Genomic DNA, 57,671 nt, shown 5'->3' with positions numbered 1-57,671 from the left:
TAACAGCGGTTCCCAGAATGCCTCCTTATGCACATTCCATCCTGCAGATAAACCGGGGAAATAAGCCTGCCGTCTTTTCTCCGCAAAACGCGAGGAACCGTCCATTCTTAAGCTGGCCGATAATATGTAGCGGGATTTATAATCATAATCTGCCCGTCCAAAATAACTCATCATCGCCTCGGAAGACTTGGTAGAAGAAGTTCGCTGGGTTTCAGCCACTGTGGCATTCAGGGTGGTTATATAATCGGTAGGTGCACCACGCCCGCTGCCATTTAACCGGTAGGCGTAGTTGTTGATATAACTGGTGCCCACTACTGCATTGATATGGTGCCCCAGTCCTAACTTTTTGTTGTAGGACAACAAACCATCCAGTTGCGTTTGCCGGTCAAAATTATGATTGGCGGATGCATTCCGGTTCTTATATACCGTACTAAATGCTTCATAACGGTTTTCAATCCCTTCTGTTGTAAAATAATAGAAGGTAGGTGTAAAACTCAGTCCCGGCAGTATATCCCAGTTGGCGCCCACCTTGGATGTATACCGGTATACTTTTATATCAGTATACCGCTCTTTATAATACACCTCGTAAAGCCGCGGTACAAAGGAAGAGATGCCCTCTCCGGGAGCCGGTGTTCCATCCTCAAAAAGCAGCCGGTAAGTAGGCGGTGTTTTAAGCGAACGGTTTACCACATTGGTATAATTATTCGGTGCATTGGCATTCCGTAGCTGAAAGCTGAAGCTGGTGTTCATGCTCCATTTGTTACTCAGCTTCATGGTACCGTTAAACAACCCGTTATAGCCTTTATAATAGGTACCATACACAATACCTTCCTGGTTATTATGCCCCAGTCCGAGGTAATAGGTATATTTATCAGAGCCGCCGCTCACGCTGGCATCCACATCAAACCGGTTCGCATTCTGATACGTTACATGCTCAAAATCCGTATTCTTAAAGATCAGTTTTTTCCCGGTTGCCGGATCGTCCATCGTTTCCCATCCCTGGTTATTGATAAGATCGGCCACATAGTCGGCTCCATAATTGCTGATATATACATCCAGGAATTCGAGTGTATTTTTTGAATTGCGCGGGTTACCGGTAGACATTCCATAAGTACCGCCACTTAAGTATAATTGCGGGTTGGTTGTATTATACGCGGCAATGTTCTTACGGGTTACATAAACATAATCGCGGGCATTCAAAAAACTATATTTTTTGGCCTGCTGATCCTGCCCGGTCGAAAACTTCATATTTATTTTTGGTTTGCCGGCGGTCCCTTTCTTTGTCGTAACAATGATCACCCCGTTCGCTGCCCGAGCACCGTAAAGAGCGGTGGAGGCCGCATCTTTTAAAATCTCCATGGATTCAATATCATCCGGATTGAGGTCGCTGATATTCCGCATCTGTCCAACAATTCCATCCACGATCAATAAGGGCGCATCACTTTCGGGCGACGTAGAGCTTCCGCCCCGGATAAAGATCTGGGGGTTTGCGCCCGGCTGTCCGTCTGATAACTGGATCGATACACCAGCTACCTTTCCCTGCAACTGAACTAATGGGTTTACAGCCGGTGCATTCTTAAACTCCTGGCTGCCTATTTTTGAAACCGACGTGGTCAGCGTAGCGCGGGATTGTTTACCATAGGCGATGACCACCACTTCATTCAACGGATCGGACCGCGAATCCAGGGTTACCGTAATATGCAATTCCTTACCAGGCGTTATTTCCCGGTCTTTATACCCAATGGCACTTACCACCAGAACAGCGGCCTGCTGCGGTATCTGTATACTAAATATACCGCTGGTATCGGTTGTGGTACCCAACGTGGTTCCTTTCACCAGAACGCTGCCCCCCTGCACCGGTTGCAAATCTTCACTTACCACCGTACCGGTGATCACCCGCGATTGCTGTGCATGCAGGATAACCGGTCCTAAAAAGCAAAAATTAAAAAAACAGAAGAATACGATCGATTTCATAGCAATAGTTTGTATGACCTTAAACATTTTTTATTACTCAGGATTGTTTTCCAAAATCCAGGGAAGATTGAACTTGTGCAGTTCAATGGATTTATTGCTGGTGCTTACATGTAAATTTTCGTTGAGCTCTGTTAACGCGGCCACGCAGTAGTCTGCCGTTTTTGCCATCGATGAATAGCCGCCCCTGCCTGCCGTAATATTCGCATAGTCGCAGGTGTTATAAAAAATCAGCGACCGGTGCACGGGCCAGGTACTGCCGTCATTGTAGCTCAGCCAGATGGTCATATCACAACGTTTATCCGTTGAGTTGGGTCCGATAAACAACGTGCGATGCGGACTGTCTGTATTATACCGTAACAGGGAGCCCTCGCAGCCCCCGGTTCCGGGACTGGGAAGCTGGCTGATATATGCCCAGGGCGACCAGGTGCCCGGCAGGTTACCCACGGAGCGGATGCGTGTACGGTTTCCCTGAAGACTGCTACCCGGCCGGTCGATACGGGTATACCATCCCCCTTCATGATCGTTCATTTTCTCCATAACCGTGCCTTCACTGCCACCGGCCGGCAGCAAGACATAATTCCAGGTGCTGCCCTTATCATCACTGTAAATATTCCGGTCCTTTGCCGGGATCACCAGGCGTCCGGGATGGTCAAACTGCGTGCGGATGCCAATGCCCGGCCCGATACAATCCCATTTCATGTAGGAAGGGGTCAGTGTTTCTGTGGCATCTGAAGGCGTGGCCCAGCTAAGCCCATTATCATCGCTGTAGGTAATCTTTACACGGCGGGCGCCCCAGTAGTTCATCTGGGTGATATCGGTAAAGGAACCCAGGTTCCAGGACATAAACAGCCAGATGCGGCCATTGGTCCCTTTTGTTGGGTCGTAAACGGTGGTAGGATTGCCCCAGGTATCGGTGGAGTTTTGTCCCGCCACAATTTTCAAACTGCCCCAGGTTATACCATTATCCGTGGAACGTTTGCAAACCACATCAATATCGCCATAATCGGTGTGATTGTTTTTACGGCCTTCGCAGAAAGCCAGCAGCACGCCGTCCTTTGCTTTGATAATGGACGGTATCCGGAAACTGTGGTAACCGCCTTCGTTGCCACCATCAAACAATACCACGGGCAGCATCCGGTAGGGTGCAGCCAATGTGGTGGCCGTTGTTTTTGCAACAGCGGATGGTGCCGGTCTTCCCAAACCCGGTGTTCCTTCTTTCATTTTTTTCATACAGGCGCCTAAGAGCAATGGTAGTGCAAGCAGGCCCATCCATCTTTTTGTGAACAATCTTTTTTCCATAGACAAAATCGTTTAGTAGTTATGTTCTACATAACAAATATAGAGCATAATAGTATTGTACCAAAAAAATAATCCTGAAAGGCATAAATGAGCGATCGTTTCTAATGCATCCTTATCCGGATGCCCTGTATTAACGGTAGGATTTGAGCCGGTCGTAATGCGGCTGCAGGTGCGCCAGCATTCCTTTTTTGAATGCTTCTTTATCTCCCTTGCGCAGTAGTTTTACCAGGTCTTTATGGGAAACCTTTCCGGATACCTGTTTTTCCTTCTCCAGCTTCACCACATAGCCAAAGATGGGTAGCAATAATTTTTGAAAGTTCTTAAGGGTTTCATTACCCGTCATTTCATACAGCTTGCCATGAAAGGCTATTTCGTTGTTGATCCGGAAGAAATCGCCTTTTGTTTCGTTCTCAGCAATCATTTCCAGCTCTGCAATATCCGTTTCTGTTTTCCGGATAAACAACAGCTCTGCAATACCTGCTTCCAGTGCAAGACGCAGTTCGAACAGGTCCTGTAAGGTAGCCGTATCCAGGATCGTGGGGTTTAGTACTTTTTCGAAAGTGCCTACGATATCCGGGTTGGAAATCACCATTCCCACTTTTTTTTTCGACTCGATAATACCCAGCATTTTAAAACGGCTCAATGCCTCCCGCACCACGTTCCGGCTAACACCAAGCGAGGCGGCCAGTTCCAGTTCGGTGGGAAGCGCATCCCCGGGTTTAAAGGATTGCTTTGTAAAATATTCGCGCAGATTCAGTTCTACCTGTTCTGCCATCGATTTGGCACCAATCGGTTTAATGCCTTTGATCATAGAGTGGACATTTTTGTACTACAATTGAACAAAATTATTGTTTTCTCCGTAATCCCGGCATTTATCTTTTGATGCTGACAAAAGCACAGCGCGCCATCCTATATGGCTGTATACCATACATCCCCAACAAATACAGTGAAGACTTCTGCCTTACAACTTAAATGATTATGGCAGACCGGCCCTGGTTCACACTACGGAGATACCCTTCAAAATAACCGGGGATCTGGTAATCGGCCCCATGCTGCAGCCGGCTGCGCACCTGGTTAAATGCCAGGATGCCGGTTTCAAACTGCGGCTGACCGGTGATAAAAATGGGCTGATCCAGTTTTTGATACCAATAATAACTGCCGCCCGTGTGCTTACGGGCTACCTCAAAAATATAAGCGCCTGCCCCTTTTACAATTTTTTGCTGTTGCTCCGGGGTCATCTCCCCGTAGAATACGCTGGCATCCTGAAGCAGCGCTTCCAGTATTTCCAGACTGGAAACCGAAAAATCGAGCCCCGGGTACCTGGGTGCATATTTTTGAAGAAAGCCTACGGCCAACAGTTCCAGCTCTTTATCAAGCGGTAAGGCGGAATGAGGCTCCGGCTTTTCTTTGCCGGGATCTTTTTTATTTGTGCCATTAAAAAAATCAAAAAAACGCATAGGTTGAAGTTTAGACCGGTGGAACAATAGCCCGATAAAAATAGTCCATTCCTTTCAGAAACACACCGTTAAATCCGCGCCCACAGGCTGTTTGATAAAAGATCCGCAGCATTTTAGCAGGAGTTCTAAATCGCTTTTAAGCCATTGATCCATTTATTGAAAAAAATCAACAAAAAGCACCGATTACTTACGAAATTTCAATTTTTTTTCCGATTCGACTGGCTATTGTCTAAATAAGCGGATTTTTTATTAATTTACACAGCTCGATTGCCCACTCTGTATTGAAAAGCCAAACTTATTTATTAAAAATCGTTATTTAAAAAAATGACAGAAAAAAAAGGATTATACGACCCTTCGTTTGAACGTGATGCGTGTGGGATCGGTTTTGTTGCCAATATCAAAGGCAATAAAAATCACCAGACGATTTCAGATGCCCTTACGGTTTTGGAAAACATGGATCACAGGGGTGCCTGTGGCTTCGAGCCCAACACGGGCGACGGCGCCGGCATTATGATTCAGATTCCGCATGAGCTTTTTTATGACGAATGTCTGCAGATGGGTATTTCCCTCCCGGCAGTTGAAGAGTATGCAGTGGGCATGATCTTCTTTCCGAAGGAAGTAAAGGCACGGGAAGAGTGTCGCGACACCTTTACCCGCGCGGCAGAAAAAATGCAGATGAAGGTGATCCGCTGGCGGAATGTGCCGGTAAACACGGAAGGCATCGGCTCTTCGGCCCTTTCGGTAGAACCGGATATTGAGCAGGTTTTTCTTAAAAAGCCGGACAATATTAAAACGCCCGAAGAGTTCGAACGCAAACTGTTTGTATTGCGTAAATATGCCACCCACCTTACGACCAACGCGGTAAAAAAAGATCCGATCGGTTTTTATATCAGCTCGCTGTCATGCAGAACGGTTATTTATAAAGGACAATTCACCAGCTTCCAGGTACGCACCTATTACAAAGACCTTACGGACAACCGTACGGTAAGTGCTTTTGGACTGGTACATTCCCGCTTCGCCACCAATACCTTCCCTTCCTGGCGACTGGCACAGCCGTTCCGCTTTATTGCGCACAACGGAGAGATCAATACCTTGCAGGGGAACCTGAACTGGTTGCGTTCCAGTGAGAACAGCTTTGAATCGCCCCTGTTTACCCGGGAAGAGATGGATATGCTGGTGCCCATTGTAAGCAACGACCAGAGCGATTCGGCCTGCCTCGATAATATGATCGAGCTGCTGGCGCTTACCGGCCGCTCCCTGCCGCATGTAATGATGATGCTGATTCCCGAAGCCTGGGATGGCAATGAAGATATGGACCCCATCAAGAAGGCCTTTTACGAATTTCATGCCTGCCTGATGGAACCCTGGGACGGACCTGCTTCCATTTCATTTACGGATGGAAAGATCATTGGTGCCACACTGGACCGCAATGGTCTGCGCCCTTCCCGCTATTGCGTTACCAGCGATGGCAGGGTAATCATGGCCTCTGAAACCGGTGCCTTACCGGTGGATCAGAGCCTGGTCATTGAGAAAGGCCGTCTGCAGCCGGGAAAAATGTTTGTAGTAGATATGGAACAGGGACGCATCATCAGTGATGAAGAACTGAAAAAAGAGATCTGTTCTCAAAAGCCCTATGGCGACTGGCTGAACAAACATAAGATCCGTTTGAATGAACTTCCCGAACCAAGGGTGATGTTCACCAACCTGAGTGAAGACCAGATCTTCCGGTACCAGAAATCGTTTGGTTATACTTCGGAAGACGTTGAAAATATCATTTCCCCGATGGCCATCACCGGTAAAGAACCGATCGGGGCCATGGGTGTAGATACCCCGCTGGCGGTATTGAGCGATCAGCCGCAGCATTTAAGTTCCTACTTTAAACAATTATTTGCACAGGTAACCAATCCGCCCATCGATCCCATCCGGGAACGCATGGTGATGTCGTTGGCCACTTTTGTAGGTGACAACGGAAGCCTTTTAATTGAAGACGAAATGGATTGCCACGTGGTGGCGTTGAAGCAACCCGTGCTGACCAACTTTGAGCTGGAAACCCTGCGGAGTATTGATACCGGAACCTTCCAGGCAAAAACATTGCAGTGCTATTTCAGGGCCGATGGAAGACCCGGCTCCCTGGAAAAAGGGCTGGACCGGATCTGCGCGTATGCAGAGGATGCGGTAAATGACGGTTTTGAAGTATTGGTATTACAGGACCGTGCCATCGACAGCCAGCACGCGCCCATTCCTTCATTGCTCGCCGTTTCTGCCGTGCATCATCATTTGATCCGGAAAGGGCTGCGCGGAAAAGTAGGGATCGTTGTAGAAGCCGGCGATGTTTGGGAAGTGCATCACTTCGCCTGCCTGCTGGGCTTTGGCGCAACCGCTATTAACCCGTACCTGGCATTCTCTACCATTCACAACCTGAAGGAGACCGGCAAAATAAAAACCACGCTTTCCACGGAAGAGCTTTATAAAAATTACATTAAAGCGGTGAGCGACGGTTTACTGAAGGTATTCTCTAAAATGGGGATCTCCACCCTGCAATCTTACCAGGGTGCACAGATCTTTGAGATCATCGGCTTAAACCAGGCCGTGGTGCGGAAATACTTTACCGGAACCACTTCCCGTATCGAAGGTATGGGACTGGATGAAATTGCACGGGAAGCATTGACCAAACATCATTTCGGATTCAGCCAGAAACCCAACCCGGTAGACCAGTTGCCCACCGGAGGTTTTTATCAATGGAAACGGAAAGGGGAAGCGCACCTGTTTAACCCGCAAACCATTCACCTGTTGCAGTATTCAACAAAAATGAATGACTACAACATCTTTAAAAAATATACAAAGCTTGTAAACGATCAAACCTCCAAGGCCATCACCTTAAGAGGGTTACTTGATTTTAAACGCACCCGGAAACCGATCTCGATTGATGAGGTAGAACCGGCCGAAAAAATTTACAGGCGCTTTGCTACCGGGGCGATGAGCTTTGGCTCTATCAGCTGGGAAGCACATACCACACTGGCCGTTGCCATGAACCGCCTGGGCGGCAAAAGCAATACCGGTGAAGGCGGTGAAGACGAAGCGCGTTATACGCCGCTGGAAAATGGCGACAGTATGCGCAGTGCCATCAAACAGGTGGCCAGTGCCCGTTTTGGGGTAACCAGTCTGTATTTAACAGAAGCAGACGAACTGCAGATCAAAATGGCACAGGGTGCCAAGCCCGGGGAAGGCGGACAGCTGCCCGGTGATAAAGTAGATGACTGGATCGGAAAAACCCGTCATGCCACACCAGGTGTTGGGTTAATTTCCCCGCCTCCGCATCACGATATCTATTCGATTGAAGACCTGGCACAGCTGATCTTCGATCTTAAAAATGCCAACCGCCATGCACGCATTAACGTGAAGCTGGTGAGCAAGGCGGGCGTAGGTACTATTGCTGCCGGTGTTACAAAGGCGAAGGCAGACGTGGTATTGATTGCCGGTCATGACGGCGGAACCGGGGCCTCCCCCATCAGCTCCATCCGTCATGCAGGATTGCCCTGGGAACTGGGTGTAGCCGAAGCACAGCAAACACTGGTGAAGAATAAATTAAGAAGCCGCGTGGTATTGCAAACCGATGGCCAGATGCGGACCGGCCGCGATATAGTGATTGCAGCCATGCTGGGTGCCGAAGAATGGGGCGTAGCTACTGCCGCCCTGATCGTTGAAGGCTGTATCATGATGCGCAAATGCCATCTGAATACCTGCCCTGTTGGTGTGGCCACACAGGATCCGGAACTCAGAAAACGCTTTACGGGTAATCCAGATCACGTGGTGAACTTTTTCAAATTCCTGACAGAAGATATGCGGGAAGTAATGGCGGAGTTGGGATACCGGACCGTAGAGGAAATGATCGGTCAATCGAACGATCTGAAAGTACGGGAAGGCATTACCCATTGGAAATATAAAAACCTCGACCTGTCTCCGATCCTTTACCGTCAGCAGGAAGAAGCCGGTGTTGGTCTTTACAACGCTGAGGAGCAGGATCACGGTATCAAATCGGTGCTGGACTGGAAGTTTGTTGAAGCGGCCAAACCCGCTATTGAGAACGGAACACCGGTAAAAGCGTCGTTTGCTATTGTGAACACCGATCGCGCCGCCGGAACCATTCTCTCGCACGAGATCACCAAGAAATACCGTTCGGAAGGATTGCCGGAAGACACGGTGCACCTGCAACTGAAGGGTACGGCCGGACAAAGCTTTGGAGCGTTCTGTAATAAGGGAATTACCCTGGAACTGGAAGGCGATGCCAACGACTATTTTGGTAAAGGACTGAGCGGTGCCAAGCTGATCACCTACCCCGATGCCAAGGCCGGATTTGTGGCGGAGGAGAACAGCATCATTGGTAATGTAGCCTTTTATGGTGCTACCAGCGGTGAAGGCTTTATCCGCGGAAAAGCGGGAGAACGCTTCGCGGTGCGCAACTCGGGTGCAACAGTAGTGGTAGAAGGTGTTGGCGATCATGGTTGCGAATACATGACCGGAGGTAAGGCCATCATCCTGGGAAATACCGGCCGGAACTTTGCCGCAGGGATGAGTGGCGGTATCGCTTATGTGTATGATGCCAGTCAGAAATTTGCTGATAATTGCAATAAGGAAATGGTAGAACTGGATCCGGTGAATGACGCAGATGCGCAATTCCTGAACCAGTACATTTCCAGGCATTACCAGTATACCAACAGCCCGGTGGCCAAATTCATCCTCGATGATTTTGAAAACCAGCTGAAGAACTTTGTAAAAGTATTCCCATCCGAATACAAGAAAGTATTACTGGCAAAAGAAGCACAAAAACAATTGGCATAAATCAGCAATTAGAAATCAGCAATTAGAAATTAGAATATGGGTAAACCAACAGGATTTTTAGAGTTTTCCAGAGAAACTCCCCAAAAGAAAGCAGTAGCAGAACGCGTTCAGCATTATAAAGAATTTGTAGCCTTATTTCCGGAAGAACAATTAAACAACCAGGCCGCCAGATGTATGGATTGTGGCGTTCCCTTTTGCCACAGTGGCTGTCCGCTGGGCAATGTGATCCCGGAGTTCAACGATGCTGTTTATCGCAAAGAGTATAAAGAAGCTTATGATATTTTAAGCTCCACCAATAACTTCCCCGAATTTACCGGCAGAATATGCCCTGCGCCCTGCGAATCGGCCTGTGTACTGGGTATCAACCAGCCTCCGATCGCAATCGAAGAGATCGAAAAACATATTATTGAGATCGCCTTTGAACGCGGGTTTGTTTCTAAAAAAGGCCCCAATATCCGCACCGGTAAAAAGGTAGCCGTTGTAGGCAGTGGTCCTTCAGGCCTGGCTGCTGCGGCGCAGCTCAATTATGCAGGGCATGCGGTAACCGTTTTTGAGCGGGATGAAAAGCCGGGCGGTTTGCTCCGTTATGGTATCCCGGATTTTAAGCTGGAAAAATGGGTGATCGACCGTCGCATTGAAGTCATGCAGGAGGAAGGTGTTGAGTTCCGCTGCCACGCGAACGTGGGTAAGAACATCAGCATTCACGACCTGCTGCGCAACTACGATGCCGTAGTGCTGTGTGGTGGCAGCACCGTTCCCCGTAACCTCCCCATTCCGGGCAGGGAACTGAATGGTGTGCATTTTGCAATGGACTTTCTGAAACAGAACAATAAACGGGTCGACGGGAAAGATATCCTCGCACATAAGGATATTGAAAGCAATATATTAACGGAGGAAGTATTGGCCACCGGCAAAAATGTGGTGGTAATTGGTGGCGGCGATACCGGCAGCGACTGTGTAGGCACCAGTAACCGCCATAAAGCGGCTTCCGTAACCCAGTTTGAGTTGTTGCCCATGCCTCCGAAAGAGCGTACAGAGGGGATGCCCTGGCCTTCCTACCCCATGCTGCTGAAAACAACAACCAGCCATGAAGAGGGCGCTAACCGGCATTGGTCCATTGCCACCAAAGAATTCAGGGGTGACGCAAACGGCAACCTGAAATCGCTTGTAGTGGTAGACCTGGAGTGGAAAACCCCCGAACCTGGAAAACCGGCCCAGTTTACGGAAGTGCCCGGTTCTGAGCGGGAAATGCCCTGCGAACTGGCCTTGCTGGCTATGGGCTTTGTACATCCGCAATACCAGGGGCTTCTTGAAGAACTGGATGTGGAACTGGACAACCGGGGTAATGTAAAAGCTTCGGAGCAGGCGTACAAAACCAATATTCCAAAAGTGTTTACGGCAGGTGATATGCGCCGGGGTCAGAGCCTGGTTGTATGGGCTATCAGTGAAGGCCGCGAATGTGCCCGGAAAGTAGATGAGTTCCTGATGGGCCATTCCATACTGGAATCAAAAGAGCAATCCGTACTGATGTCTTTCGAGTAAAGACCCGGATAACGACAAAAAATCTTCTGAAGCTGTCTCATTCAATTGAGGCAGCTTTTTTTATGCCGCCTGAACTGTTGAATCATATCTTTTTCGTTGATGTTGCTGGCGCGTGCAACCTGTAATGTATAATGACAACCAGCCTCTTCACCCCCTGCCTCCAGAACGCCATAGAAGGATTTAGCCTACAGCCATAAGCCTTTATATTCCTATGCAGACGCTGGCCTGTATCCTACTTTCTTAGTACATTAGGCTGTTGCGGAACCTTGGAACCAGGTGTGACCATATAATAAACAGGGCTCCCGAAAGTCATGAAATAATACGAAATCAGGCTTTATTTTCTTCCCATTGGTGTCCGTTATCCGCAAAATGAAGCCTTTACCCCATATAAAAAACCCTTCCCAAACGGGAAGGGTTTATATCTGTTATAGCAAAAAGTTACTATTTTTTGCGAAGATTCGGATGCGGAGGAGCGATTGTGTTCGGTCCGTCTTCACCCGGTGCAGCTGCACGGATATCTACAGAGTTGCAATCTCCACCTTCCTGACCAGAAGAGAAGATAAAACGATCTCCGCTGATACCTTCTTTTTCCTGTAAGTGAGTGATCACTTTGTTTACGTGATCCCAGCTTAATTGCTGTTGTTTTTTAGTAGCAGCGCAATAGCCAACTACAACCACTTTACAGTTAGGATTTGCTCTCAGTTTAGAAGCTACAGTAGCTAAAGAAGCAGCAGCATCAGGAGAGAGTGTGTTAGAGTTTGCTTTGAAAGTTACGCCTGGTAAAGCACCCAGTAAAGTAGCGCAATCATCAGCGGGTTTAACACCACAACCTTCTGGACAAGGACATTTACCAACTCCATCAGCATCTACCGGCTGGCAGTATGTAGGAGTGATCAGCTCTTTATCTTTACAATCAGGAACACCGTCACCGTCAGTATCGCGGCTTACACCATGTGTATCAACCGGGCAACCAGCAGGAGTTTGCTCCTGGTCAAATTGGTCAGTTACACCATCGCCATCCGAATCAGGAAGAACGATTTCAGGAACACGACGCAGTTCGCCGTAAGCATAGTTCAGCGGGTTCAACCAGTACAGCGGCTCAACTCTTCTGGATTTGTTACCCAGGTTAAAGTTCAGACCTACAGTCAGGTAGTTAAAGAAATCTTTATCAGGGCTCAAAGAAGCCTGCTCTGCCCAACGCTGACCGTCTAACAGATCAGAAGCATTCATATTGTAGATCACGCGATCTTCAATTGCCAGGTTAACGCGGGGAGACAGTCTGAAAGCAACACCAGCACCTGCAGTAGCAGAAGGAGTGATGTAACCGGCAAACATTTTGCTCCATTTAACACTTGGATCTCTTTCTGCAGGAGACTCATAAGAATCATCCAGCATGTCTTTCGCTGCTTTTAACGCATCTTTACGATTTACGTTATCCTGAGTTCCGGGTGCAGGGAAACTGTACTTGCTGGAACCATTCAGCGCGTTAACAGTTGTACGGAAAGTGTTTACACCAACACCCGCCAGGGCATAGATGGTAGCACCAGTCTGCGCTTTATAGAAACGGATGTTTCCTAAATTGAATAACGCCTGTAAAGACAGATCCTGAGCGATTGTCTTGTAGTTGTAGTTTACAGGAGCGCCTGCATAACCAGCAGCAACCCAGGGATTGTCAGCCGGAGCGTTTTTATAGCCTGTAGAAGGTCTCCAGTTCAGTCCTTTGGCTACACCATAAACGTACTCCAGTCTTAACGACATTACATGTCCTAAGGATTTACGGAGATGGCCGCCGAATCCGAAAGAATTACCAAAACGGGCATTCACATCCCCATTTACTAAGAAAGATCCACCTTTGATACCGAGTTCCCACATGTCTTTAGGTTTAGCGGGATAATCGCTTGTACCAACCATAAAGTCATTATGCTGCTGCAGTCTTTTACCAGAATAGTAATTGGAGTCTGTAACAGAATAAGTACCGTACAGCGGGTGAGGCGCTGTGTACGGATGCGAAGGGCTTACCTGAGAAAACCCTGTAGACGCAATAAGGCAGCCTAGACCTGCCAATAATGTGTACTTTTTGCTTGTCATAACTAAGGATTAAGATTTAAAAACGATTTCCTAAAATGAATAGCAAATTTAAAGCCATTTCTTAAATAAACAAATTTTTAACCAAAAAAAATAATAAAAAAATCGACGTTTCTTGTTTATTTTCAATTAAAAATGAGTAAATTAAATCACATCAATTTGATGGAATTAGTCTTAATTTGCCCATAATATTATGCATTGACAATGAAGCTTCCCACGTCCCTTATAAAAGTCGAATTAGAGAGTTTTGAGCAGCGGTTTAACGCGGCGGTGAAAAGTAATACCCCCCTTTTAGACCGGATTATGCGGTATATTGTTAAACGGAAGGGTAAACAATTACGGCCCATGTTTGTTTTCCTGTCCGCCAAAATGTTTAGCCCCACCACGGAAGCCACCTACCGTGCAGCATCCCTGGTGGAGATCCTGCACACCGGTTCCCTGGTGCATGACGACGTGGTGGATGACTCCTACGAGCGCCGGGGCTTCTTTTCGACCTACGCACTCTGGAAAAACAAAGCATCCGTTCTTGTGGGCGACTATCTTTTTGCCACCGGCCTTCTCCTTTCCCTGGAACACGGTGACCACCGTATGCTGAAGATCATGTCTGACGCCATCCAGAAAATGGCCGAAGGAGAGCTACTACAGCTGGAAAAAGCCCGGTCTTTAAACCTCAAAGAGGCTATTTACTACGAAATTATCAAAAATAAAACAGCCTCCCTCCTCGCCTCAGCCTGCAGCGCCGGCGCCTGGTCCGTGACCGAAAATGAGGAGGCCACAGAAAAAGCCCGCCTTTTTGGGGAAAAAACCGGCATTGCCTTCCAGATCAAGGATGATCTTTTTGATTATGCCAGCGAGGATGTAGGTAAACCCACCGGAAACGACATCAAGGAAAAGAAAATGACCCTGCCCCTCATTTATACCCTGAACAATACCGATAAAGCCACCAAACAAAAAATCATTAATATTGTAAAGAACAATAACAACGACCGGCAAAAAGTGCAATGGGTACTTCAAATGGTGAAGGAAACCGGGGGAATCCGGTATGCTGCTGAAAAAATGAACGCTTATAAAAACGAAGCGCTGGAAATTTTAGCCACTTGTCCCGACAATGAATACCGCCGTGGGTTGGAGGATCTTGTTCATTATGTAACCGAAAGAAAATACTAAAAAGGATCGCCCTGTAAGCGAACACCCCGCCGCAATGGAAAAACGATGGAACATACTGCAGCCTGATGCTGAGACCGTAACTGCTTTACAAAATACATTAAAGATCAATCGTGTGCTTTGTAAGATCCTGGTACAGCGCGGGATCCGGACGTTTGAAGAAGCCCGGCTTTTCTTTCGTCCCCAGATGGAGCAGCTGCACAGCCCCTGGCTGATGAAGGATATGGACAAGGCCGTGGAACGCGTACTGGCCGCCTTCCGGAACCAGGAAAAGATCCTGGTATTTGGCGATTATGATGTAGACGGTACCACATCCGTAGCGGCCATGTACCGCTTTTTAAAAACCCAGTACAGTGCAGTCGATTTTTATATCCCCCACCGGTACCGGGAAGGGTACGGCGTAAGCAAAGCGGGGATCGACTTTGCAAAAGAAAACGGTTTTTCACTCATTATAGCACTGGACTGCGGGATCAAATCCGTAGACCTGGTGCAGTATGCCCATACCCTGCAGATCGATTTTGTGATCTGCGACCACCATTTGCCGGATACCATTGTTCCGGATGCCGCAGCCATCCTGAACCCAAAACAACGGGACTGTGCCTACCCTTATAAAGAACTCTGCGGCTGTGGTGTAGGCTATAAGCTCATTACAGCCCTTTGCGAAAAGCTGGAACTGCCTGCAGCTTTCCCTTACCAGTTTCTTGACCTGGTGGCCACCGCTATTGCGGCCGACATTGTTCCGATTACCGGCGAAAACAGGATCCTGGCTTATTACGGGCTGCAGCAGGTAAACCAGGAGCCCAACCCGGGTATCAAAGCACTTGCATTTTTAAGCGGCACCCAATTGCCCCTGTATATACACAACCTGGTTTTTATGATCGCGCCCCGGGTAAATGCAGCCGGAAGAATGGATGACGCCCGGAAGGCTGTTCAGCTCTTTGTGTCACCTTCTTATGAGGAAGCCCTGGGTTATGCTGAACTGTTGCACAGCGATAACAGCGACCGTAAAGAAGCCGACTCCAGCATTACCGAAGAAGCGCTGGAAATTATTGTACAAAACACTACCTGGAGCACCCGTAAATCAACGGTTGTATACCAGCCGCACTGGCATAAAGGCGTAGTAGGTATTGTAGCCTCCAGGTTGATCGAGCACCATTACCGCCCCACGGTAGTACTAACGGAAAGCGGCGACTATGCCGCGGGCAGCGCCCGGAGCGTTCCCGGATTTAACCTGTATGAAGCCATTCATGCCTGCCGGGAATACCTGATCGGGTATGGCGGACATTTTGCCGCAGCGGGTCTTACCTTAAGTAAGGAGAATATCGACCTGTTCCGCGAAAAATTTGAAGCAGTAGTGGCTGCAAGTATTTCCGACGAACTGCTGACACCGGAACTGCTTATTGATGCCGAAATTTCGTTTGCCGATATCACTCCTGCTTTTTTTAATATCCTCCGGCAAATGGAGCCCTTTGGACCCGGAAATATGAGCCCGGTGTTCCTGGCACGCGGTGTTAGCGATACCGGCTTCAGCCGCATTGTAAAAGAACAGCATCTCCGGTTTGTGGTACAGCAAAACGGACTGCAATTAACAGGAATCGGCTTTAACATGGCTGCCAAATTTCCCATTGTGTCCGGGGGGCGGCCATTTGACCTGGTATTTAAAATCGATGAAAATGAATGGCAGGGCAAGAAGAACTTGCAATTACGGGTAGAAGACCTGCGGGTTTCGGATGATATCCCGGCCTGACACAGGCCTTATTATCCCTACAAAAATCTTATTATTTTTTAGTGAAATTGATGACATGGCAAGATATGAACGTCTTAAGATAGGAAAAGGACAAATCAGTGGTTATATATCCGTCTTCCTGGCAATACTTGCACTAGGGGGAATGCTGTGTTTCCGGTATCCGGAAAAACTCACCACGCCCGAATTCAGACAGGTATATACCGGCGAAAGCATGGCTACATTAATAACGGCAGTCGTTATCGGTTCTTTTTTCTTTGCGCTTTTAAGCCTCCTTTTAAGTAAAAAACTAAAGTGGGCGCTTATTGGCGCCGCCCTGTCGGGTATGGCTGTATTGTTGGGCGCTTTTGGAATGGAAGGCCGGGCCGTAGAAAAATCCAGCTGGCATTTTGGACTGGACTGGATGCTGCTGGACCTGCTGCTGATGACCGCCATTTTTATTCCCCTGGAACTATTTTTTCCCAAACGCCGGGATCAGACTAAATTTCATGAAGAATGGCGTACGGATCTTGTATATTTTGTGATCAGCCATTTATTCATCCAGTTTTTTGGGGTCATTACACAAAAGCCGGCCTTATTGTTTTTTGGATGGATCGGCTTAGACAAAATACATGTGTGGGTGGCCAACCTGCCTTTTATTGCCGGGCTGTTCCTGGCGTTTTTTGCCACCGACCTGTTCCAGTACTGGGCGCACCGGATCTTTCACAACCATGTTTACCTGTGGCGGTTTCATTCCGTGCATCATTCTACCCAAAATATGGATTGGCTGGCCGGCAGCCGCACCCATTTTGTTGACATTTTCTTTACGCGGGCAATGACCTTTATACCACTTTACATCCTGGGCTTTTCGCAGCCTGTCTTTAATACCTATATTATCTTCATCGCTGTACATGCGGTGCTGATCCATTCCAATACAAGGATCAATTTTGGTCCGCTCAAATACATCTTCACCACCCCGCAATATCATCACTGGCATCATTGTGAAGATCCCCGGTATTATGGAAAGAATTTTGCGTCTATTTTCCCGCTGATCGACTGGATCTTTGGCACCTACTATTTACCGGCCAATGAATGGCCCGCAGGAACCGGCGTGCATGAGGCGGAATATCCCAAAGGGTTTATAAAACAAAGTATTTATCCTTTTACCAAGAGCCCATTTGACCGGAACTTAAATATGGAGGAGCAGAGTGACCGGTAGGCGTTTGAGTAAATCCCTCCTGTTTATTGCCTGAAAAGCGATCACCCGCCTGGGCGGCAATCATACGCCCCTGCCGGTTCCTGCTTATAAAAACTGCCTCAGCCATTCTTTTGCCTCCGTATCATTGGTAAAGCTTTTTACCGGTATGGGCGACGGCTTTAATTTGAACACGATTTTCATGATCAGCAGTGCCAGTCCCGGCTCGGAGATCATAGCCATTGCCTTATAATTTACCGGCAGCATTTCAGCCGATAGTTTGCGGGTGGCTTTATCCGGGACCGGCGATTTTGCGAGGTAGATCAGCAGCGGTACCCGGTTTCCCCCGGTCAGCTCTTTTACCAATGCCACATTACCCGAAATATTTGTTACCGTACGTTTCACCGCCTTTGAAAGTGATACCAGTATCCCCTCCTCAAACCAGTAAGTGGCTATTTCACCATCAGAAACCGGCCGGTCCGAAGGAATATTGATTTTTTGCATTTTTAAAAATTAAAGTGTCGTAAAAATACGCTCTTCGAGACTTATAGTCTCGAAGCAATTTGCATTGCCTATGGCAATTATTGCTGTATCTTTAAGAAAACCTATGTTATGAGCTATGAATACGCCGATGGCTACAGGATCCGGGATCAGGGGGCCACACATTTTTTAACCTTTACCATTGTGGGATGGATTGACATTTTCACCAGGCAGCGTTACCGCGATCTGATACTGAACAGCATGCAGTTTTGCAGAGTTAATAAGGGATTACAGATAGGAGCTTATGTCATTATGTCGAATCATCTTCACCTTATCTGGACGACCCGGGAAAATAATTTAAGCGATATTATCCGGGATTTCAAAACGTATACCACCAAGGCCATCACCCGCTCTATTGAGGAAGAACCCGAAAGCCGCCGGAATTGGTTGCTCCATATGTTTGGCTTTTATGCAAAGCGCACCAATGCTAACGATTATTTTAAGGTTTGGACAGGAAACAATCACCCGGAAGTGATCTATTCTGAAGACTTTTTGCGCTGTAAATTGAATTATATTCATCAAAACCCGGTGAAAGCGGGGCTGGTTGCCGAAGCAGCACATTATCTCTACAGCAGTGCCCTGGACTATGAAGGAAAGAATGGGCTGATGACAATTGATCTGCTTTTTTAGTTTTTAATCGCCAAAGGCGATAGAAAGGGGCTTCGAGACTGGAAGTCTCGAATAACGCGAATAGCGCGCATTTTACATAAACAATTCATATTCAAAGACAAAGGGCTGCCCTGCTGAGCCGAAAATCCTTTGCAGGGCCGGAAATGAGGGTGGCGCAAAGATTGCAGGCGGGCAGGGAACCACGACCGATAGCAGCACTACAGCCCACAGCCCCTAAAATAAGTCCCCGCAGCGGTCAGAAATTAGAAAATCCCTATCTTTGCAGCCCCTTAGGATTGCCTAGGGCTATTTTTATTTACTTTTTAAAAACAAATTGGGTAATGAACAATTATGAATTGATGGTGATTTTTACCCCGGTTTTAAGCGAAGATGAGTTTAAAGCTGCTCAGAAGAAATTTGCCGGTATGGTAACTGAAGCAGGTGGCTCTATCGTACACGAAAACCCATGGGGACTGAAATCACTGGCGTATCCGATCCAGAAAAAAACCACAGGCTTGTACTGGGTTCTGGAATACACTGCGCTATCCGACTTCAATGAGAAGCTGAAAATCCAGCTTCTGCGTGACGAGTCTGTACTCCGTCACCTCTGCACTAAACTCGATAAATTCGCCGTTGAGTATAATGCAAAAAAGAACAGTGGCGTTAAAACAGGAACCGAAAAAGCAGTGGAGGCTTAATATTATGGCAAAGAATGAAATCAAATATCTGACGGCCATTAAAACCGACAAGCGTGTTAAAAAGTTTTGTCGTTTTAAGAAATATGGCATCCGCTACGTTGACTATAAAGACGTGGAATTCCTGAAAAAATTTCTGAACGAGCAAGGTAAATTATTACCCCGCCGCTTAACAGGAAACAGTCTGAAATTTCAGCGCCGGGTTTCTGATGCGGTGAAAAAAGCCCGTCAGATGGCGTTGTTACCTTACGTAACAGATCTTTTGAAATAGTCAATGGTGAATAGCGAATAGTCAATGATTAAAAATGGATGTATTCATTTCAATTCCTGACTATTCGCTATTGCCTATTCACTTATAGTTAGTAACCATCCCTAATGGCGCCGGTGGTGCCAGACAGTCACAATCATCGATTGGGCTCCGGGAACTAAAACCCGCCTGCGGTGCAGGCAACAAATACAATGGAAATAATTCTGATCCAGGATGTGGACAATTTAGGCGCTGCCAACGAGGTGGTAAGTGTAAAAAACGGATATGCCCGTAACTACCTGATCCCCCGTAAAATGGCTGTTGAAAACAATAACAGCAACAAAAAACAGCTGGAAGAGCGTTTGAAACAGGCGCGTAAGAAAGAAGAAGCGATGCTGGCTGAGATCAACAGCGTTATCGCAAAACTGAATGCAGCTCCGTTAAAACTGGGCGCCAAAACAGGAACCAGCGGTAAAATCTTTGGTAGCGTAACCAACCTGCAGTTGAGCAGGGCGATCCGCGAGCAAAAAGGATATGAAATTGACCGCAAAAAGATCCATATCACTGAAGATATTAAAGAACTGGGATCTTATAAAGCAACCATCGATTTCGGCGGCGGCCATAGCACTGAAGTTGAATTCGAGGTTATTGCAGAATAATCCCTTTTTACTGAATTTTTTAAAAAACACGCCCCCGGGGTGTGTTTTTTTTGTTATTTCTGTCAAAAAAAAATTGGGCTGCCAAAAAATTAGTCTATATTTGATATAGATTACAATAGTGTTCTTTCAGTAAAAAGCTTCAGAATATTTTTAATGTTCATTGAATTTGGTACTGTTTTAGCACTCTATTATTTTTTTAAATTCAAATAAAATGAACATTTACGTAGGAAACCTAAGCTGGAACCTGAAAGACCAGGACTTACAGAATTTATTCGCTCCTTATGGGGAAGTAACCTCTGCCAAAATCGTATCTGACAAATTCACAAACCGCAGCAAAGGCTTTGGTTTCGTAGAAATGGCCAGCGACGATGAAGCAAAATCGGCTATTGAAGCTTTAAACGGCACTGAAGTAGACGGCCGTAACATCGTTGTAAACGAAAGCCGTCCTAAAGAAGGCGGTTCCGGCGGCGGCGGTGGCTATAAGAAAAGAAGCTTTGGCCAAAGCGGCGGCGGCGGATACAACAAAGGCGGCGGCGGATATCGCGATCGTTATTAATCTATCTTTCAACGGATATAAAAGCTCCCTCCCGGGAGCTTTTTTTTTGTGCGAGGCTATGCGAGACTTGAAGTCTCGCATAGCGTATAAAAAACGGCGACCTGTTGAGTCGCCGTTTCGCTTTATTACAAGGTTAATGGAATCTTAGAACCAACTACCGATATACGCTTCGTTCACCGTATTCTTTTGACCGGCCAGGCGGTTTCTCCGGCGGGCCACTTTCCGTCTCTGACGGAACATGGTGAACAGCATCAGCGGGATAAATAAGAAAATCGCCGGAGGTATTCCCAGGAAGGAGATCCACTTACCTCCAAACGTATTGCGCATCGGCCGCTTCAGCCTTTCTGCAATCAGGTACATACTGGGTACCATTACCAGGGTCATAAAGAATGCAAACGCCAAACCAAAGATAATGGTCCAGGAAAGCGGTTTCCAGAACATCACATTGTCTCCGCCAAAGAAAATCTTCGGATTGAGTTCGGAGAACATGGTTACGAAGTTGATATTAAATCCAACTGCCAGTGGTATCAGCGCCATAATTGCAGCCAGGGCGGTTAACAGAACGGGGATGATCCGTGTTTTACCAGCCTGTATCACCGCTTCCCGGGTTTTTAACCCACGCCCCCGCAGCTCATCGGCAAATTCAATTACAAGGATCCCGTTCTTGATTACGATACCGGCCAGCCCCAGGATCCCAACCCCGGTCATTACCACCGATACTGCCATCCCCGTTAAGGTGAAGCCCAGCAACACCCCAATAACGCTAAATACGATCTCGGTTAAGATGATCACTGACTTACTCATGGAGTTAAACTGTGCCACCAGGATCAGGAGGATCAGTCCCAGGGCGATCATCAGTGCTCTTCCCAGGAAGGCCCCTGTTTCTGCCTGTTGCTCACCTTCTCCCGTTTGCTTAATAGTAACATCATCACCGGTTGCGTGAAAATTATCAATAGCAGATTTTATCTGTGCATTTACGCCTGTAGGTGTATACCCTTCCGCTTCCAGCACATTGCTACGCAGGGTGATCATCCGTTTCTGGTTTTTACGTTGCACGCTTCCCAGGGTATTGGTGTAGTCCACGTCGACCAACGAAATAATCGGCACACTTTTTATTTTTCCGGTTGCCTCCCGGAAGACTACATTCATGTTCAGCAGATCGGTAAGATTCTTACGTTGCAGCTCATTATTCCGTACGTAGATCTTGTATTCGTCCTTCCCGTTCTTGATCTTGCTGGCCTCATTCCCAAATAATGCTGTACGGATCTGCTGACCAATCTGGCCTGAAGAAACGCCCTCGCTCAGGGCCCGTTCCCGGTTTACTTTCAGGGTTACCTCGGGACTGCTCAGGTCTACATCCATCTTCAATTCTTCCACACCCGGTATCTGCAGGCTGTCCAGGTAATTTTTCAAGCTTACCGCTGTCGGGATCAGGTTATCAAACTCTTCACTGGCCACTTCAATATTGATCGGAGGATCGGTGGGCGGCCCATTTTTTTCCTGCTCTACAGAAATCTCCGCCCCTGGAATGTTCCTGATCGCCTGCCGTACCTTGGTGAGGTAGGGGGCCGTACTTACACCATGCCGCTTTTCAAACTCCACAAAGGAAACCTGGATACGCCCCAGGTTACTACGGGTACTCCGATCTCCACTGTTAGGATCCGCCGCTCCCACGGCTACGTTGGCGATCACACTTTCCACTACCGCGTTCTTTTTCCCTTTTGCAGGGTCTATGTCCAGCGCCTGGTTCACCTTGGCCTCCAGGCTGCGTGTAATGGAATCGGTATATTTTACATCCGTGCCGCTTGGCAATTTCAGATACACATAAATAAAGTTGGGATCCGACGAGGGAAAGAAAACGATCTTGGTGCGCCCGGCTCCTGCGGAAGCGCTAAACATCATAAAGGATACGACCAGCAGGCCAAAAGCCCCCAGCAGCAGCCATACCGGCCTCCAGCCTTTTAACGCCCATTTCAACAGGTCTTCATAGTGGCCCATGATCCAGGGAAGCGCCTTGTTCTGGAATTTATGGATCCAGTCATCAAAGAAATAGGTATACAATACTGTAAGCAGCGCCATAAACAGGGACAGGTTCCCGATAAAGAAGGCGATACTCCCTTTTCCCATGGGTATCCCCATCAGATCAAAGAGCACACCGATAACGATCATTACCACAAAAGGCCGGGAACGGAATACATCCGACTTCTTTTTATGCTCAGGATTGTCCGGATGATTCATAAAGTCCACCGCAAATACCGGGTTCATCAGGAAGGCCACAAATAAGGAGGCCGCTAATGTAAAGATCAGCATCAATGGCAAGTAGATCATAAACTTACCAATGATCCCCGGCCAGAACAAAAGCGGTACAAAGGGCGCCAGCGTGGTCAATGTTCCTGCCAGTACAGGCACAAATACCTCCCCCGCCGCCAGCATAGAGGCCCGCTGTGGGTTTATTTTTCCTTTACCTTCCGTAAAGATCCGGTGGGTATTCTCAATTACCACGATGGCATCATCAACAATAATCCCCAGTCCGAAAAGCAGTGCAAAAAGCACCATGAAATTGAGCGTGATATTGGTGCCAATAAAGGCTTCCCCAACCGGTATGAACATAAACGCCACAAACATACTCAGCGGCACACTCAGGGCCACAAAGAAGGCATTGGTGAGTCCCATAAAGAACATCAGGATGATCAATACCAGTATAAACCCGATCACGATAGAGTTTACCAGGTCATTGAACGATGTCCGTGTAGAAATGCTCTGATCACCGGTAATGGTCACACTTAGGTTTTGAGGGAATACCGTTTTCTTCATATCCTCGCTGATGGCCTTTACGGCATCGCTGGTTTCGATCAGGTTTTCCCCGCTGCGTTTTACGATGTTTAAGGTTAATACGGTTTTGCCATCTAACCGCGCATAACTATCTGTTTCCTTGATGGTATCTTTAATGGAAGCGATATTTTTCAGGTAGATCGGATTGCCCGTATTGTTCCGTACAATCACTTCTTCAATATCCCTTGCGGTTTTAAACTGTCCCTTCAATTGCAGGTTCCGCCGCATATTGCCCACTTCCAGCAAACCACCGGAGATATCCGCATTCTCATACTTCACCGCAGTGGCAATATCATCGAAAGTAACACCGGCAGCCTGCATTTTTGCATTATCTACATTGATCTGGAACTCCCGCTCGGGCGCCCCTACCAGGTCTACCCTGGTGATCTGCGACAATTCCTCAATGCGGTCTTTCATTTTATCCGCATACTCTTTTAACCGTACCCGGTCGATATCGCCACTCAGGTTCACATACATAATGGGCATTTCAGACATGCTCACTTCCAGCGCCGTGGGCTCTTGTGTAAGGTCCGTCGGCAGGTCCTGCCGGGCCTTGTCAATCGCATCTTTTACCTTTTGTAAGGCCACTTCCACTTTCTCATCCGAACCAAATTCTACCATGATGGAAGAGTAATCCTGGAAGGAGCTGCTGGTTACTTTTGTAACCTTTACGCCCGTCATCCCCTTCAATTGTTTTTCAATGGGCTGGGTTACCAGGTTCTCGATATCCTTGGGTGAGTTACCCACGTAAATGGTAGATATATATACATTGGGGATTACCACATCCGGAAAGCTTTCTTTTGGGGTTGCAACAAATTTGTATACCCCAAACAGCGAAACCATTAATATCAGTAAATAAACCGTTGTACGGTTTTTTACGGCCCAATTAGTAGGTTTAAATTTTTTGCTCTTCTCTAAAAATTCTTCTAAAATACTCATATGTGCATTATTTGTGGTGAGATAAACTCACTGCCTACTGAAATTTATTTCGAAGCCTGGGTAGTTACTACCTGCCCGTCGTACAAACTCTGGAATCCTTCGGTGATCAGCTGATCGCCATTTACCAGTCCGGATTTGATCTCCAGTTTATCGCGGTACAGTTCGCCCACCACTACTCTTTTTTTCCGGGCTACCAGGTTATTGCCTTCTTTTACGGCAACCAGTACAAATTTCCCTTCTTCATCTGATTGAAGGGTATTTACCGGTACGGTAATGGCTTCGCTTGCACTGTAATCTTGTAGCTGCACTTTTGCCAGCTGGTTGGCCCGGATGGAAGGGTCCTGCGGTACCGTTGCCTCTACATAAAAAGAGCGCGTGGTTGGATCGATCAGCTTGCTTACCACATTTGCTTTTGCAGAAATTTCTTTATTCCCTGCATCGGGCAATGTGATCTTCAATGGGGTGCCTACTTTAACCCGATCGATATAAGTTTCGGGAACATTGACAATGAGTTTAAGTACCGATGTATTTACAATAGAGATCTGCGGAACGGTTCCGGCCATTCCTACAAAAGCTTCTCCCACCTTCACATTTACCTGGTCGGCTACACCACTGATATCGGCGCGCACATTTGTATAATCCAGCTGTTCTTTAGCCTGCTGTATCTGTGCTTCTGCTGCACGTAGCTGGCTGGTTAATGCATCTACATTGGTCTTTGCCTGAATTACCTGAATCTCGGCACCAATATTATTTGCCCATAGGTTCTTCTGCCGCTCATAGGTTGTTTGTGCCAGTTTCAGCTGGGCCTGTATCTGGCCGGTCTGCTGCTGAGCAGCTATTACCTGCTGCCGTTGTACCGCATCATCCAGTTTTGCCAGCACCTGTCCTTTGCTTACCCGGTCTCCTTGTTTTACATACAACGCTCTTACCACGCCTCCCATTCCTTTGGGTGCTACGTAGGCACTGTTCTTCGCATCAATCTTACCCTGTAAATCGATATAGTGATCAAAGGCATTGCTGCCAATCGGCTGTATGGTTACAAATTTTGCTTTAACGGTATTGGGCTCCAGCTTCGCCAGCTCGTCTTCTAATTTGGTCAACTCATCATTGTTCTTTTTCTGCGCGGCTTTCAGTTTTTCAATTTTGGCTTTAAGATCGCCAGCCTTTCCCTTCTCCTTTCCGCCTCCGCAGGAGTAAAGCACCAATGCAAAGGCAGTGATCGTTAATGTGGTTTTTAAAACGCTGTGCATAAAATATAGTATTAAATAGTTTGGATGTTAAAATTTACCAATGGCCTTTAAGAAGTCCACTTTTGCCACAACGGCATTGTACAGGGCATTATAATAATTGGTTTGGGCTGATTGCAACTGCACCCGGGCATTATCAATTTCAATCTGACTTCCGGTGCCCATTTCATATTTCTTCTTGGTTTGCTGGTATACATTCTCTGCCAGCTTCATGTTCTGCTTCTGATAGTCCATATCTGTAATGGCAGATTTAAAGGTGTTTTTAGCAGCCTCCCGTTCATTGTCTATATTGATCTTCAAGGCCTCTATCTGGTTTTGTGTCTGCCGTAGTTTCAATTTTGCCTGCTCAATTTTAGCATTGGTGGCAAAGCCGGTAAAAATAGGCACATGTAGATTCAAAGCGATGGAACTAGCAGTAAACCATTGGCTGTTGATCATTTTCCCCAACGAATTCTCCATTGCCATTTTGGTATAATTACCACTTAACGACAGGGTCGGTATCTTACTGTATTTATAACGCTGCATATCGTACTCATTCAGTTTAGCACCTAACACCGCTGCCTGATAATCCTTCCGTTCTAGATAATCTGCATTCATCGCATCCAGAATTCCTTCTTTGATATTGTCATCGGTCAGAGAGTCAGCCAGAACCAGCTGTTCCGAAATAGGCATTCCCATTAATACTTTCAAACCTAGATAGCCATTGTTAACATTATTTAGAATTTGAATCTTTTGTGAACGAAGATTTGCAAGCTGTACATCCAGTTTGTCAATATCCAGCTTCTCCGCAAAACCGTTATCATACATAATCTTTGTATCATTGCGGTTCTTCGATACCAGGGCTATATTGGAATCGATCAGATCGATCTGCGTTTTACTAACTATCAGCTGATAATAAACTTTGGCTATATTATACCGGATTTGTTCTGCTGTTACTTCAGAAGCTTTCACCTTATAGTCGATCAGCGTTTTTCTCGCCTGCAACCCAGTAAATACCTGGCCGTCAAATAAGATCTGGCTCAACGAAACTCCAGCATTTGAATTCCATTTTGTACCAAACTGAGCATCTATAAAACCATAGTCTGCATTTGCGGGATTTCCAATTGGTTTGCCATTTCCATCACGCACATCCAATTGCTGTAACACGCCGATAATGGCAGGAGCAAAGAAATTCGGAAATCGCTGAACAGCAACATTAGGATTATAGGTAGCACTTCCATTTGCGCTGATCTGCGGATACGCACTACCCGTCACCTCGCGGTTTACCTGCTGCTGCAATTGAATATCCAGCAACGCATTTTTTGCCTGCACATTGTGCTTTTGTCCATACTCCAGTGCCTGCTGCAATGTAAAATAATGGGTACTGTCCTGCGCATAAGCGCTGCCCGCTATCATCAGCCCCGCGATGGCCATTACCATTAGCCTAATCTTTTGCATCTGAATTATTTTTTGGTTTATGTTTTTTATACTTTTCAATTAATTTCTGTCCTTTGGGAGTGGCCATTCCATGAAGGAAAAAATAGAACAGCTCCAGCTGTACCTGGAACAGGCTATCCTTTAACCTGCTGTAAAATTCCGGCATAAAAAGTACATCTATACTCCCAACCCGGAACTGCGCAATAATATCGATATTGAAATCGTCACGATACAATCCTTCCCCGATTCCCCGTTTTATGTTGGTGGCAATTACATCATAAATGAACCCATTCTTATAATCCACAAACTTTTTGTATGCCCGGGGATGATACTTTTTAAGATCATTCATAAGAACAGGGTTCATATTCCTGAACAACTCAGAAGTCTGTTCAATAGCCAGGAACCCTTCCTGTATGGCATTATCGGAGATGTCATGAAACGTTTTGCAATGCATACAATTGTCCTGCAACAACATTTCGATAGCTTCCCCTACCAGCTGATCTTTGTCTGTATAATACTGATAGATCGTTTTTTTACTGCTGCCCACGGCCGATGCAATGTCATCCATGCTTACACTGCGCGCACCGTATTGCATGAAGAGGTGCAATGCCCGGTTACGGATATGGGCCTTATTTTCGTTTTCGTCTTCCATTTTGCCCGGCGAAACTATGGAAACTTTTTGAACTATTAAAGTTTCCGGCGTTTTTTCATGAAAAACTTAACCGAAGTTATTATCGCTACACATTATTATGCTACGCATACCGGTGAATGGCATTTTTTTACCGGCGAACCGCCCAAAAGCACAACTCAGCCGTACTTACTGTCAAAAACTTTTATTTTTGCCCGGTATCATGGCTACAATTAAGTATAAAAAAGAAGATCGTCTCGTGGGAAAATTATTCCGTTATTTCCTCCAGGGATTGATCATCCTGGCCCCCATTACCATTACGATCTATATCCTTTACCAGCTTTTTAACTGGGTAGATAACCTGTTGCGCCCTGTGATGGTGGTGCCCGGACTGGGTTTTTTGACCATCATCCTGTTTATCCTGTTTATTGGATGGATCAGCAGTTCACTGATCATGGAGGCCGTTATCAGCTTTTTTGACCATTGGCTGGAACGCACACCAGGTATTAAGCTGCTGTATACCTCTATAAAGGACTTTTTCCGTGCATTTGCCGGCGATAAAAAGAAATTTACCAAACCGGTACTGGCCAATATCTTTGACCGGGATATCTGGATCGTAGGTTTTATTACCGATGAAGAAATGGCAAAGTTTAACATGGGCGCCGATATGGTGGGTGTGTATGTACCACAGGCGTATAATTTTGCCGGGCAACTGTATATCCTGCCCCGGAACCGGGTGCAGCTGATTGATGCCATTACGCCCGGAGATGCTATGAAGTATACCGTAACCGGTGGCGTGGTGGAAATGGAACAGCATCCCCCGGCTTCCGGCAGCGCCCAGGAAAACCGGGAATCATAAACCAGCTATAATTTTATGTCGACCATCAAACCTTTTGCCGCCCTGAGACCCCTGAAAGCGCTTGCGTCCAGGGTTGCCTCCCGCCCTTATGATGTACTGAACAGTGAAGAAGCGCGGGAAGCGGTCCGGGATAATCCATACTCTTTTTTGCATATCACTAAAGCGGAGGTAGATCTGCCCCCGGATACGGATGTGCATAGTACCGCCGTGTATGAACAAGCAAAAGCGAATTTATTGGCCTTCCAGCAGCAGGGTATCCTGATCCGGGAAGCCAAGCCTTGTTATTATATTTATCAATTGGTCATGAATGGCCGGAGCCAGACCGGACTGGTAGCGGCATCTGCCGTTGCCGACTACGAAAACGGCCGCATTAAAAAGCATGAGTTCACCCGGCCGGAAAAGGAACAGGACCGCATCGACCATATGCGCACCATTGAAGCGCAAACGGGTAAAGTGTTTCTTGCTTATGCAAATGTAGCGGAGCTGGATGCCTGCATCAGCAATTGGAAAAACAATCATCAGCCGGAATATGATTTCCTGGCGGATGATGGCATACGGCACACAGTTTGGGTGATTGATGCCGAACCCGTTATTGAACAGATCACGCTATTATTCCGGGAACAGGTTCCGGCCACTTATATTGCTGATGGGCATCATCGTGCCGCTTCCGCCGCAAAAGTGCACCAGGCGCTACCGGGAAGCAGTGAGGCTGCCTGGTTTCTTACGGTTATTTTTCCCGCAACCGAACTGGCCATCCTGGATTATAACCGGGTAGTAACCGACCTCAATGGTCATACAACCGGCGACTTTATTGCAGCCCTGCATGAAGATTTTGAAGTTACGGCTTCTGAAACTGCGGTAAAACCAGCGCGGTTGCATGAGTTTGGAATGTACCTGGGAGGTAAATGGTACCTGCTGCGAAGCCGGCCACACTCCTACACAGAAGACCCGATCGGCATCCTGGACGTTTCGATACTGACGGAAAACGTACTGGATAAGCTGCTTGGTATAACAGATCAGCGCACCGACCGGCGCATCGATTTTGTAGGCGGGATCCGGGGAATGGAGGAACTGGAAAAACGCGTAAACAGCGGCGCCATGAAGGTAGCCTTCAGCCTTTTCCCGGTTACCATTCAGCAATTGTTTGCTATTGCCGACAGCGGAAACGTGATGCCCCCCAAAAGCACCTGGTTTGAGCCCAAGCTAAGGGACGGATTGCTGACGCATTTATTATAATGGTTGCAGATTTAAAAGTTTAAGGTTTCACCTCAGATCCGGTTTTATGCTTGGTGTAAGATGTTAGATATTAGACGCCAGATACCAGAGATTAGATGTCTAGCCTCTAAAGAATATTGGCAGTAAGAAGCTCATGCAACAGTAACGGCATTGTCATGCCCACATTTTCACATCTTCAAATTTTCAAATTCTTTTATTTTAAATTCCCGTCGATTGCGCCTGCAATGCATCTCTAAGATATTGTTGAATACAACTAAAGCTGTGGTTCGAGTTAACGTAACGGACGCAACGTATCCGCAACGGCCGCAATGGAAACCTGAATGTCGAAAAAATCCCTTGGCGTATTCGTTACATGATACCTGTTTCCTGTATACTATGGCCATAGGAAACTCATGAAGCAGGAACGGCATCTTCATTTTCAAATTCTCACATTTCCACATTTTCACATTCCCACATCTTCACATTTTCAAATTATTCCCGAAACTTTCCTTTATAAAAAATTAAAATTGTGCCACTACCACCCTTTGCGCTATTTTTACGTCCTGTAAGAGCGCTTCCGGCTTATTTTTTGCAGAATAAGTCAAAAAGCAGTGAAATGCGCTGTTTATCAGTTACTTAAAATATCAAAAATGAAGAAGATCTTTACCGCGGGCCTTTTTTTAATGGGAACCGTTATGGCATTCGGACAGGACCAGATTGCGAGCATGCGTGAAAATGCACGAAAATTTATGATGTCCGGTGATATGGATAACGCCCTCCTGGTGCTGAACAAAGCGGCACAGGCAGACAAGAATAATACGGATGTTCAAAAAGACCTGGCACTGGCTTATTACTACAAAAAAGACTATCTGAAAGGACTGGAGATCATTAAACCCCTGCTTGCGTCGGAGAAGGCGGATGTAGCTACCTACCAGCTTGCTGGAACACTTTACCGTGGTACTGATAACGGCAAAGAAGCAGAAAAGATCTACAAGACAGCTATTGAAAAATTCCCCAATCAGGGTCCTCTTTACAGCGAGTATGGAGAAGTACTGGAAGTAATGAAGAATGGCGGAGCTGCGATCAATATGTGGGAAAAAGGAATGGAGATGGCCCCCTCCTACAGCGGAAACTACTATAATGCCGCGGTATACTATTTTAAACAACCGGAAGGAAAAATATGGGCCATCCTTTACGGGGAGATCTATGCCAATATGGAAAGCCTGAATCCTAAATCGGCCAATATCAAAAAAATGGTGCTGGATGCGTATAAAGATCTTTTCTCCGGCAATCTTACCCAAATGGCTGCAAATACAAAAAATCCGTTTGCCAAGGCGGTTCTGGAAACCTTTGGCCGTCAATCGGGCATTACAGCACAGGGGCTCACCCCAGAAACCCTGGCTATGATCCGCACGCGTTTTGTACTGGATTGGATCAATAACTACAATAAAAAATATCCCTACCGGTTATTTGAATACCATCAGCAACTAATGCGGGACGGTATTTTTGACGCCTACAACCAATGGATGTTTGGCCCGGCCAATAATCAATCAGCCTTTGAAACCTGGGCCGGCAACAATAAAGAGGTATATGATAAATTTACAGAGTTTCATAAATCAAGGATCTTTAAAATGCCGGCAGGACAGGTTTACTCTAACCGGAAATAATCCTTTTGTATAACAGTATGTACAACCACTTCTTCACCGGAGTGGTTTTTTATTCGGTAGATTTTTCTTAAATTGTATATTAGAATTTAAATAACAGCTCATGACGTTCCCCGCTTACAGGTTGTTTGATGCGATTGCCCACCAGTTAAAGCATTTTCCCAAACCCGATATGTTAACTGCCAAAATCGATGGCAGCTGGAAATCCTTCTCCACTGAAGTGGTCAGCCATACCGTTAACCAGCTTTCGCTTGGCCTCATCGAAAAAGGGGTACGGGGAATGGATCAGTCTGCCGAAGAAAGCGATAAGATCGCTATCATCAGCCAGAACCGGCCGGAATGGGTATTTACGGATCTCGCTGTACAGCAGACGGGTGCTATACTGATACCGATCTATCCTACCACCAATCCGCATGAGCTGGAATTTATCTTAAACGAATCCCAGGCCAAATTTATTTTTGTCAGCAACCGGGAGCTATTGGAAAAAGTACAGTCGGTCAAAAGTGCGTTCCTGCAGGAGATTTATACGTTTGACCAAATTGACGGTGCCCGCCATTATTCAGAACTGTTCGCACCACTTACCGAAGCATCAGAGGCCCGGCTGGCTTCCGTTAAGGCAACGATCAGCCCCCGGCATACGGCCACGATCATCTATACTTCAGGTACCACCGGCACTCCAAAAGGTGTTATGCTGAGCCATGAAAATATTGTTAGCAATGTTTATTTTTCAAAAGCCAGTTTCCCTTTTGAAGATCAGCCTCAGACCAAAACATTAAGCTTTTTGCCGCTCAATCATATCTTTGAAAAAACGATCACCTATATTTATCTTTTTAGCGGTATTGGCATCTACTATGCGGAGAGCATGGAAACCATTGCCGATAATTTAAGAGAAATTAAACCCGATGGGTTTACGACGGTTCCGCGACTGCTGGAAAAAGTATATGAGCGGATCATGCTCAAAGGCAAAGAGCTTAAAGGGATAAAAAAAGCGTTGTTCTACTGGAGCGTTAACCTGGGCACACAATACGATAACCGGATTAACAGAGGCGCTTTTTATAACTGGAAACTCAGCCTTGCCCGGAAGCTGGTGTTCAGCAAGTGGCGGGATGCGCTGGGAGGCCGGATCAAATTTATCATTACCGGTGGAGCAGCAGCGCCGGAAAAACTATTGCGTATTTTTAACGCCGCCGGTATCCCGGTTTTTGAAGGATACGGCCCTACAGAACACAGCCCGGTGATCTGCGTAAACCGTAAAGAAGATAATTATATAGGAACGGTGGGGCCTGCCATTGACGGCATAGAAGTGAAACTTGCAGAAGACGGGGAGATACTGGCCAAAAGTCTTTGCGTAATGCAGGGGTATTATAAACACCCGGAGTTAACCGCTGAGGTAATTAAGGATGGGTGGCTTTGTACGGGCGATATCGGGGAATGGATCGATAGCCGCTATCTCAAGATTACCGATCGCAAAAAAGAGTTGTTCAAAACCAGCGGAGGAAAATATGTAGCACCACAGCCGATCGAGAACAAGATGAAAGAAAGCAAATTCATTGAGCAGATCATGGTGGTGGGCAATGATAAAAAATTCGTTAGTGCACTCATCGTTCCGGCTTTCCATGCCGTAAAGGACTGGATGCAGGAACAAAAAATAGAAGCCGGCAGTAATGAAGAAATTGCCAAGAACCCGAAGGTCCATGAGCTTTTCCGATCGGTGATCGATCATCACAATGTCAATTTCAACCATATTGAGCAGGTCAAAAAATTTGCGCTGCTTCCACAGGAATGGAGTGTGGATACCGGTGAAATGACGCCCAAACTGAGTCTGAAGCGAAAGGTGATCCTCGAAAAATTCAAAAAAGAGATTGACGCTATTTATGGTTGATGCCACCGCTGTCATTGGGTGGGTTTGCTAAATTTCATGCCTGATTATTGTTCCTGTTTACACCGGTAACGATACAACCTCACTGTTCATCAACGAATATCGTCGTTCGTCGCTTATTTGCTTGCACAACCGTTCAGCTATCCATTTTTTGGGCAACTTTGCCGGGACCCAAAACAATGATGATACAACGACTTTTGAAAAAACCCATACTATTGCTGATGGGCATTTGGCTGCTTTTAACCGCCATTAATATTAACAAAGCTTTTCATGTGGATGATACCTTTCACCTGGAAGCTGCCCAGCACATACTTAAGGATCCGCTGAGACCCATGTCTGGTATGATCCGGTGGGACAAACCGGAGGCCACGCCTATACACACGGGCAACCAACCCCCGTTGTTGTTTTATATGATTGCCGGTATGTCACTGATTTTCGGATTTAATGAGATAGGACTTCACCTGCTGATTGCGCTGTTCTCATTTTTAGCGCTCTACTGGTTCTATAAAACGGCAATATTATACGACGCTGGTAAATCTCTTTTTTTATTAGCATTGCTAGGGCTTTGTCCGGCCTTTGTCGTTAATCAGAATTTAATGACCGATGTACCGGTGCTGGCATTGCTTTTAGGTGTTTTATATTACCTTTCATTAGCCAATAAAACCAACCAGTTCCGGCACTATATTATTGCCATGTGCCTATTGGCTGCAGGCTGTGTCACAAAGTACATATTCCTGCCCGTGGTTGCCGCTATTTTTGTCCTGTTTATATTCAGGAAACAGTACCGTAAGCTGCAACTCCTTTTAATACCCGCCGGACTGTTGGTTGCATGGTCATTATGGAATTACTGGGAATTTGGGAGTATTCATATTTTGGATAGAAGTACAACGCCGGCCTTTAGCCGGTGGAATCTTCTATGGTCTTATTTTTCCTGCCTGGGTTGTATTGCACCTTTCGGCATCCTGTTGTTCAACGATCTTCTTAAAGGACGGTTAAACAGCTATTGGGTGTACATCTCTTTGTTCTTATTCATACAGATCGTTCTGTTTTCCTCTTATATAATGGGATCCTATGAAGTCCAATTGAAACGTTTTTTGGAGATCGTTTTTTTTGTAAACGGACTGATCATTATCATCGCAATTTTACGGATCGGCTACCATTCCTTAAAGCAAAAAAAATGGACCGGCTTTATTATAGCCGACGAAGCTACATTGCTGATCATTATGGGGGCGGTTTCTGTGTTCCTTGTTTTATTTGCCCCGTTTATGGCGCCCCGGCATTTATTATTAATCATTCCCCTGATTTTGCTATTATCGGCGCCGGCTATTTCGCGTTGTAAAACCGGTTTACGCTCAAGCCTAGTAGTAGCATCCCTGATGCTCAGTATACTGCTGGGCATTTCAGACTGGCAATATGCCGATTTTTATCGCAGCACAGCAGCCCGTATTATGAAAGGCATGCCCCACAATAGCAAAGTATGGGCAACCGGCACAGGCGGATGGCAATGGTATGCAAAGCAGAACGGGATGATTGAATATAGCTTGAACCGTTCCAAGGTGCGCCCCGGAGATTATATCGTTGCAGCCACCGGCACTACCCATCATCACATCGACGCCGATCTTCCGGTACGGCTGCTGGCGAAAATATGGGGCGATGAAGTAACGCCGCTTACCTATTTTTCGGTAAACAAAGGATTCAGCATGTATTATACCAGCTTTGGACGCCCCTCCTGGCGGCTTTCAAAAAAACCGGCCGATACAATATTTGTTTTACAATGCATGAACCCTTTGAAAAAATAAAAATTACTGCCCAAATTTGCAGGCATTGTAATTCCTGTATGGTTAATGGATTCTATAAGCATGGGCAATAATGGAAACTTCCTTTGCCCCTGCATACAGGGTTCATGCTGTACAGCAACAATCATCATTCAGCATGGCCGTTATAATGAACCATCATCGCCATTGCTAAAGCGCACGCCTCGTTTAACAAGCCGTAATCAACTCCTGTCTGATTGTTGTGTATCCCCCAGGTTAGTTTATGGAAACCCGTTGTTCTTTTAAATTCCATCCGAATACGGACACAGCTATATCCGGTGCGCTTTTGGGATAAGTGATCTGTATTTCTTTCCGTGTACCGGGAAGTACGGTTACATAATTATCGCTATAAAATGAAGGCAGCAGGCGTTTGCCGGTTTGAGTGTTGATAACAGAAAGCCGGTTGAAAAATGCCAGCGGCGCACCTTCGGGGTTCTCAAGCAGCACATCGATCTTTCCGTCTGCGATCTTCTTACATTGAACCCTTACCCGGGACGAAGGCATTTGATTCAGTCCCGTATAGTTGCCGTTTTGATCCGGCAGCCAATAAGTATTTTCATCAATCATTGTTTTGTCCGCATCCAGTAACTGTATTGTTAAAAACAGACCTTCTGCAGCTCCCATTTTTTTAATGGCCTCTTTTACCGACATGATCCGTTTTGCATTTTGAGGAATGGCTTCACAAAAAACCTGTGTGATCAGGTGTTCCTTCCCCTCCATATTAAAGGCTTTTATCACCAGCATCAGGTTGTCTTTCTTTTCCCAGGTGTTATTCGCGATATAAACTGAGCTATCCCCAAAATTGAACATCCCATGCAAGGGTTGGTTACCGGTACGCAGGCCATACAGACAGGCATTGGGATCCAGGTAATAATCATACATCTGCCCACGAAGCGCCGTCCAGGGGTTTTGCGTCTTCCAGATAATGACACCGGTATACCAATCCCATTGGTGCCCAATGAATCCTTCGATCAGTGTACGGTATTGATCATAATTGACCAGCTGCGCTTTATTGGCAAAGTCTTCCAGGTTTTTGGGAGCGCCATAGGCGTCGATGGACTTACCATAGCCGATATATTTATGATAGGTCCATACGGAATCACTCACCGCCTCCGACCTTGCTTTTTCAGCAGGGATCACCAGGTTCTCTTCAGGAATAAACCGCCGCAATGAAGTCATATCCCCCATGCCTACCGATCCTATTTCCGAGTTGAACGGCCAGGTACGGTAATTCCAGAAATAAGGCAGGGACTGTATCCCGTAAGGCCCGTCACCATTATTCCCCAGGGCATTGTACGACATGCTGTCGGAATTGGAGTAATCAATAAACCAGCGGGTACCATCCAGTGCCGGCATTACAGAATCCTTCAGCGTCTGAAAAATACCGGGTGCCAACACAATCTCATTACCTCCGCACCAAACAGCCAATGAAGGATGATTACGGATCATTTTGATCATATCGGCCGCTGATTCAATAAACAGCGAATGATCATCCGGATAGTTGCGCCGGGTCCATTGATCATCTGATTTTTTTGGATCCATCCAGCGGCCATTGCAGTCGCCCGATCCCCAGAAGTCCTGCATCACCAGCAAACCATATTCATCACAGGCTTTGTAAAATTCGGGCCGTTCTGTTAAGGCACCACCCCATACCCGGATCATGTTGAGCCCCATATCCCGGTGAAAGCGCATTTCTGCGTCGTAGCGTTCGTTGCTGAAGCGCAGCAGCTCATCCGATACAATCCAATTGCCGCCTCTTACAAAAACCGGCTGACCATTTACCCGCAGTTCCATACTCCGCGTGCGATCATTCCATTGGTTCTTTATTTCCCGGATACCCACTGTTATGTTCCGCAGGTCAGAAACTTCACGGTTATTTTTGACAAATGAAATGGCAGACGGGTAAAGATGCTGCGGTCCATAGGTATTGGGCCACCAGAGCCTGGGAGCCTTTATGGTTATTGCGGGCAGTTGCACTTCTTTTTTTTCAAAAGGCTTTAAGGATACCGGCAAACGAACAGTCTGATGATCAATTTCATATTGAACGGTACCGGAAACACTGACAGCACCTGCATTTTCAAGGGTGGTAGTAACCTGCACAAAGGCTGAAGACTGGTGTCCGGTGGGCTTGCGAACACCGGGCACCATCGTTTTTATAAAAGGATCTGTGATAATGACAGACCGTGTTTTTTCAATCGTCACTTTATCCCATATACCCGTGTTCCGGTCCCGAACGGGTTGAATCCAGTCCCAGCCTGCCACATACTGATGCGTTACATTTTTGGCAATGGTTCCATCGCCTCCCTGACCTCCATTAGGATTCCCGACAATATCCGGCGGATACACGATCACCGCCAGACGGTTCCTGCCCAACTTGCTGAGGTAGGCGGTAATATTGTAACGCTGCCGCAGGAACATTCCTTTAAATACTTTTTTATTGAGTTTTTTCCCGTTCAGGTAGATATCACAGCCATAATTTATACCCCGAAAATTGAGCCACACCTGACCATCACCCGCCGGAATCGTTTCACTGAAATCTTTGCAAAACCAATAGGTATAATAGGCCTTCCCCACCTGGTAGATATCCGGAATTTTGTTATTGTTCATTCCGTAAAACGGATCGGGCATTTTCTTATTATCCAGCAAAGTGGTTAAAACGGTTCCGGGAACAGTGGCCGGCATCCAGGCATCAATGGAATAACTGTGTTGTGATAACTGCTCCGGCGTAACAGAAAGTTCATCTGCTTTATAACAGCGCCATCCGCTTTTGAGCTCATACCCGTTATCCGGCGTCGTTTGCGCCCCGCAACAGCAGCTTATGACAATGCCCCAAAGGACTAAAAGAAGCTTTTTTCTCATGATTGAAAATTACATCAAAAAGGCGATTCATCGGTTCGCTTCTCTGTTATTTTGCGACCGCCTATAATTGATGAATCCCGCCACAGGGCGGGATCCATCAAACTTAATTAAAATACACTTATGAAATTTGTTGCCCTTTACAGATCTGTAATCGGCTTGTATTTGGGCACCAATGCTTTCATGATGATCCAGGCAAGCAGGTAGGCGATCGCGCAAAATGCAAACATGATGGTATATCCTGTTTCAATATGCCCCAGGGCTTTATATTTATCAAAAAGGGAGCCACCGATCTTTGTTATCAATACACCTCCAATACCACCAGCCATACCACCAATACCTACTACGGATCCAACCGCTTTTTTGGGGAACATATCCGAAACCGTTGTGAAGATGTTTGCGCTCCAGGCCTGGTGCGCAGAAGCCCCGATACCGATCAAAATTACCGGAAGCCAGAAGCTGATTTCACCCAATGGCTGTGCGGCCAGTACCACCAGGGGAATAAATGCGATCATCAGCATCGCACGCATACGCCCGTCATAGGGTTCCATTCCTTTATTGATAAAATAAACAGGAAACCATCCGCCGCCAATACTTCCAAACATCGTCATACTATATAAAACGGTTAGCGGCAACATCACACCAGTTCCTGTAATTCCATACTGATCTTTCAGATAAGCCGGCAACCAGAACAGGAAAAACCACCATACACCATCGGTTAAGAATTTTCCAATGGTAAAAGCCCATGTTTGTTTATAACCCAGCAGTTTGAGCCAGGATACTTTTTCCCCGGTATTGGTATGCGCCGTTGTTTCTTCTTTTGCATCGCTGTTAATATATGCCAGCTCTTCAGCGGAAAGACGCTTCTGCTTTTCGGGCCTTTCGTAGTATACCTGCCAGAAAAAAAGCCAGATAAACCCAACCGCGCCAATGATCAAAAAGGCCGTCTCCCAGCCCCAGTGTTTTGCAATCCAGGGAACCGTCAATGGTGCCAGGATGGCTCCTACGTTTGTTCCTGAATTAAAGATACCCGTTGCTAAAGAGCGTTCTTTCTTAGGAAAATATTCCGCGGTTGCTTTAATAGCTGCCGGAAAGTTGCCGGCCTCCCCGATGCCCAGTACAATTCTTGCAACCATAAATCCAACTACTGATACCGGCAATGCAGCCAATCCGGTCCAGCCCAATGCCGATATCGTACCCTGCCCAATGGGTATGGCCCAGGCATGGATCATGGCACCTACAGACCATAATATAATGGCCCACATATATCCTTTTTTTGTGCCTAACCGGTCAACAATCCTGCCCGCAAATAATAAAGCAATGGCATATGTGAACTGAAACGCGGCAGCAATATCCGCATACTGGCTGTTTGTCCACCCAAATAAATCTTCAAGTGTTGGTTTTAATAAACTCAGCACCTGCCGGTCCAGGTAGTTGACCGTTGTGGCAAAGAACAACAATCCGCAGATCGTCCACCTGTATTTTCCTATGGCTTTTTGCATGCTTATTTACTTTTTACTGATTGGATTGTATTTAAAACGTCGGTTGTTGACGTTGCGATAGTGGCGTAATCTTTATCCGCCATCAATTGCTTACTTACCAGTTTGCTTCCCATACCTACAGCGCATACGCCGGCTTTAAACCAGCTTTCAATACTTTCCCGGGTGGTATCCACACCGCCTGTAGGCATAAACAGCAGCTTCGGAAAAATGTCGCGGATCGTGCTCAGGTATTTTGGCCCCAGCATATCGCCCGGGAACAATTTTATAAATTTAACACCGGCATTCTCTGCGGCAATGATCTCCGTGGGCGTCATACAACCTGGTGCATAAAACACTTCTTTTTCAGCTGCGAAAGCGGCAATTTCCGGAACAAAACCCGGACTTACAAAAAAGTCGGCGCCCGCTTCCAGGTAATTTTTTGCATCCTGCAGATTTTTTACTGTACCAATCCCCAGCAGCAGTCCCTGCATTTCCTGGTCGCGGATCGCTACCAGTTTTTTGAAATTGCTAAACGCCGCTTCGCCCCGGTTGGTATACTCAACTGCCCGCACACCAGCGCCGTGTAACGCCCGCAGCACCTCTATACTTACGGACTCATCCGCATTAAAGTACAACGGCAGCATGCCCTGTTCAATAATAATGTCGATTGTTTGTTGTACGGCCATTTTTATATTTTTATTTTCATTACTAATTTTTTAATCACCCCCTCACCAATCATCGGGGCATGTACATCGCCCGGAAAAAAGATTACAAACTGTCCGGCGTTTAAGGTGAAGAACATATCCGGTGCATCTCCGTAAAAGAGCACATCCTTATCAGGATTGTAATCTCCCTTGGGCTTAACGCAATCCTGCCGCGGCTTCCAGCCCATTTGTTCTACACCGCTGATCACATACTGGATGTCGATAAACTGGTTATGACACTCAAATTTTTCCAGTGCTATCCCCGCCTCTTTACCCGGAGCTTCGGAAACGATCGCCTTCACGGCACCTTCCTCCACCACATAAGTGCCCGCCGGTGTATTTAAAAGATCCGTTTGCCGGATGTAATCAAATGCTTTTTTAAACAGCGGGTGCAATGCCGCATAATTCAATCCTTTATCTTTTGTATCGATGATCATAAAACTTTTTATTTAATGATTTTCATTCGTACCCGGTGGCACAGATACCGGCCGGGGTTTAAGGTATACCGTTTTCCCGCTCTTTGCCGCAGTTCGCGCTGCATCCAGGATCTCCACAACCGTTACATTCACCGGCAGTTCATACAGGTCATTGGCATCCTGCTTTACCGTTCCCCGTATTACACCGGCAAACACCGCAAACGGATCTTCAAAAGGCTCCGGCCGCGGTTCCAGGATTTCGGTGGCTTCGGGGAGCTTTGCATCCAGGCGGGTCCTTACCCTCGTACGGTCTACAGCAATGGCATAGCCTTTAGTACCGTATACCTCCATATCCTTGCAACTGAAGGTCCAGCTCCATGAAGCCTGGATCACACACTGTGTTTCCGGATACTGCAGAATGATGGTCGCCTCGTCTTCTACCTTCGGATACCGGTCCGGGCGGTTCTGATGCGTGACGGCCGTTACCGAAACGGGACGTTGCCCTTCCATTAACCAGGTCATGAGGTTGGCACCATAGCAGCCAAAATCCGTGAGCGCCCCACCTCCGTTCTTTACAGGATCGGTAAGCCAGGCAACAAAATGCCGGTTCATGGCCCAGGGACCTTCATGGCCATCGTTTACCAGCACTTTTCGCAACCGGCCTAATTTGCCGTCCTTGTAGCAGCTCCGCACATACTGGTTGCTGGCATACCAGGAGGTTTCAAAATTGGTCAGCACTTTTATGCCATACCGTTTTGCCAGTGCCGCTATTTCCAGCGCATCCTTGTAAGTGGTAGCAAGCGGTTTTTCTACCATTACATGAATCCTGCGCGGCGCGGCCGCCCGTACAACTTCCACGTGCTCGTTAACAGGACCAAAAGCCATTACACCATCCGGCTTTACCTGGTCCAGCATCTGTTTCAAATCTGTATAAAAAAGAGCTTCCGGCAACCGGTACCGCTCCCGGAATTCCCGGATGCGGTCGGTATTTGTTTCGTAAATACCGGCAACTTCGATGTCCCCCTTCAGTTTCCGGTTATAAATCCAGTCGCTATGCCCATGCGTAATGCCCGCAATCGCAAGCCGTACGGGTTGCTGTGCCGCTGCCGCACACGAAATGCACAGCAACAAAAGCAGGCACAACCGTCGTATCGTCGTTATTTTCTTCATAAACCAGGTCACTGCCGGCAGGACCGCTGCAACGTTTACCGCTGCACACGACCGCTGGCATCGCCTTTCATCAGCGTTTTTACATCGCTCAGTGTGGCATGATTCAGATCGCCCGGAATGGTATGTTTTAATGCTGAAGCCGCTACACCAAACTCCGCCGCATCAGCCATGCTCATACCGGTAACCAACCCATAAATCAATCCACTGGCAAAACTGTCGCCACTGCCCACACGATCTACAATGCGCACATCGTATTTACGGGTATGATAAAACTCCGTACCGTCGCTAACCAGCGCACTCCAGCCATTATCACTGGCACTGTAGCTTTCACGAAGGGAAGAAGCGATGTATTTAAAGTTGAATTTTTCTTTCATCTGGCGGATCACATCTTTATAGCCATCCAGGTTCAGTTCCCCTTTTGTAATATCTGTATCCGCTGCTTTAAAGCCAAGGGTGGTTTCGGCATCTTCTTCATTACCGATGCACACATCTACGTATTTGCAAAGCTCGCTCATTACTTCCCGGGCTTTTTCTTTACTCCACAATTTTTTACGGTAGTTCAGATCGATACTGGTGGTAATACCCTTTGCTTTGGCGGCTTTCAGCGCGGCCTCGGTCAAAGCAGCCGCCTTATCGCTTAATGCCGGTGTAATACCCGTGGTATGAAACCAATCGGCCCCATCGAGGATCTTATCAAAATCAAATTCACTTGCATCCACTTCTGCAATGGCCGCACCGGCGCGATCGTAGATCACCTGCGAAGCCCGCATGGAGGCCCCTGTTTCCAGGAAGTAAATGCCCAGCCGGTCGCCACCCCTTGCCACAAAATCCGTATTCACCCCATAACGGCGTAAATGATTGATGGCCGACTGACCGATGGCGTTGTCCGGAACTTTTGAAACAAAATAACCATCAAGTCCGTAATTAGAAAGGGCAACAGCCACATTCGCTTCACCACCACCATAGGTAACATCAAAAGAATCCGCCTGAACAAAACGCTCAAAACCTGGAGTGGACAAGCGTAACATGATTTCGCCCAGTGTAACAACTTTCTTTGACATAATAATATTTTCTATTTTTTGTTTGTAAGAATTAAAAGATTGATCAGGCGTATCGCCATTAAAAAAAACTGAATGCCCAGTATCGCTATCAGCGCGAAAGGAACATACTTCTTCTGATAACGCACTTTTTTATAAGGCAAAAAACTCATCAGCAAACTAAACACGAAACCTAAAACCGGAATCCCCAGCATAAGAAACAGCAATAAGTCTTTTTTCATTTCGCCATCTCCAACAGCACGATCATAAAGATCCGTGAGCTGCTCATCCAATGTTGCCGTGGTTAGAAAATACAGGAGAACCGTTAGCATAACGCCGATACCCGCCATTTTCCAAACCGTTGCGCTCCTTATAAAAAAAGGTGTTGCGGATTGTGCTTCCGGAAACAAATTTTCTGTTATATCCTGGTTAATGATCACAATGCTTATTATAACAATGTAGCAATCGGTGCCGGATCCATATCTGTATACTGTTTGTTTTCGCCAGCCATACCCCAGATGAATCCGTAATTAGAAGTACCGCAGCCAAAGTGCATGCTCCAGGGTGGAGAGATCACAGCTTCCTGGTTCTTCATAATGATGTGACGGGTTTGCTGTGGCTGGCCCATCATATGAAACAGGCGTTGCTCTTCCGGCAGATCAAAATAAAAATAGATCTCGGTTCTGCGCGTATGTGTATGCGGCGGAACGGAATTCCACACACTGCCGGTTTCCAGTACGGTAAGCCCCATTACCAGCTGACAGCTTTGGATTCCCTCTTCATGGATGTATTTATAAATCGTCCGCTTATTGGAAGTGGTAATGTCGCCCAATGTTACCGGTGCCGCCTGCTCCCTGGTATACCTGGTAGTAGGATAATCGTGATGTGCCGGGGCTGATAAAATGTAAAACACCGCCGGATCTTTTTTACCGTTACTGCTGAAGCTTACTTTTTTGGATCCACGGCCAATGTACAGGCAGTCCAGTTTATCAAGGATGAACTTCTTGCCATCTACAGCAATTGTTCCTTTCCCTCCTACGTTAATAATGCCCATTTCCCGGCGCTGCAGAAAAAATTCAGCTTTGAGCTCTTCTTCATTTTTCAGCAATACGGTTTTGGCCACGGGCTTTACACCTCCTACAATTAAACGATCATAGAAGCTGTAAACTAACGTCAACTTGTCGGTCTTCATCAGATCTTCAACAAGAAAACTTTCCCGCAACTGCTCTGTGGTCATTCCTTTTGTTTCCTGCGGGCTGTGTTCGTACCTGATTTCCATTTCTGATTTTTAATTTGATATTTCTAATTTCTTATTCTGTTTATTCTAACGGCCCATCCAGCCACCATCAACGGTTAAGATGGTACCCTGCACATAGCTTCCTGCTTCAGAAGCAAGGAAAACAGCTGGTCCTGCAAAATCTTCCGGTGTACCCCAGCGGCCTGCCGGAATACGATCCAGGATAGATTTACTACGATCCGCATCTTCGCGTAAGGCCTGTGTATTATCGGTTGCGATGTAACCCGGTGCAATACCGTTTACATTAACGCCTTTTGAAGCCCACTCATTCGCCAGGGCTTTTACCAGGCTGCTCAATGCTCCTTTACTGGCGGCGTAACCCGGTACATTGATCCCTCCCTGGAAGCTTAACAGCGAGCAGGTAAAAATGATCTTTCCGGACCCCTTCTCAATCATGTGCTTTCCAAACTCACGCGCCAGTATAAAGGGTGTATCGAGGTTTATGGTTAACACATTATCCCAGTATTCATCCGGATGTTCTGCCGCCGGTTTGCGCATAATGGTTCCGGCGTTGTTTACCAGGATATCGATGCGCTCGTTATCGTTCAGCACCTCTTTTACAAATGCGTATACATTATTCCGATCGGCCGCATCCAGTTTATAATGCTTAAAATTGCGTCCCAATTTTCTTATTTCCGTTTCCACTTCCGACCCTGCTTCCACAGAGCGGGCGGCTACAATGATGTCTGCACCGGCTTTTGCCAGCCCGATGGCCATCCCTTTTCCAATCCCCTTATTGCCCCCTGTGATTAAGGCCGTTTTACCTGAAAGATCAAACATGCTGTGCTTTATTACTTTTTAATTTATTTGTATTATCCGCCGCCGGCCGCGCACTTTGGGCGCTCTGACAGCCCGCCGCCCCGGCTATTTACCATTGACCATTCAATGCCATTTCCTTAAGCAATTTTTATGGTTGCCGCAGATACGCTGATAGCGCCTGCGGCGCTTTTCTGCGACATTGTTGTCGTTAAAGCCGATACCAAATCTGCGCATCTGCGGCTTTATGGAAACGACATTGATTCACCATTCCCTACTTTGCCCCAAACCCGAAATATTCGTTCGCATTGTTGAAACAAATATTCTGTATAATCGCGCCTACCCAGGCAATATCGCCGGGAAGTTCGCCATTTTCAATATCGTTTCCAAACAAATTGCAGAGTATTCTACGGAAGTATTCGTGCCGCGGAAAGGACAGGAAACTCCTGGAATCCGTTAGCATTCCCACAAAACGGCTGATCAGTCCCATATTGGAAAGGGTATTCATCTGATCAATCATTCCATCTTTCTGATCGAGGAACCACCAACCGGATCCCCATTGCACTTTTCCGGCTACCGTACCATCGTTGAAATTTCCGGTCATGGTAGCAAACAATTCATTATCGGAAGGATTGAGATTGTACAGGATCGTTTTTGCCAGCCGGTCGTTTTTATCCAGTCCGTTCAGGAATTTGGAAAGCGCTCTTCCCTGGGAAAAATCGCCAATGGAATCCCATCCGGTATCAGGACCCAATTTGTTCAGCAGGCGGGCATTGTTGTTGCGCAGTGCGCCGAGGTGGTATTGCTGTACCCATCCTTTTTCATGATCCCATTCTGCAAACCAAACCAGCATTGCTGAACGAAATTGTTCCTGTTCTTCTGCAGACAGTTGCTTGCCTGCCCGGATCTTATCAAAGGCAGCGCTAACGCCTGCTTCTGTATAATCAGCAGCATGAATATGTTCCAGTCCATGATCCGATACCGAGCACCCCATTGCCGCAAAAAAGTCATGCCGGCTTTTCAATGCCTGCAGGAAGGTGTCCAGGTTTTTTACTTCCATGCCGGAAGCCTGTTCGAGTTTCGCAATATAGGCAGCAAAAACTTCCGGACTCGAAACATTCATGGCGTTATCCGGCCGGAAAGCAGGATATACCGGTATTTCAAAGCCACCGGCTTTTATTTTCTGATGAAATTCGAGGGAATCTACCGGGTCGTCTGTAGTGCAAACCACTTTCACATTCATTTTCCGCAATAATCCCTTAACGCTGTATGGGCTACTGCTGATGGTTGCAGAGGCCGCTTCATAAATACGCCGGCCGCTGTTGGCATCCAGTGTTTCCCGGATATCAAAATACCGCTGCAACTCCAGGTGCGTCCAGTGATACAGGGGGTTGCGCATGGTGTAGGGAACGCTCTCCGCCCATTTCAGGAATTTCTCCTCATCCGTGGCGGTTCCGGTAATAAAATGTTCATCTACACCATTCGTACGCATGGCCCGCCATTTATAATGATCGCCGTAAAGCCAGGCCTGGGTTATGTTTTGAAACTGGTGGTCTTCCGCTATTTGCTGTGGCGGCAGGTGGCAATGATAGTCAATGATCGGCATTTGTTTTGCATAATCATGATACAAGCGCTCCGCCGTTTTGGTTTCCAGTAAAAAATGATCGTCTAAAAACTGTTTCACTTAATTGATAGATTATTCGTTATTCGTTTGCTGTATACAGCTTATTTTCTTCCTGCGGCAAACTGCCCTTACAGGGAAACGCCCCTTTTCCAGGGAATAAAATCATCCTGGTTCAGTAATACCGCCTTGGGCACTACTTCCCCGCTGGCTGCTTTTATGCAATACTCCAGGATCTCTTCGCCCATTTGTTCAATTGTTTTTTCTCCATCGATGATGCCGCCTGTATTGATATCGATGATATCTCCCATCCGGTTGGTCAGCGCAGTATTGGTGGCTATCTTAATGGTAGGACAAACCGGGTTGCCGGTTGGCGTGCCCAGCCCGGTAGTAAACAGGATCAGGGTAGCTCCTGAAGCGGCTTTACCAGTTGTGGCCTCCACATCATTACCCGGTGTGCAAACCAGGCTTAAGCCGGGTTTGGTAGCGGGCTCTGTATAATCCAGCACATCCACCACCGGTGAAGTACCTCCTTTTTTTGCAGCACCCGTGCTCTTAATGGCATCAGTGATCAACCCGTCTTTTATATTACCCGGGGAAGGGTTCATAAAGAACCCGGATCCCACGCTGAGCGCCTGATCGTTGTATGTGGTCATCAGGTGAATGAACTTCCGCGCAGCGGATTCCTCTATGGTACGGTCGATCAGTTGCTGCTCGGCACCACACAGTTCGGGAAACTCCGCCAGCAGGATCTTTGCGCCCAATGCAGCCAACAGGTCGCTGGTGTAGCCCACAGCCGGATTAGCGCTGATACCGCTGAAACCATCGCTGCCACCGCATTTTACCCCAACGGTTAATGCCGTTAAAGGTGCCGGGCTGCGCTCGATCTTATTCGCTTCAATCAATCCTTCAAATGTTTTCCGGATGGCATCGGCCACCAGTTGCTCCTCGCTTTGTGATTGCTGTTGTTCAAATACAAGGACGGGTTTATCAAAAGAAGGGTTTCTTAATTTAATATCTTCAAGCAATTGTTTGGTCTGCAGGTTCTGGCATCCCAGGCTCAGGATGGTAATGCCCGCTACATTGGGATGATCGGCATAAGCCGCCAGCAGTTTGCTGAGGGTACCGGCATCCTGGCGGGTACCGCCACAACCGCCCTGATGATTCAGGAATTTAATCCCATCCACATTTTTGAACAGGCGGTCGCTCTTCTCTCCGGGAAGGGTGTTCAGCGTAATATTGGAAAGATCTTTCTGGTTTTTAAAGGCCTCCACAAGATGGTGTGCGTACTTCTTGTATTTATCGGTAACCGCGTATCCGAGCTCATTGTGCAATGCTTCGCGGATCACATCCAGGTTGCGGTTTTCACAAAATACCGTTGGCATAAACAGCCAGTAATTGGCGGTGCCTACCCGGCCATCATTACGGTGATATCCATTAAAGGTCCGGTCTTTATATTTCGAAACGTCCGGAGCCGTCCAGTGATACTGATAGGGCCGGTATTCGAAGGGATCCGCCGCATGGTTGGTATTGGCCGTGGTCATTAGTCCTCCCCTGGGGATGAATTCCTGTGCTTTGCCCACCAGTACGCCATACATAATGATTTCATCACCGGTCTGCATGTCTTGCGTAAAAAATTTATGTTTTGCACCGATGTCATTTTGTATTTCATATTCGGCACCCCCGTAGCTGATGATCTGTCCCTTCTTTAAATCCTTTAACGCTACGATAACGTTATCCTTGGGATGGACTTTTAAAACGATTTCCGCCATTTTTATTCCTTTATGATGTTTTGCAAAGCAGCTTGGGCACCACTTTGTGTTAAAAATTGCAATTGTTGTTTTACGGCTTCGGCAAAACCAGGGACCTGGTTCAGATCTTCGTTCCACAATCCTGTATCCGCTAATACTGCTTCGGCAACGGCCGCTGGGTCTGTATGGGCGTTCCATTTTTGTGAAAGCACCGCGGCCTTGTCATCATTGATCACATATTGTGTACCGTTGGCCGATCCCATATACACCGTTCCTTCCTGCTTCGATTTCATAAAAAGCAGGTATGCGGCAAAGCCCAGGGCTATTGCAGACGAAGCGCTGCCTTCCCCGCTTCCATAATATTTCTTTATCAATGGTACATTCCGCATCAGCATCTTTGATGTATACGCAAAGCTAATGCTTAGCCATTTATGTTCTAAGAACGGGTTCTTAAACCGCTCAATAACCGCATCAGCAAATTTACAGGCTTCCTCATAGGAAATATTGGTACCGGCCACTGCCCGCGCCAGTTCGGTCTTTGACAGTTTGGTAACAAAGGCATCAAAATTCTTATCGGCCATGGCCGCTTTTACCGTTTCAAAACCACAGAGGTATGCCAGTCCGCAAGACAGGGTATGTGTTCCGTTGAGCAGCCGCAGTTTAAGTTCCCTGAATTTTTCAATATCGGGCGCAATTACCACTCCCGGATCTGTTTTTGCAAAGGATAATACTTCGGCTACGCGGGGATCTGCAGCCTCAATGGCCCAAAGGCGAAATACTTCACTCATAATCATCAGGTCATCCGTATAGCCCAGTTGCTGCTGTGTTTGTTCCAGGTCATCCCCCGCCAGCTTGCCGGGTACAATACGATCTACCAGGGAGCTGCAAAAATGATTGGCATCGTTCAGCCAGCTGATAAATGCTGCTTCCAGTTGGTTTTGTTCAGCCAGCTTTACAATAATGTCTTTTAATTGCCGGCCGTTATCAATGATCAGTTCCGTGGGAATGATCACCAAACCGCTCTCCCTGCTTCCCTTAAAGGTTTTAAAGCGTTCATACAACACCGCCAGCAGTTTCCCCGGGAAGGAAGCGGGCGGCTGATCTGTGACCTTATCATCGCTCATTACAATACCCATTTCGGTGGTATTGGAAATCACTACTTCCAGCTGTGGATTTTGCGCAACTTCAAGAATCTGCTGCCATTGACTTTTGGCAGACAGCACGCGGCTGATAGCGCTGTTTACAATATATTCGTTTACCTGTTTGCCTTCTTCCAGTCCTCTTACGCAAATCGTATATAAACCGTTTTGTGTGTCAAAAGCATCAGCTCCACCGGTATCGGTCGATTTTACTACTACCACGCGCCCGTTGAAGATGTGCTGCTTATTGGCCTTATCAATAAAGTAATCGGGCAACCCTCTCAACAGCACGCCGGTTCCGAACTGTAACACCTTTTCAGGAAGTTCCAGCTGGGCCTCCGAAGGAACAGACAGTACGGGGTCTTTTTTTATGGATGCTATTATTGTTTTGGATAACTGCATTTATATTTTAATTTTTTTGTTTGTTAACAGATGTTTTCAATAGCCAGCCTACCCAGTCCTTTGCGGCTTTAAAATTTTCGTACTGCAGCGGCAGCTTCCGGCCATCTACATACTCATTATAAATCCAGGGATCTCCCAGGGCGAAAACGGTTCCTTTCCCGTATTTTGCTACCGCCATTGCTGTTATACTGCCTGCTTTTAGTACGGGTACGGCCGTTTTGTAAAGATTCAAAGAACTTATTTCTTTCAGATAAACATTTTTGGCATTTTTAAAAATTATATTACCCGGTTGAATGTTAACCCGCCCCATTTCATAATCGTTGTTCTTTACCATGAGCTGGTTGTCTTCATTAAACCGGATACCAAATCGCGCTGCCAGGATGTTGAAGTGCTGAAGATCGCAGTTACCGGCATCATTCGCCAACAGCACCAGCATGCCGCCCTTCTTTACCCATTCTGCGATCTGCACAGCCGATTGTTCATTCATATAATTGGGCTGTGCTGTTTCCTTTTCGGTATCCGGATCCACAATAATATACACGGCTGCATCTTTTAAATTGGCCGCAGTGGGTGCTTCCTCCAGCGATTGCAATTGTGCACCCTGCTGTTCAAATAAATTGCCTAAAAAAGAATAGCCGCCGTTCGACCGGTCGTTCCAGGTATAATGCCAGCGTTCCTGTTGTCCGCCGGCTCCTTTCCGCCATTCATTGTTAAAAAAGTTATCCAGTACGATCGTTTTCCCTTTTCCGGCTGCCAGGCCGGGTATCATCTCCATTTCATTGGCGGCAAGGATAAAAGCACCCATTCCCTTGGGATCATTCTGCACTACTTTTTCCCGCATATAATAATCAAAACTACCATCCCGGTATGGTTTTCCTCCTAGACCAGACACGGATACAGTGCCTTCGAGGTTGGTAAACCCATCACTTTGTGTTAACTTATATTTTACCAGACCGTTAAATGCTTTTACCGCCTTGGCCTGGTAATCCATCGCAATATATCCGTTGCGGGCGCCTTTTGCCAGCGTATAGGCCAGCATGGCGGTTGCAGACGATTCTGTATAATTGGGCTTTCTTGCAGGCAGGTCTACGATATCGAACCACATGCCCGTGGCAGGATCCTGTACCTTTGCTACGGCCACCGCCAACCGGTTCAATATGGCAATCAATTCCTTTCTTCCCGGGTGGTTCTGCGGGAAATAATCCAGCGCATCTACCAATGCCATGCCATACCAGCCCAGGGCGCGTCCCCAAAAATGCGGCGACACACCGGTTTGAGGATTGGCCCATTGTTCTTTACGGGATTCATCATAGCCGTGATAAAGCAGGCCCGTTTTAGGATCGCGGGCATTCTTTTCCATTAGCACAAACTGGCGGGTTACATCATTGAAGATGCTGTCTTCTCCAAAAACCTGTGCATATTCTGCATAGAAGGGCTGTGCCATATAAAGACCATCCAGCCACATCTGGTAAGGGTATACGTTCTTATGCCAAAAACCACCCCCATTGGTGCGGGGGTGGGTGCGTAATTGTTCCCTTAATTGAAATACAGCTTTTTTATATTTTTCCTTACCCGTTACCCGGTAAAGTGTTAATAGTAATTTACCATTATTTACATGATCGATATTATAGGTGCCCGGTTCGTAATCCTTAATGCGTCCGTCTTCCCCTACAAAGTAGTCCATACTATGTTGTATATAGCTGAACCACCGCGGATCACCGGTGGCCAGCCAGATGCCTTCGATGCCTTTCAGGATCACGCCCTGATCATAGCTCCACCGTGCGGGTTTACCCGGAACCACCGAAAAAGAGTCCGGCCAGATGTGCATAGCGGTAAGCGCCATTTGCTGGGAATAGGGTTGGGCCTGCGCTGCAGCATGCAGTGTGTAAAAGACCATTAAAAGCAGGATGTATTTTCGCATGGATGCCGGCACTGGTTTTAAAGATTATTGAAAAGAGACCGCGGTCTCTGATGCGCCCGCTACTGTCTCCAGTTTTTTAGTGGTTGGGGTATACGCGGTGTTCGTAAACCGGATCGTTTTGTTACCGGCTCCGCTTACCCTTATTAATAAGGGAGTATGTTCTTTGTAGATGATCCCGTCAAACAGCATATCCCGGGCATTCGTCACATCTGCCAGAGGTCCGGCATTTCCGGTAAAGATCTTTACATTTTTAAACCGGATGCCCGCTGCATCCTGGATGCTGATCCCGTTATCTGATTGAAATACGGCATTGCTGATGCGGATATCCTTTACCGGCATTTCCGGCAATCCTCTCAGGAAAACAGCACGTTGCGCACCGTTTACGTATACATTACAGATATCAATATTACGGAACTGCGGGGTGGTTTCATCCACCGGCAAGCGTTCTACTTTGGGAAGATCCGCTTTTTCTCCATCGAGGGGCACGGGATCCTTTGCCATATAATACATGTCGAACAGGAGCGCGTCCCCCGGAATATCTTTCATATAAATATCCCGGATAAAAATATTTTCTACCATGCCGCCGCGTCCCCTGGTGGTTTTAAAACGCAATCCGATATCGGTACCAATAAATGTGCAATTGCTTACATATACATTATTAACGCCGCCGCTCATTTCACTACCTACTACAAAACCGCCATGTGCCGCATATACGGTACATCCGCGGATCACCACATCCTTTGTGGGCATGGCACGCCGGCGCCCGTCTGCGTCCCGCCCGCTTTTCATACAAAGTGCATCATCACCTACATCAAATACACTGTTTTCGATCAGTACATTGCTGCAGCTTTCCAGGTCAATACCATCACCATTTTGCGCATACCAGGGATTTTTTACAAACACATTCCGCACGGTGATGTTCCGGCTCATCAGCGGGTGCAGGCACCAGGCGGGGGAGTTCTGAAATGTAACCCCTTCCAGCAGCACGCCATCACAGGAAGTAAGCACCAGCAGGTTGGGCCGGAAAAAATCTTTCACGGATGCATAAAATGTCTCGGTTTTACCGGGGGCAATACGTCCGGGATCTTTTAATGCATCTCCGCGGGCATAGCTCTCAGAAGGCATCCACATACGCCCGTCCTTACTGAGTACTCCACCGGAGGCAACCCGCTGCTTCCATTGTGATTCTGTAAGCTTTTCTTTTTTTACCGCCCGCCAGGCATCACCATTGCCATCAATGATGCCTTTTCCCGTAATGGCAATATTCCGGGCATTTTCTGCAGATATGGGCGATTGGTTGCGCATTTGCGGAAATCCTTCCCAATTGGCTTTTACCAGGGCATATTGCGACTTGTCCGAAGTAAACAGCAGGGTTGCACCCGCTGCCAGGTTCAGGTTCACACCCGATTTTAATACGATGGGACCGGTAAGCCATAAACCGGAGGGCACCTGTACCGTTCCGCCCCCTTTCTGCGAACAGGCATCAATGGCCGCCTGAATGCTTTTGGTATTGAGCATATAACCGTCCGGCACAGCTCCATAATTGGTGATCCGGTAAATGGCGTTGCTAAACCGTGGCTCCTGCACCACCGGCAATTTCCATCCCGGTTGGGCCTGCAGTTGCATCCCGATTAACAACAAAAAGAAATATAAACTGTTTTTTACCATCCGGCAATCCTGTTTTCGACAAAAGACAAGCTACGTTGCGGCGCCAAGTTAAGTCGAATTCATTGGGTTCAAAAGTGATTCCGGCTATTTATTTACGCAAACGTTATCATGGTCCATAGGTGGCAAAAGCATAAAAATGCGGGTACAAAGCAACATCGGGCCACAGCTAACACTGCTTGCAACTTGTTCCGGCCACCTTTATATCGAACAAGATCGCAGAACCGGCGGGCTACTCCTCCCGGTTTTAAAAAGAACCGGAACCGCTTTCTGCACATTCCGGCCGCAAAAAAAGCGGGTGTCTCAGTCAACCTGAAACACCCGCTTTTTATACAAATTATATAAACGGTTACCAATCTTGTTTTGCTACACCAGCTTTAATAGCGGCCAGTGCTTTTTCCTCTCCAAGAAGAGAAGTCAGTTTATTTCCTTTGCCGTCGTGGCCTTTCGCAATATAGCCGCCCTTTGCTGTACGGGAAATCACAGCATCCTGGATCGGTACATTCTTTTCTTTTGTTTTCACATTGTAAGCGGTAAGAGTTGCATCTGCCATAATGAATAATTTTTGATTTGAAAAGTTGAAATTAAGGGTTTTTATCTAAACAAGCTCCTAAATATATAGGTAGTATCCGCTTTTATAACTAACAAATTAGTTATATTTACAAAAATATCCTTCAAATCAACCCTGCATTATGTTTAAAAAACTCATTATCATCCTGCTAAGCCTCAATTCCCTGCTGGCTGGCGCCCAGAACGATTACGATCCGCTTAAGGTAGTTACTCTTTGCAAGAACCAGGATTATGAGCAGGCCCTGCTGTATTTAACTGCAACGCCGGCTCCGGAGAACGAGCAGTACCTGTTTGACCTGGGCTACGTGCACTACATGAGCGACCACACTGCAGAAGCGCAGGCCGCCTTTCTTAAACTTCATCAAAAAAATCCGCAACAGCAGGCGCCCCAGCTTTACCTGGCCATCCTTTACGACCGTTCCGGCGATGAATATACGGCGCTTCAATATTATAAAAATCTCACAGCGCTGGATTCCGGTAATTATAAATACTGGCATTATGCTGCCGGCGAATGGTCAAAACTCAGGCAACCCGATTCGGCCATTGCCTATCTCCGGAAAAGCTATGCATTAAAACCTACTGCCGGCCGGGTGGTTTATGACCTTTGTAACTACCTCGACAATGCAAAGCAAAAAAAGGAGGCAGAGCAATTGGCAGACCGCTTTTTACAATCGGATACCAGCTATTTTCCGGTGATGGGCAAAAAGGTAGATCTTTGTTTCAGTGCCGGCCGTTACAACGAAGCTATTAACTGGGGCGAACGGCTGCGTTCCCGCGGGGCCTCCCCTATGAATCTTTCAATGCCCTATATTCACCTGCTTTACAGCTATCTCAATTTAAAACAACCCGACAGTGTACTAAGTGTTTACAGCTGGTTGCAGCTGAAAAATGTAGGCGGAGAATCGGCTACCTATGGTGCCGCGCTGGCCTATGCTATGAAGAAAAATTATGTTTTCAGCGACTCATTGCTCACCGAATGTATCAATTATAATATCCAGGACATGGCGGCAACCTATTTGAGGGCAAAAGCAGACAATGCCGTTGCGATTAAAAACTATAACCAGGCGATGGCGTTTTATGATACCACCTACTATATTTTCAAGAACCCCGTAGACCTGTTTCAGGCGGGTAGTATCTCCGATAATTATTTAAAAAATAAGACACGGGCCACCGATTACTATAAAAGATTTCTTCGTGCGCGGCCGCAGCCCAAAACAGACGATGAAGCAACCATAACCCGCTATGTAAAAGAATTTTTAACCCCTCAAAAAAAATAACCGGCTACTGCAAAAGCCGTTACCTTTATTGAAATTTTAAACCATGCGAAAATTAGTTCTTATCTTGATGAGCACCATTGTTTTAGCCTCCTGCGGAGGGAACCAACAGCAGGCCGTTGAATACAACAACCGCCTGATAACAATTCAGAAGGAAGTTGGAGCAGAGGCTCAGAAATTTGGGCAGCTGACCCAAACATCCGACAGTGCACAGGCCTACCACACGCTGGCAGATCTTACGACCTACGTGAACGACGAAACAAAAAAAGCAGAAGCCGTTCAATTTAGCGGAGACGATTTTGGAATGAAGGCTTCCCTGCTGGACGGATTCCGGTTCTTCAAAAAAGTTTTGAACGAAGACTTTAAAAAGATCCTGGAGTTACGGTTTGCAAAGACGCCCTCCGCAGATGCGCAGCAGCAAATGCAGCAGATTGTAGGTAATATTCAGAAAGAAGGCCAGGATATTGACAAGAAATTTATTGATGCTCAGCAACAGTTTGCCAAAAAATATAAGATACAGTTGCGGCAGCAATAAACCGGGCCGATCCGTTTAAAGAAGCGGTGACATCAAAAGTCTTTTACCTGTCATTGGCAACTTGTTTCGGCAGCTAAAAATAGTTATCTATCCATAGATACTGATCTGCTCCGGGGCGAACATAACGACAACACATTATAAAGTGGCTTTGGATACAGCCGCTTCTTATTGGATACAGCTGTAGCGTAACGGCATTGTTACATACTCCTTTACGAACTGTAAAAAGATAAGCAGGCGCCCGGTAACAGATCCCCTGGTTGAAGCAGGCACAAAAAAAGGCTGTCGGGAGACAGCCTCTTCTATAACTTATCTAACGCTTAGATATCCAGCTTTGCGTATTTCGCATTGCTTTCGATAAAGTCACGACGGGGAGCTACCTCATCGCCCATCAGCATGCTGAAGATACGGTCGGCTTCCGCTGCACTTTCAATGGTTACCTGTTTCAGCGTTCTGCGATCCGGATCCATGGTTGTTTCCCAAAGCTGTTCGGCGTTCATCTCACCCAAACCTTTATATCGCTGGATGTTCACCAAATCTTCACGGCCGGCACCCAGGCGCTCTACCAATGCTTTCCGCTGGTCTTCATTATAAGCATAGGCAGATTCCTTTCCTTTTTTAACCAGGTATAACGGCGGTTGCGCCAGGTACACATATCCCTGCTCTACCAGCTCTTTCATATAGCGGTATACAAAGGTGAGAATAAGTGTGGCAATGTGGCTTCCGTCCACATCGGCATCCGTCATGATGATCAGCTTGTGGTAGCGGAGTTTTGCAAGATTGAGGGCCTTGGGATCGTCCGGCGTTCCCACGGTTACGCCCAGCGCCGTATAAATATTCCGGATCTCCTCGTTCTCATAAATCTTGTGCTCCATGGCTTTTTCCACGTTAAGGATCTTACCCCTTAACGGCAATATTGCCTGGAAGCTTCTGTCGCGACCCTGTTTGGCCGTACCACCTGCGGAGTCTCCCTCCACCAGGTACAGTTCACAACGTTCGGGGTTTCTATCGGAGCAATCTGCCAGCTTACCCGGCAAACCGCCACCGCTAAGTACCGATTTCCGTTGCACCAGTTCCCTGGCCTTTCTGGCTGCAGCACGTGCCTGTGCCGCAAGGATCACTTTGTTAATAATATTCTTGGCATCCTTTGGATTTTCCTCCAGGAACGCATCCAGTACCCGGGCTACGGTGGTATCCACCACACCCATTACTTCCGAGTTACCCAGTTTTGTTTTTGTTTGTCCCTCAAACTGCGGCTCCGGTACCTTTACCGAGATAATAGCACTCAATCCTTCACGGAAATCATCCCCTTCTACTTTAACCTTTGCTTTTTCATACAAACCGCTTTTTTCTCCGTAGGCGTTGAACACGCGGGTTAATGCGCGGCGAAAACCGGATACATGCGTACCGCCTTCAATGGTATTGATGTTATTTACATACGAGTAAATATGTTCGTTGAAGGTATCGTTATAGGTAAGTGCCACCTCAACTGCAACACTGGAATTGGCATCAAATCCCTCTACATACAGGATATTGGGCAGCAAAGAAGTACGGCCGGCGCTTTTATCGAGCATTTCCACAAACTCAACGATCCCACCTTCACTGTGAAATACCTTCTTTACATCATCGCCATTGTCATCTTTTTCGCGCTTATCGGTAAGGGTAATCGAAATCCCTTTATTCAGGTAAGACAACTCGCGCAAACGACCTTCCAGGATCTCTCGTTTATATTCTGTGGTGGTAAAGATGGTGCTATCCGGCCAAAAATGCTGGATGGTACCATGCGTATCTGTAGTACCAATCTCGCGTACCGGGTAATCCGGCACACCGATATGATATTCCTGCTCAAATATCTTTCCCTCCCGGTGTACAACGGTGTGCATGCGGGTACTTAAAGCGTTTACGCAACTAACCCCTACCCCGTGCAAACCACCGGATACTTTATACGTATTCTTATCAAACTTACCACCGGCATGCAGGATGGTCATGGCCACCTGCAAAG

At 46.9% G+C, this 57,671-nt stretch carries 43 protein-coding genes (2 of these 43 only partly in view); 17 read left to right on the top strand and 26 right to left on the bottom strand.

Annotated elements, in window-relative coordinates; all coding sequences use genetic code 11:
- From Q1V85_RS02010 to Q1V85_RS01995, 4 genes are all read right to left on the bottom strand, one after another.
- Window positions 1-1,974, bottom strand: partial view of a SusC/RagA family TonB-linked outer membrane protein gene (locus tag Q1V85_RS02010; protein ID WP_300596910.1) — the 5' portion only. Its footprint begins 1,254 nt before the window's first position; only the first 1,974 of its 3,228 coding nucleotides appear in the window; it begins with the start codon at window positions 1,972-1,974; its stop codon lies beyond the left edge, outside the window.
- 33 nt (window positions 1,975-2,007) lie between these two features.
- Window positions 2,008-3,273, bottom strand: a complete 1,266-nt coding sequence (locus Q1V85_RS02005) for a sialidase family protein (RefSeq protein ID WP_300596908.1) — start codon at window positions 3,271-3,273, stop codon at window positions 2,008-2,010.
- Between the two features lie 130 nt (window positions 3,274-3,403).
- On the bottom strand, window positions 3,404-4,084 hold the full coding sequence (locus Q1V85_RS02000) for a GntR family transcriptional regulator (RefSeq protein WP_300596906.1): 681 nt from the start codon (window positions 4,082-4,084) through the stop codon (window positions 3,404-3,406).
- A 157-nt stretch (window positions 4,085-4,241) separates the two neighbouring features.
- Window positions 4,242-4,730: a hypothetical protein gene (locus Q1V85_RS01995; protein WP_300596904.1), complete on the bottom strand. Its 489-nt coding sequence runs from the start codon at window positions 4,728-4,730 to the stop codon at window positions 4,242-4,244.
- A 324-nt stretch (window positions 4,731-5,054) separates the two neighbouring features.
- Between Q1V85_RS01995 and gltB the strand changes: the two genes are divergently transcribed.
- A complete protein-coding gene (gene gltB, locus Q1V85_RS01990) occupies window positions 5,055-9,569 on the top strand; it encodes a glutamate synthase large subunit (protein WP_300596902.1) in 4,515 nt (1,504 codons plus the stop codon).
- Window positions 9,570-9,605: 36 nt separating this feature from the next.
- On the top strand, window positions 9,606-11,111 hold the full coding sequence (locus tag Q1V85_RS01985; protein ID WP_300596900.1) for a glutamate synthase subunit beta: 1,506 nt from the start codon (window positions 9,606-9,608) through the stop codon (window positions 11,109-11,111).
- A gap of 441 nt (window positions 11,112-11,552) precedes the next feature.
- Here Q1V85_RS01985 and Q1V85_RS01980 read toward each other — a convergent pair whose 3' ends face one another.
- Window positions 11,553-13,199, bottom strand: coding sequence for an OmpA family protein (locus Q1V85_RS01980; RefSeq protein WP_300596898.1), 1,647 nt, complete (start codon window positions 13,197-13,199; stop codon window positions 11,553-11,555).
- Window positions 13,200-13,400: 201 nt separating this feature from the next.
- On the opposite strand from Q1V85_RS01980, the gene Q1V85_RS01975 reads away from it, so the two are divergent.
- From Q1V85_RS01975 to Q1V85_RS01965, 3 genes are read left to right on the top strand one after another with little or no spacing between them, the layout of a single operon-like run.
- The gene (locus Q1V85_RS01975) at window positions 13,401-14,363 is read left to right on the top strand and encodes a polyprenyl synthetase family protein (protein WP_300596896.1); all 963 of its coding nucleotides are present in this window, start codon (window positions 13,401-13,403) and stop codon (window positions 14,361-14,363) included.
- Window positions 14,364-14,397: 34 nt separating this feature from the next.
- Window positions 14,398-16,107, top strand: coding sequence for a single-stranded-DNA-specific exonuclease RecJ (gene recJ / locus Q1V85_RS01970; protein WP_300596894.1), 1,710 nt, complete (start codon window positions 14,398-14,400; stop codon window positions 16,105-16,107).
- 55 nt (window positions 16,108-16,162) lie between these two features.
- Window positions 16,163-17,302, top strand: coding sequence for a sterol desaturase family protein (locus Q1V85_RS01965; RefSeq protein ID WP_300596892.1), 1,140 nt, complete (start codon window positions 16,163-16,165; stop codon window positions 17,300-17,302).
- A gap of 84 nt (window positions 17,303-17,386) precedes the next feature.
- Here Q1V85_RS01965 and Q1V85_RS01960 read toward each other — a convergent pair whose 3' ends face one another.
- Window positions 17,387-17,782 carry an STAS/SEC14 domain-containing protein gene (locus Q1V85_RS01960; RefSeq protein ID WP_300596890.1) on the bottom strand — a complete coding sequence of 132 codons (396 nt, stop codon included), beginning with the start codon at window positions 17,780-17,782 and terminating at the stop codon, window positions 17,387-17,389.
- A 108-nt stretch (window positions 17,783-17,890) separates the two neighbouring features.
- Between Q1V85_RS01960 and Q1V85_RS01955 the strand changes: the two genes are divergently transcribed.
- From Q1V85_RS01955 to Q1V85_RS01935, 5 genes are all read left to right on the top strand, one after another.
- Window positions 17,891-18,448, top strand: coding sequence for a transposase (locus Q1V85_RS01955; RefSeq protein WP_300596888.1), 558 nt, complete (start codon window positions 17,891-17,893; stop codon window positions 18,446-18,448).
- Between the two features lie 320 nt (window positions 18,449-18,768).
- Complete coding sequence (gene rpsF / locus Q1V85_RS01950) at window positions 18,769-19,125, top strand: 30S ribosomal protein S6 (protein WP_300596886.1); 357 nt, start codon at window positions 18,769-18,771, stop codon at window positions 19,123-19,125.
- Window positions 19,126-19,129: 4 nt separating this feature from the next.
- Window positions 19,130-19,393 (top strand): 30S ribosomal protein S18, encoded by a 264-nt coding sequence (rpsR, locus tag Q1V85_RS01945; RefSeq protein WP_018629905.1) that lies wholly within the window; start codon window positions 19,130-19,132, stop codon window positions 19,391-19,393.
- Window positions 19,394-19,581: 188 nt separating this feature from the next.
- A complete protein-coding gene (rplI, locus tag Q1V85_RS01940; RefSeq protein WP_300596882.1) occupies window positions 19,582-20,028 on the top strand; it encodes a 50S ribosomal protein L9 in 447 nt (148 codons plus the stop codon).
- A 211-nt stretch (window positions 20,029-20,239) separates the two neighbouring features.
- Entirely contained in the window at window positions 20,240-20,584 is a 345-nt protein-coding gene (locus Q1V85_RS01935; protein ID WP_300596880.1) for an RNA-binding protein, read from the top strand.
- A gap of 144 nt (window positions 20,585-20,728) precedes the next feature.
- On the opposite strand, the gene Q1V85_RS01930 is transcribed toward Q1V85_RS01935, so the two are convergent.
- The 4 genes from Q1V85_RS01930 to Q1V85_RS01915 are packed head-to-tail and all read right to left on the bottom strand — an operon-like array spanning window position 20,729 to window position 27,670.
- Window positions 20,729-24,355, bottom strand: coding sequence for an efflux RND transporter permease subunit (locus Q1V85_RS01930; protein ID WP_300596878.1), 3,627 nt, complete (start codon window positions 24,353-24,355; stop codon window positions 20,729-20,731).
- Window positions 24,356-24,399: 44 nt separating this feature from the next.
- Window positions 24,400-25,605, bottom strand: a complete 1,206-nt coding sequence (locus Q1V85_RS01925; protein ID WP_300596876.1) for an efflux RND transporter periplasmic adaptor subunit — start codon at window positions 25,603-25,605, stop codon at window positions 24,400-24,402.
- Window positions 25,606-25,632: 27 nt separating this feature from the next.
- On the bottom strand, window positions 25,633-27,039 hold the full coding sequence (locus Q1V85_RS01920) for a TolC family protein (protein WP_300596874.1): 1,407 nt from the start codon (window positions 27,037-27,039) through the stop codon (window positions 25,633-25,635).
- The gene (locus Q1V85_RS01915) at window positions 27,026-27,670 is read right to left on the bottom strand and encodes a TetR/AcrR family transcriptional regulator (protein ID WP_300596872.1); all 645 of its coding nucleotides are present in this window, start codon (window positions 27,668-27,670) and stop codon (window positions 27,026-27,028) included. Before Q1V85_RS01915 ends, Q1V85_RS01920 begins: the two co-directional genes overlap by 14 nt.
- 199 nt (window positions 27,671-27,869) lie before the next feature.
- Between Q1V85_RS01915 and Q1V85_RS01910 the strand changes: the two genes are divergently transcribed.
- The 5 genes from Q1V85_RS01910 to Q1V85_RS01890 all read left to right on the top strand — a co-directional run bounded on the left by Q1V85_RS01910 (window position 27,870) and on the right by Q1V85_RS01890 (window position 35,062).
- On the top strand, window positions 27,870-28,505 hold the full coding sequence (locus Q1V85_RS01910) for a DUF502 domain-containing protein (RefSeq protein ID WP_300596870.1): 636 nt from the start codon (window positions 27,870-27,872) through the stop codon (window positions 28,503-28,505).
- A gap of 15 nt (window positions 28,506-28,520) precedes the next feature.
- On the top strand, window positions 28,521-29,741 hold the full coding sequence (locus Q1V85_RS01905) for a DUF1015 family protein (RefSeq protein WP_300596868.1): 1,221 nt from the start codon (window positions 28,521-28,523) through the stop codon (window positions 29,739-29,741).
- 629 nt (window positions 29,742-30,370) lie between these two features.
- Complete coding sequence (locus tag Q1V85_RS01900) at window positions 30,371-31,387, top strand: hypothetical protein (protein WP_300596866.1); 1,017 nt, start codon at window positions 30,371-30,373, stop codon at window positions 31,385-31,387.
- Between the two features lie 100 nt (window positions 31,388-31,487).
- Window positions 31,488-33,266 carry a long-chain fatty acid--CoA ligase gene (locus tag Q1V85_RS01895; RefSeq protein ID WP_300596864.1) on the top strand — a complete coding sequence of 593 codons (1,779 nt, stop codon included), beginning with the start codon at window positions 31,488-31,490 and terminating at the stop codon, window positions 33,264-33,266.
- Window positions 33,267-33,442: 176 nt separating this feature from the next.
- On the top strand, window positions 33,443-35,062 hold the full coding sequence (locus tag Q1V85_RS01890; protein WP_300596862.1) for a glycosyltransferase family 39 protein: 1,620 nt from the start codon (window positions 33,443-33,445) through the stop codon (window positions 35,060-35,062).
- A gap of 231 nt (window positions 35,063-35,293) precedes the next feature.
- On the opposite strand, the gene Q1V85_RS01885 is transcribed toward Q1V85_RS01890, so the two are convergent.
- From Q1V85_RS01885 to Q1V85_RS01815, 15 genes are all read right to left on the bottom strand, one after another.
- Window positions 35,294-37,936 carry a glycoside hydrolase family 2 TIM barrel-domain containing protein gene (locus Q1V85_RS01885; protein WP_300596859.1) on the bottom strand — a complete coding sequence of 881 codons (2,643 nt, stop codon included), beginning with the start codon at window positions 37,934-37,936 and terminating at the stop codon, window positions 35,294-35,296.
- Window positions 37,937-38,073: 137 nt separating this feature from the next.
- On the bottom strand, window positions 38,074-39,435 hold the full coding sequence (locus Q1V85_RS01880) for an MFS transporter (RefSeq protein WP_300596857.1): 1,362 nt from the start codon (window positions 39,433-39,435) through the stop codon (window positions 38,074-38,076).
- A gap of 2 nt (window positions 39,436-39,437) precedes the next feature.
- Complete coding sequence (locus Q1V85_RS01875) at window positions 39,438-40,100, bottom strand: bifunctional 4-hydroxy-2-oxoglutarate aldolase/2-dehydro-3-deoxy-phosphogluconate aldolase (RefSeq protein ID WP_300596855.1); 663 nt, start codon at window positions 40,098-40,100, stop codon at window positions 39,438-39,440.
- Window positions 40,101-40,102: 2 nt separating this feature from the next.
- Complete coding sequence (locus Q1V85_RS01870) at window positions 40,103-40,555, bottom strand: YhcH/YjgK/YiaL family protein (RefSeq protein WP_300596853.1); 453 nt, start codon at window positions 40,553-40,555, stop codon at window positions 40,103-40,105.
- 12 nt (window positions 40,556-40,567) lie between these two features.
- Window positions 40,568-41,704 carry a Gfo/Idh/MocA family oxidoreductase gene (locus tag Q1V85_RS01865; protein ID WP_300596851.1) on the bottom strand — a complete coding sequence of 379 codons (1,137 nt, stop codon included), beginning with the start codon at window positions 41,702-41,704 and terminating at the stop codon, window positions 40,568-40,570.
- A gap of 35 nt (window positions 41,705-41,739) precedes the next feature.
- Window positions 41,740-42,765, bottom strand: a complete 1,026-nt coding sequence (locus tag Q1V85_RS01860) for a sugar kinase (RefSeq protein WP_300596849.1) — start codon at window positions 42,763-42,765, stop codon at window positions 41,740-41,742.
- 11 nt (window positions 42,766-42,776) lie between these two features.
- On the bottom strand, window positions 42,777-43,181 hold the full coding sequence (locus Q1V85_RS01855) for a hypothetical protein (protein ID WP_300596847.1): 405 nt from the start codon (window positions 43,179-43,181) through the stop codon (window positions 42,777-42,779).
- A gap of 8 nt (window positions 43,182-43,189) precedes the next feature.
- On the bottom strand, window positions 43,190-44,020 hold the full coding sequence (gene kduI, locus Q1V85_RS01850; RefSeq protein ID WP_300596845.1) for a 5-dehydro-4-deoxy-D-glucuronate isomerase: 831 nt from the start codon (window positions 44,018-44,020) through the stop codon (window positions 43,190-43,192).
- Window positions 44,021-44,065: 45 nt separating this feature from the next.
- Entirely contained in the window at window positions 44,066-44,818 is a 753-nt protein-coding gene (locus Q1V85_RS01845; RefSeq protein ID WP_300596843.1) for an SDR family NAD(P)-dependent oxidoreductase, read from the bottom strand.
- A 250-nt stretch (window positions 44,819-45,068) separates the two neighbouring features.
- Window positions 45,069-46,478 (bottom strand): glucuronate isomerase, encoded by a 1,410-nt coding sequence (gene uxaC / locus Q1V85_RS01840; protein WP_300596841.1) that lies wholly within the window; start codon window positions 46,476-46,478, stop codon window positions 45,069-45,071.
- A gap of 68 nt (window positions 46,479-46,546) precedes the next feature.
- Window positions 46,547-48,187 (bottom strand): UxaA family hydrolase, encoded by a 1,641-nt coding sequence (locus Q1V85_RS01835; RefSeq protein ID WP_300596839.1) that lies wholly within the window; start codon window positions 48,185-48,187, stop codon window positions 46,547-46,549.
- 2 nt (window positions 48,188-48,189) lie between these two features.
- On the bottom strand, window positions 48,190-49,707 hold the full coding sequence (locus tag Q1V85_RS01830) for a tagaturonate reductase (RefSeq protein WP_300596837.1): 1,518 nt from the start codon (window positions 49,705-49,707) through the stop codon (window positions 48,190-48,192).
- A gap of 7 nt (window positions 49,708-49,714) precedes the next feature.
- Window positions 49,715-51,628 (bottom strand): glycoside hydrolase family 88 protein, encoded by a 1,914-nt coding sequence (locus Q1V85_RS01825; RefSeq protein WP_300596835.1) that lies wholly within the window; start codon window positions 51,626-51,628, stop codon window positions 49,715-49,717.
- Window positions 51,629-51,652: 24 nt separating this feature from the next.
- A complete protein-coding gene (locus Q1V85_RS01820; RefSeq protein WP_300596833.1) occupies window positions 51,653-53,296 on the bottom strand; it encodes a glycoside hydrolase family 28 protein in 1,644 nt (547 codons plus the stop codon).
- A gap of 346 nt (window positions 53,297-53,642) precedes the next feature.
- Window positions 53,643-53,846, bottom strand: a complete 204-nt coding sequence (locus tag Q1V85_RS01815) for a hypothetical protein (RefSeq protein WP_090390486.1) — start codon at window positions 53,844-53,846, stop codon at window positions 53,643-53,645.
- A 139-nt stretch (window positions 53,847-53,985) separates the two neighbouring features.
- On the opposite strand from Q1V85_RS01815, the gene Q1V85_RS01810 reads away from it, so the two are divergent.
- Together Q1V85_RS01810 and Q1V85_RS01805 are read left to right on the top strand one after the other, a co-directional pair.
- Window positions 53,986-55,140 (top strand): hypothetical protein, encoded by a 1,155-nt coding sequence (locus Q1V85_RS01810; RefSeq protein ID WP_300596829.1) that lies wholly within the window; start codon window positions 53,986-53,988, stop codon window positions 55,138-55,140.
- Between the two features lie 43 nt (window positions 55,141-55,183).
- A complete protein-coding gene (locus Q1V85_RS01805; protein ID WP_300596827.1) occupies window positions 55,184-55,672 on the top strand; it encodes a hypothetical protein in 489 nt (162 codons plus the stop codon).
- Between the two features lie 317 nt (window positions 55,673-55,989).
- On the opposite strand, the gene gyrB is transcribed toward Q1V85_RS01805, so the two are convergent.
- A protein-coding gene (gene gyrB / locus Q1V85_RS01800) for a DNA topoisomerase (ATP-hydrolyzing) subunit B (RefSeq protein WP_300596825.1) crosses the window boundary here: on the bottom strand, window positions 55,990-57,671 show its 3' portion. It continues 298 nt past the right edge of the window; the window shows 1,682 of its 1,980 coding nt (coding positions 299-1,980); its start codon lies off the right edge, out of view; it ends in the stop codon at window positions 55,990-55,992.

Source organism: Niabella sp. (genome assembly GCF_030150205.1).
GTDB lineage: Bacteria > Bacteroidota > Bacteroidia > Chitinophagales > Chitinophagaceae > Niabella.
This window is presented reverse-complemented; position numbering and strand designations above follow the sequence as displayed.

What these genes read in the sequence shown, in the direction of transcription:
- Q1V85_RS01895 (WP_300596864.1), top strand. Translation starts at nt 31,488, where the DNA reads ATGACGTTCCCCGCTTACAGGTTGTTTGATGCGATTGCCCACCAGTTA.
- Q1V85_RS01975 (WP_300596896.1), top strand. Translation starts at nt 13,401, where the DNA reads ATGAAGCTTCCCACGTCCCTTATAAAAGTCGAATTAGAGAGTTTTGAG.
- Q1V85_RS01995 (WP_300596904.1), bottom strand. Translation starts at nt 4,730, where the DNA reads ATGCGTTTTTTTGATTTTTTTAATGGCACAAATAAAAAAGATCCCGGC.
- rpsF (WP_300596886.1), top strand. Translation starts at nt 18,769, where the DNA reads ATGAACAATTATGAATTGATGGTGATTTTTACCCCGGTTTTAAGCGAA.
- Q1V85_RS01960 (WP_300596890.1), bottom strand. Translation starts at nt 17,782, where the DNA reads ATGCAAAAAATCAATATTCCTTCGGACCGGCCGGTTTCTGATGGTGAA.
- rpsR (WP_018629905.1), top strand. Translation starts at nt 19,130, where the DNA reads ATGGCAAAGAATGAAATCAAATATCTGACGGCCATTAAAACCGACAAG.
- Q1V85_RS01865 (WP_300596851.1), bottom strand. Translation starts at nt 41,704, where the DNA reads ATGAAGAAAATAACGACGATACGACGGTTGTGCCTGCTTTTGTTGCTG.
- Q1V85_RS01885 (WP_300596859.1), bottom strand. Translation starts at nt 37,936, where the DNA reads ATGAGAAAAAAGCTTCTTTTAGTCCTTTGGGGCATTGTCATAAGCTGC.
- Q1V85_RS01985 (WP_300596900.1), top strand. Translation starts at nt 9,606, where the DNA reads ATGGGTAAACCAACAGGATTTTTAGAGTTTTCCAGAGAAACTCCCCAA.
- recJ (WP_300596894.1), top strand. Translation starts at nt 14,398, where the DNA reads ATGGAAAAACGATGGAACATACTGCAGCCTGATGCTGAGACCGTAACT.
- Q1V85_RS01890 (WP_300596862.1), top strand. Translation starts at nt 33,443, where the DNA reads ATGATGATACAACGACTTTTGAAAAAACCCATACTATTGCTGATGGGC.
- Q1V85_RS01805 (WP_300596827.1), top strand. Translation starts at nt 55,184, where the DNA reads ATGCGAAAATTAGTTCTTATCTTGATGAGCACCATTGTTTTAGCCTCC.
- gltB (WP_300596902.1), top strand. Translation starts at nt 5,055, where the DNA reads ATGACAGAAAAAAAAGGATTATACGACCCTTCGTTTGAACGTGATGCG.
- Q1V85_RS01900 (WP_300596866.1), top strand. Translation starts at nt 30,371, where the DNA reads ATGAAGAAGATCTTTACCGCGGGCCTTTTTTTAATGGGAACCGTTATG.
- Q1V85_RS01860 (WP_300596849.1), bottom strand. Translation starts at nt 42,765, where the DNA reads ATGTCAAAGAAAGTTGTTACACTGGGCGAAATCATGTTACGCTTGTCC.
- Q1V85_RS01980 (WP_300596898.1), bottom strand. Translation starts at nt 13,199, where the DNA reads ATGACAAGCAAAAAGTACACATTATTGGCAGGTCTAGGCTGCCTTATT.
- Q1V85_RS02000 (WP_300596906.1), bottom strand. Translation starts at nt 4,084, where the DNA reads ATGATCAAAGGCATTAAACCGATTGGTGCCAAATCGATGGCAGAACAG.
- Q1V85_RS01835 (WP_300596839.1), bottom strand. Translation starts at nt 48,187, where the DNA reads ATGGCGGAAATCGTTTTAAAAGTCCATCCCAAGGATAACGTTATCGTA.
- Q1V85_RS01845 (WP_300596843.1), bottom strand. Translation starts at nt 44,818, where the DNA reads ATGTTTGATCTTTCAGGTAAAACGGCCTTAATCACAGGGGGCAATAAG.
- Q1V85_RS01810 (WP_300596829.1), top strand. Translation starts at nt 53,986, where the DNA reads ATGTTTAAAAAACTCATTATCATCCTGCTAAGCCTCAATTCCCTGCTG.
- Q1V85_RS01875 (WP_300596855.1), bottom strand. Translation starts at nt 40,100, where the DNA reads ATGGCCGTACAACAAACAATCGACATTATTATTGAACAGGGCATGCTG.
- Q1V85_RS01965 (WP_300596892.1), top strand. Translation starts at nt 16,163, where the DNA reads ATGGCAAGATATGAACGTCTTAAGATAGGAAAAGGACAAATCAGTGGT.
- Q1V85_RS01905 (WP_300596868.1), top strand. Translation starts at nt 28,521, where the DNA reads ATGTCGACCATCAAACCTTTTGCCGCCCTGAGACCCCTGAAAGCGCTT.
- Q1V85_RS01870 (WP_300596853.1), bottom strand. Translation starts at nt 40,555, where the DNA reads ATGATCATCGATACAAAAGATAAAGGATTGAATTATGCGGCATTGCAC.
- Q1V85_RS01910 (WP_300596870.1), top strand. Translation starts at nt 27,870, where the DNA reads ATGGCTACAATTAAGTATAAAAAAGAAGATCGTCTCGTGGGAAAATTA.
- Q1V85_RS01815 (WP_090390486.1), bottom strand. Translation starts at nt 53,846, where the DNA reads ATGGCAGATGCAACTCTTACCGCTTACAATGTGAAAACAAAAGAAAAG.
- Q1V85_RS01935 (WP_300596880.1), top strand. Translation starts at nt 20,240, where the DNA reads ATGAACATTTACGTAGGAAACCTAAGCTGGAACCTGAAAGACCAGGAC.
- kduI (WP_300596845.1), bottom strand. Translation starts at nt 44,020, where the DNA reads ATGGAAATCAGGTACGAACACAGCCCGCAGGAAACAAAAGGAATGACC.
- Q1V85_RS01830 (WP_300596837.1), bottom strand. Translation starts at nt 49,707, where the DNA reads ATGCAGTTATCCAAAACAATAATAGCATCCATAAAAAAAGACCCCGTA.
- Q1V85_RS01955 (WP_300596888.1), top strand. Translation starts at nt 17,891, where the DNA reads ATGAGCTATGAATACGCCGATGGCTACAGGATCCGGGATCAGGGGGCC.
- Q1V85_RS01820 (WP_300596833.1), bottom strand. Translation starts at nt 53,296, where the DNA reads ATGGTAAAAAACAGTTTATATTTCTTTTTGTTGTTAATCGGGATGCAA.
- Q1V85_RS02005 (WP_300596908.1), bottom strand. Translation starts at nt 3,273, where the DNA reads ATGGAAAAAAGATTGTTCACAAAAAGATGGATGGGCCTGCTTGCACTA.
- Q1V85_RS01930 (WP_300596878.1), bottom strand. Translation starts at nt 24,355, where the DNA reads ATGAGTATTTTAGAAGAATTTTTAGAGAAGAGCAAAAAATTTAAACCT.
- Q1V85_RS01920 (WP_300596874.1), bottom strand. Translation starts at nt 27,039, where the DNA reads ATGCAAAAGATTAGGCTAATGGTAATGGCCATCGCGGGGCTGATGATA.
- Q1V85_RS01825 (WP_300596835.1), bottom strand. Translation starts at nt 51,628, where the DNA reads ATGCGAAAATACATCCTGCTTTTAATGGTCTTTTACACACTGCATGCT.
- Q1V85_RS01880 (WP_300596857.1), bottom strand. Translation starts at nt 39,435, where the DNA reads ATGCAAAAAGCCATAGGAAAATACAGGTGGACGATCTGCGGATTGTTG.
- Q1V85_RS01915 (WP_300596872.1), bottom strand. Translation starts at nt 27,670, where the DNA reads ATGGAAGACGAAAACGAAAATAAGGCCCATATCCGTAACCGGGCATTG.
- rplI (WP_300596882.1), top strand. Translation starts at nt 19,582, where the DNA reads ATGGAAATAATTCTGATCCAGGATGTGGACAATTTAGGCGCTGCCAAC.
- Q1V85_RS01925 (WP_300596876.1), bottom strand. Translation starts at nt 25,605, where the DNA reads ATGCACAGCGTTTTAAAAACCACATTAACGATCACTGCCTTTGCATTG.